Below are 56,482 nucleotides of genomic sequence, written 5' to 3' on the forward strand. Positions count from 1 at the left end.
ACCGGCGCATCCGAAGGTGACCCTGGTCGGCAAGGGCGTGTGTTTCGACACGGGCGGACTGGACCTGAAACCGTCCAGCGCCATGCTGATGATGAAGAAGGATATGGGCGGCGCGGCGCAGGTCCTGGGTCTGGCGCGGATGATTATGGCCAGCAAGCTGCCGGTCAACCTGCGGGTCCTTATCCCGGCGGTGGAGAACAGCGTTTCCGGCGATTCCTTCCGGCCGATGGACATTCTGGCCACGCGCAAGGGGATCACCGTCGAAGTCGGCAATACCGACGCCGAAGGACGCCTGGTTCTGGGCGACGCCCTGTGTCTGGCCTGCGAAGAAAAGCCGGAACTGCTGATCGATTTCGCCACGCTGACCGGTGCGGCGCGGGTCGCGCTGGGTACCGATCTGCCCGCGATGTTCAGCAATTCCGATGCCCTGGCCGACGATCTGCAGGACGGTGCCAAGACGGCGCAGGACCCGATGTGGCGGCTGCCGCTGCACAAGCCCTATGCCAGTATGCTGGACAGCAAGATCGCGGATACGAACAACATCTCCTCCGGCGGCTATGCCGGCGCGATTACCGCCGCCCTGTTCCTGGAAAAATTTGTCGAACCCGGGATCGAATGGGCACATTTCGATTTGATGAGCTGGAATGTCGCCACCAAACCCGGCCGGCCCGAGGGTGGAGAGGCGCAAGGCATTCGCGCCGTTTTCGAGGCGATTCGCAGACGATTCGGGTAAACTTCTGCGCTGTTCCCCTTGCCTCCCGGCGCGAAGCGGCCCATCTTAAATTAATCGTTTCAGAATCGTACCGAATCGCGGTACCGAATCGTCACGACAGCAAACCAATTCGGAGAAGAGCCGTGAACGCGACACAAGCCCTGGACATCTGGCGCGGAGCCATCGTCGAGAGCGTGCGACGCGATTCCCCGGACCTGAGCGCCCGTCAGATGGCGGTTCTGACCACCGTCTATCTGTGCGCGTCACCCCATACCGTACGCGGTCTGGCCGAAACGCTGAATGTCGCCAAGCCGGCGGTAACCCGCGCCTTGGACCGACTGTCCGATCTGGGCCTGGTACGGCGCAAGCCGGATCCCGACGACCGCCGCTCCGTTCTGGTGCAGCGCACGGTCAAGGGTTCGGTCTTCCTGAGCGAGTTCGGCGAGTTGATCGTGAAGGCCGCCGAGGAAACCGGCGCCGACGAGATCGAAGCCGCCGCCCACGCCGCCTGACGTCCGGCCCGGCTCCCGCTAAATCGTCTCCCGCTTTATCCGTCCGACGCCAGTTTCAGCGTGACACGCTGAACGCTGGCATCGTCTTCATGCGGCGCGCGCTTGAAACCCAGATCGGCGCACATGGACAGCATCGGCTCGTTCTCATCCAGGACATCGCCATAGATCAGGCCGATCCCACGCGCCCGCGCGAATTCGATCAGCCGGTTCATCATCGCATAACCCAGACCTTCCCCCTGGTGATCCTTGCGCAGCAGAATCGAGTATTCCGCCTGTGTCCCGTCGGCATCGGCGATCAGGCGGGCAACGCCGATCACCGCCTGGTCATCATCCGGGTCGATGGCGACAAAGGCCATTTCGCGCGCATAATCGATCTGTGACAGCCGCGCCGCCAGCCGGTCCGGCAAATCCTTCATCGTATGCAGGAAGCGGAACCGGATATCCTGAGCGTCGGATCGCGCCACAAGGACCTGCAACGCGCCCGCATCTTCCGGACGGATCGGGCGGATCGCCACCTGGCGCCCGTCCTGCAGCGCGACCGTGCCTTCCAGATGCCGCGGATAGGGCCGGATCGCCAGGCGGGCGGATGGATCATCGGCTTCCGCCGCCGTCGCGGCGGCGACGCGGATGCGCGCGTCCAGGGCGATGACACCCTGCGCATCGGCAATCAACGGGTTGATGTCCAATTCCTTGATCTCGGCGAAATCGGCGGCAATCCGGCTGACCTGGATCAGGGCATTTCGGATCGCCTCGAAATCCACTGCCGGCTCGTCGCGATAGCCTTTCAACAGGCGATAGACCGCCGTTTCCTCGATCACCGCCTGGGCCAACACGTCGTTCAGCGGCGGCAGGGCCGTCACTGTGTCGCCGACAATCTCGACCTCCTTGCCGCCCTTGCCGAACAGCACGACCGGGCCGAATTGCGGGTCTTCGTTCAGACCGACGATCAGTTCATGCGCCTTCGGGCGGCGGACCATCTGCTGCACGGTCACCCCGTCGATCCGCGCGCCAGGGAATTCGATCGACAGGCGCTCCATCATTTGCGCCGTCGCCTCGCGCACCTGTTGCGGCGTGGTCAGGTTCAGCACCACCCCGCCGACATCGCTTTTATGGGTGATGTCGGGCGACAGTATCTTCACCGCCACCAGATCGCCCATCGAGAAGCCGCGCGCGGCAGCCTCGGCCTGTTCCGGACTGCGCGCGATTTCCGTCCTGGCGATGGGGATGCCATAGGCCTGCAGCACCTGTTTGGCCTCGACCTCGCTGAGCCAGGGGCGGTTCTCGGCCAGGGCCCGATCGATCAATCCGCGCACCATGTCCCGGTCCGGCGCGACCTCCGCCTTCGCGGCCGGGACCTGCATCAGATTCATCTGGTTGCGGCGGTAGCGCACGACATGCATGAAGCCACGCACCGCCTCTTCCGCCGTGAAATAGGTCGGCACCCGGCTTTCGACGAAACGCCGCCGCGACGGCTGTGCCGACCCGTCGCCCAGCCAGCTGGTCAGGATCGGGCGCTTGTGACCGGCCGCGACTTTCAGAACCGCCTCTGCCGCTTCCATCGAATCGCTGATCGCGGTCGGGCAGTTCAACACCAGAACTGCATCGGCACCGTCATCTTCCAGCAATGCCTCCAGCGCCTCGGAATAACGCGATCCAGGCGCGTCGCCGATGATGTCGACCGGGTTGGCCTTGCTCCAGGTCGGCGGCAGGCAACCGTTCAGGCGTTCGATCGTCGCCGGGGACAAGGCCGCCAACTGACCGCCCTGTTCGATCAGGCTGTCCGTGGCCAGCACGCCAATGCCGCCGCCATTCGACAGGATCGCCAAGCGGTCGCCCGGCCCGGTCATCGCCTCCGCCGCGCCCAGCGTGCCCATGCGCCGCAGCTCGCTGGACAGGGTTTGCACCGCATCGAACAATTCGCGCATGTCATAGACGCGCAGCATGCCCGCCCGGCGGAAGGCGGCGTCGTAGACTGCGTCCGACCCGGCCAGCGCGCCGGTATGGGAACTGGCGGCCTTGGCCCCTTCCGCGACGCGCCCGGCCTTGATCGCGACGACGGGCTTGGTGCGCGCAGCGGCGCGGGCCGCTGACATGAATTTCGCGGCATCGCCGATGGCTTCGATATAGAGCAGGATCGCCCGAACCTTCGGGTCGGTGGCCAGATAGTTCAGCATATCGCCGAAATCGACATCGATCTTGTCGCCCAGGCTGACCAGATGGGAAAAGCCGATACCGCGCCCCGTCGCCCAATCCAGGACGGACGTCAGCATCGCGCCGGACTGGGCGATGAAGGCCAGGTCGCCCGGCAGCGGGTCGCGATGGGCGAAGCTGGCGTTCAGCCCCATGCCGGGAACCATCAGACCCAGGACATTGGGGCCCAGAACGCGCATTGGCCCGGCCGCTTCCAGCAGGGCCGCACGGCGCGCCTCGCCTTCCGCGTCGCCGCCTTCGCCGAAACCCGCCGTGATGACACACACCGCCCTGCAGCCCTTATCCCGCAGATCCGCAACGACCCCGGGGACGGCATCTGCCGGCGTCGCTACCACCGCCAAATCCGGCGTCATGGGTAGCGAGGCAATATCCGGCCAGGCCAGCGAGCCGCCGATGGCCGTGTGATGGGGATTGACCGGCATGATCGGCCCGTCAAACCCACCCGCGAACAGGTTCCGCGCCAAAACCGCCCCGACGGAGCCCGGCCGCTTGGACGCGCCGATCAGGGCGATGGACGCCGGTTTGAACAGGTAATCGAGGTCGCGAACAGACATGGGGCACCCGCCGAAATCAGAATTGTCTGCCTACCGGTCGTGCGAGTCCGCCCTGGAACGGTTTTATGAAAATTATGTGTCGGCGGCGGGGACCGTTCCACCCGCAAGCGCCGTTTGGTATAGGGCCGCCGTTTTCCCGTCGAAACAGCAGAACACCACGCTATCGACCGCCTCCGTCTGCGCAAGATAGGCGGCTACCGTTTTGACCGCGATGCCGACCGCGCGGTCGAGAGGGAAGCCGTAGGCCCCGGTGGATATCGCCGGAAAGGCGACGGTCCTGGCGCCATTTTCTTCCGCCAGCGACAGGCTGTTGCGGTAACATTCCGCCAGAAGCGCGTCCTCATCCTCGCCGCCGCCCTGCCAGACCGGCCCGACGGTATGGATGATGTGGCGCGCCGCCATGCGGAAACCCGGGGTAATCCTGGCCTCGCCGGTCGGACAGCCGCCCAACTTGCGGCATTGTTCCAGCAACTCCGGCCCGGCCGCCCGGTGGACCGCCCCGTCCACCCCACCCCCGCCGAGGAGGCTTTCATTCGCCGCGTTTACGACCGCATCGACGGAAAGGCGAGTGATATCGCCTTCCATCACGGTCATGCGCGCGTCGAACGGGGTCGACAGGGCTTCCTGCATTCCTTGTCCGGCGTTACTCCGCCGCTTTCCTCAGATTATGGGCCGCCATCGAATCCTCGATCAGCTTGGCCGCTTCGCCGGCTTCGCCCCAGCGCGCGATCTTGGCCCATTTACCCTTCTCCAGGTCCTTGTAGTGCGTGAAGAAGTGGGCGATCTGGTCGATCAGGATTTTCGGCAGATCACGATAGCTGGACACGTCCTCGTAATAGGAATGCAGCTTGTCGTGCGGGACGGCGATGATCTTCTCATCCATGCCGCCTTCGTCTTCCATGATCATCACGCCGACCGGACGGGAGCGCACGATGGCGCCCGGCACGACCGGCACGCGGCCGACCACCAGGACGTCGATCGGATCGCCGTCGCCACACAGCGTGTGCGGAATGAAACCGTAATTCGCCGGATAGAACATCGCGGTGTGCAAGAACCGGTCGACGTAGAGAGCGCCGGATTCCTTATCCAGCTCGTATTTCACCGGGTCCGCGCCAATCGGGACTTCGATGATGACGTTCACGTCCCAAGGCGGATTTTCACCGACCGGAATGCTATCAACACGCATTGGATTTCCTTTCGCCAGAGCGTCGGCACGACCCTGTGCCTATCTGTCTCGGCCGTTCGTATAGTACCCTAATTGCTGCACTGCAATAAGAGCAAATTCGTCGCAGGCCGAATTCTTTTCGCCAAGTAGTTCGACCGGGGTCTAGCGCACCGGACCGCGTCTGGCCAGATAGGCGATCAGCAAAAGTCCGGGCACGGCCAGAAATGCGGTCAGAACGAAGAAATCGAACCAGCCCAGCACCTGTGCCAGATAACCGCTCGGCGTCGATAATAGCGTGCGGCCGAACGCCATGAAAGCCGATAGCAGCGCGTATTGCGTCGCCGTGAACTGCCGATTGCACAGAACCGACAGATAAGCGACGAAAGCGGCGGAGCCGAGACCGCCGGTGAAATTGTCGCTCCACACCGCCGCGGCCAGAACCGTAAGATCGTGGCCGACCGCCGCGACCCAGGCGAACATCAGATTCGTCACCGCCTGCAGGATGCCGCCGACGATCAGCGACGGATACAGGCCGATGGCGCGCACCATGGCCCCGCCCGCGAAGATCCCAGCGAATGTGGCGATCAGGCCGGCCGTCTTGCTGACCAGCGCGATATCGGTCCCGGAATAGCCCATATCGCTGTAGAACGGGTTGGCCATGGTCCCCCCGATCGCGTCGCCGAACTTGTACAGCAGCACGAACACCAGAATGGCCAGGGCGGCGGGGCGGAACAGGAATTCCCGGAACGGCTCCACCACCCCCTGTTTCAGAAACGCGCCGGGACTGGTGACGGCCTGACGATCCGACGGCTCCTTCACCATCAGGATGGCTGCGACGCCCACCAGCATGCCGGCCGACAGCGCCAGGAAAACGACGGACCAGTCGACATGGTCGGACAGCAGCAACGCCCCGGCCCCGGCGACCAACAGGCCGATCCGGTATCCGCCCTGGGTCGCCGCCGCGCCCGCCCCCTGTTCCTCGTCCTCCAGCAATTCGATCCTTAACGCATCGATCACGATATCCTGACTGGCCGAAAAGAAACCGATCAGCGTCGCCAGGATGGCGGACGGCCAAGGGTCGGTGGCCGGATCGGTGAAGCCCAAACCGGCGATAGACGCCATCAGCGGCACTTGAATGGCGATTGCCCAGCCGCGCCGTTGCCCCAGCCAGCGGGTCAGCCCAGGCAGCGGACATTGGTCGATGACCGGCGCCCAGAGGAATTTCAGGCTGTAGGGCAGGCCCACCGCGGCGAAAATGCCGATTGTCGTCAAATCCAGCCCACGGCTGCGCAGCCAATAGGACAGCGTGCTGAGCGTCAGCAGCAGCGGCAGACCGCTGGCGAACCCCATCAATGCGATCAAAACGATCCGCCGGTCGCCATAGATCGCGACCGACCTGACCAGTCTTTCCCGAATGCCGATTGCGTCCACCGCGCGCTCCGCGACTGCTTTCCCACCAGACCGAGGCGTGATATCGCCAGATTCCGGCACCGGCGACCAGCCGGCAGTTAGTCAGGATGGGTGGATGATGAAACAGGAACAGGCCGAAACTGTGGCATTGCAGGCGCTGGCCTATATTGCGGCGGATGAAGACCGGATGGACCGGTTCGTGGCGCTATCGGGCCTGGGGCCCGACGATCTGAAAAGCCGGATTGCGGATCCGGCTTTCCTGGGCGGCGTCCTGGACCATCTTCTGGGCCATGAGCCCGACCTGATGGACTTCGCCGAGGAGGCGGGGATCGACCCGATGGCGGTTCAGCGCGCCCGCGCCGCCCTTCCCGGGGTCAATCCCGACTGGTGACCAACCCGCCGATCAATCCGCAAAACGCAGGACTTTCGGCGCCTTCACGTCGCTGAGCCGGGCCAGCGCGCCGCCGGCGGCCAGGGTAAGGTCGCGCTCGCTCGGGTCATGCTGACCATGCGCGTATTCCGCCGCACGCATCAAACCATTGGCCCATTCCGCCTGAACCGCGAGATAGTTGCCGTAATCCACTTCGATCATTGTCCGGTTCTCCGTCGCTTCTCCCCCCGGCTTTCCCGGGGCGCCTGTCATCACCATGAACAGAATGCCCCGAATTCACGGCCCTGGCAGTGACGATGGTCACTCGAAATTAAGATTCTTTTTACCAATTTGCCGGGGACCGCAGCGGATGGCTGCTTGCCGGGTCCGGACGAAGCGGAATAACTAGCCGGCATGACCGACCGACCCGCCGACAGCGACCCGCCCGTCAATTGGAACAGGCGGCTTCTGGCCCTGACCGGCCCGATCGTGGTCGCGAACCTGTCCGTGCCGTTGCCGGGGCTGGTCGATACCGCCGTGATGGGACATCAGCCGGAAGCGGCCGGGCTGGCGGCGGTCGGACTGGGCGCGATGATCTTCGCGACCCTGTTCTTCACCTTCGGATTCCTGAGGATGAGCACGGTCGGCCTGACCGCCCAAGCCGACGGCGCGGGCGATCATCGGGACATTCGCGCGGTCCTGTATCGCGGCGGGGCGCTGGCGCTGATCATCGCGGCCGCCCTGTTGCTGGCGAATCAGCCGTTGGGCCGCCTTGCCTTCGGCCTGACGGAGGCGGCGCCGAGGGTGGTCGAGCTGGGCCTCGCCTATTACGACATCCGGGTCTGGGGCGCCCCGGCGGCGCTGTTGAACATGGCCATTCTGGGATGGCTGTTCGGCCTGGGCCATATGCGCGCACCGGTCGTCCTGCAGATCGTCACCAACGTGATCAACGTCGCGTTGGATTTCCTGTTCGTCTTCGGCTTCGACTGGGGCATCGAAGGTGTCGCCGCCGCGACCGTCATCGCCGAATGGTCCGGGACCCTGCTGGGTATCGTGATCGTCGCCCGGCGTCTGCGTCCCTATGGCGGGATCGCCCCGCCGCCGGGCGCGCTGACCGACTGGGCGGGGATGCGGCGACTCCTGGGCGTGAACCGCGACATCTTCATACGGACGCTGTGCCTGCTGATCGCCTTTGCGCATTTCAAGTTCGAGGGTGCGACCCTGGGCACGACGACCCTTGCGGCGAATATTGTGCTGCTGACATTTCTGGATATCAGTTCCTACGGGTTGGACGCCTTCGCCAACGCCGCCGAGATCTTGGTCGGCAAAGCCGTCGGGCGCCGCGATGCGTCGGTCTTCCGCAAGGTGGTGCGCCTCGCCCATCTCTGGGGCTTCGCCATCGCCGGGATCAGTGCGGTCCTCTTCTATGGTTTCGGCGGCTGGATCGTCGGGGTGCTGACCAACCAGCCCCAGGTCCTGGCAGAGGCGGACAGGTTCATGATCTGGGCCGCCATCCTGCCGCTGACGGCGGTCTGGGCCTTCGTGATCGACGGCGTCTTCGTCGGGGCGACCTGGTCCGCCGCCCTGCGCAACGGCATGATCGCGGCGATCGCCGTCTACTTCGCCGCGCAATGGCTGCTGGTCCCCGCTTATGGGAACGAGGGCCTTTGGCTGGCGTTGCACATTTTCCTTGTGGCGCGCGGCGTCACATTGGGCATCCAGTATCCGGGCCTTGTCCGGCGCTTGGAGGGTCAGAAGGCCGGCGTCTCGCGATAGCGAACCAGCGCCGCCCGTAGGGCCTCGGCCACTTCCAGCTTCTCGAAGGGTTGTAGAAACGCCCCGATTTCAAGCTGTTTTCCGTGGCTGCGCAGGGTCAGACGGCTGTCGTGGCGCGGCGGATCGTCCATTTGAACGGACAGCCAGGTCGGTTCGAACCGCAAGGTGCCCTGCTTGCCGTTCGGGGCGATATGGGTGACGTCCAGCCCGTCCGGGGTCAGGCGCAGATGTTCCGCCCGGCGGCCTTCACGGAAGTTCATCTTGAAGGCGATATAGACCAGCAGGATTTCCAGCCCGCAGAACCCGGCGACCGGCCAGGCGCCGGCCAGAAAGAATCCCGTGCCGATCAGGAATCCCCCACCCGCTACGGCTGCCATGACCAGCAGGAATCCCCGCCGCCCCAGACTGCGGTGCGGGCGCAGCGTGGCGTCGAACAGGACGGGATCTCTCACGGCTTCGGTCATGCTTGGAAATGTATCGCACCGGGAACCCCGGTAAAGACCTATCCGCCGGGAAATGCTTTCGCCGCGCCGGTCGCTTGATTAGGGTAACGCGATCCGCCCGCCGCAACCTGCCAGCCGATCATGAAAAAAGCCGATATCGAATCTTTCTTCGCCCGCCTTCAGGCCGCCAATCCGGAACCGAAGGGCGAATTGAATTGGACCAATCCCTACACGCTGCTGGTCGCGGTCGCCCTGTCGGCCCAGGCCACCGATGTCGGCGTCAACAAGGCGACGGAAAAGCTGTTCCAGATCGTCTCCACCCCCCAGGAAATGCTGGAACTCGGTGAAGGCGGCCTGAAGAACCACATCAAGACGATCGGTCTTTATAACTCCAAGGCCAAGAACGTGATCAAGGCAGCCGAAATCCTGGTGCGCGATTTCGGCGGCGTTGTCCCGCAGGACCGGGCGGCGCTGGAAACCCTGCCGGGCGTTGGGCGAAAGACCGCCAATGTCGTCCTGAACATCGCCTTCGGCGCGCCGACCATCGCCGTCGACACCCATCTGTTCCGGGTCGGGAACCGCACCGGCATGGCGCCCGGCAAGACGCCGCTGGCCGTCGAACTGAAGCTGGAAAAGCGTATTCCCAAACAATACCTGCGCCATGCCCACCATTGGCTGATCCTGCACGGGCGCTATGTCTGCAAGGCGCGGAAACCGGATTGCCCGGCCTGTATCGTCAACGACCTATGCCGTTTCAAAGGCAAGACTGTCGCGGTCTGAAGGAGCCTGATCATGCCGAAACTGGATATCGCAAAAATCCGCGAGCGCGCCGAGGACACCTTGGTCAGTCACCTGGGAATCGAGATGCTGGATGCCGGGGAAGGCACGGCGAAGGCGCGCATGAAGATCACGGCGCGGCATCTGGCGCCGAACGGGTTTCTGCATGCCGCGTCCGTCGTCGCGCTGGCCGATACATGCTGCGGTTTCGGCACCTTTGCCGACCTTCCCGCCGGCGCGGAGGGATTCACCACGGCGGAGCTGAAATCCAACCATCTGGGCACGTCGCGCAAGGGCAACCTGGTCTGCACCGCACATGCCAAGCATCAGGGCCGCACGACCCAGGTCTGGGACGCCGAGATCTTCACCGAGGCGCGGCCGGATCGGCCGATCGCGCTGTTCCGCTGCACTCAGATCGTGCTGTGGCCACGCGGATCGGAATAGGCCGCCGCGGTTCCGCCGACCTCGACAATGCTGCATCGCGGCATTAGAAAAGCGGCAAACAGACATTCAGCGCATCACGCAACAAGGGGTTCGGAACATGACGTTCAGCAAAATCGGCATTATCGGCGCCGGCACCATGGGATCGGGTATCGCCACCAGCCTGGGCCAGCAGGGTGTGACCACGGTCCTGGTCGATACGACGGACGAGGCAGTCCAGCGCGGTCTGGGTGCCGCCAAGAAATTCTATGACCGGGCCGCCGAGAAGGGCAAAATGACTGCCGAAGCGGCTGCAGACGCCTATGGCAAGCTGTCGGGCTCCACCGATATCGCGGCCCTCGCGGATTGCGATTTGATCATCGAGGCGATCTTCGAGGAATTCCAGGTCAAGGCCGACCTGTTCGCCCGCCTGAACCCGCATCTGAAGCCGGAAACGGTCGTCGCCACCAACACGTCGGCGCTGCGGGTTTCTGAACTGGCCGAGACGGTCGACGATCCGTCGCGCTTCCTGGGCCTGCATTACTTCAACCCGGCCGCCATCAACCCGATCGTCGAAGTCGTCAAGGGCGACAAGACCGATGACGCGATCTTCGAACGCTGCGTCGAGTTCTGCCGCAGCACCGCCAAAAAACCGATTCCGTGCAAGGACGCTTATGGTTTCGCCATCAACCGTTTCTTCGTTCCCTATGGTAACGAGGCGGTGCGCCTGATGGATGAAGGCGTCGGCACCCCGGCCCAGATCGACCGCGTCGCGCAGGATTGCCTGGGCGTCGCCGCCGGCCCCTTCGTCGTCATGAACCTGGTGAAGCCGAAGATCATGTTCCACGCCCAGCGCAATCTGGGCCCGCACGGCGCCTTCTATGCCATCGCCGACACGCTGGCCGCCAAGGGCGACAGTGACTACACGTTCGACGTCGGCGAAGACGCCTCCGGCAGTGCCGAAAGCGACGCCGTAATCGCCGACCGCCTGCGCGCCGCCACCTTCTTCCCGGTCCTGCAGGAACTGGACGAGGATGTCGCCACACCGGCCGATATCGACATGGGCGCCGGCCTGGCCCTGCGCTTCGGAAAGGCCCCGTGCGAGCTGATGGACAGCCTGGGCAAGGACGAGGTCGCCCGCATCGTCGGCCACGTCACCGAAACCTACGGCCACGCCATGCCCGCCAGCCTGGCAAAGGTCGGCAGCCTGCGCTGACCGACCGCCTTCGCGGGCAGGACAAAAACATTCGATAACCATCATCCCGGCGTAAGCCGGGATCCAGGGGAACATGCAGGGATGTGCCAATCGGCCCTGGATTCCGGCTTTCGCCGGAATGACGGAAGTGCGCGTGGCGGACCGCCTGAACACGATTGAACGATCCGTAGGCTCCGCCCATCCAACCTATAACCCTCGTCATCCCCGCGAAGGCGGGGATCCAGGCGGGACTGGCAAGGCCGTGCCGACGGCCCTGGATTCCCGCCTGCGCGGGCCGGACAAAAACATTCGATAACCGTCATCCCGGCGTAGGCCGGGATCCAGGGGAACATGCAGGGTCGTGCCAATCAGCCCTGGATTCCGGCTTTCGCCGGAATGACGGAAGCGCGCGTGGCGGACCGTCGGAACACGATTGAACGATCCGTAGGCTCCGCCCATCCAACCTATAACCCTCGTCATCCCCGCGAAGGCGGGGATCCAGGGGGCCTGGCAGGGCCGTACCGACGGCCCTGGATTCCCGCCTTCGCCGGAATGACGGATGTGGTCTTTCGGTATCATCCAGCCTTCGCGAGAAAGACGCGAATAGTCCGAGAGGGCGCCGAAACCCTAAAGCTGGCGGGCGCGCAGTTCGGCGCGCAGCTGTTCGGCGCGGCTTTCGATCTGTGGCATATGCGGGTTGAGGCTCAGCGCCTTTTCGAAGGATTGCAGCGCCGCTTCCGGTTCCTCCATTGCATCGAAGACCAGACCCTGGCCCGATTGGGCACCGAAATGGCGCGGTTCCAGGTTCAGCGTTTCGTCGATATCGGCCAAGGATTCGGGATAGAGGCCCATCAGGAAGTAGACGGTCGCGCGCTTGTTCCAGGCCTCGGCGAAATCCGGTTCCAATTCGATGAGGGCCGTGAAAGTCTTGATTGCACCGGTCAGGTCCTGGGTCTGCATCTGATCGACGCCCTGGGCCATCAGGATGCGCCCGGTCGCGGTCGGCGCCTGCAGCCACAGGGACCAGATCTGCTGTTGCGCGACCATCGCTTCCGGACTGCCCGGCGCGGCGTTCAGAAGGACTTCGAAAAGCGCGCCCAGACGCTTGTCGTTCTGATCTGCCAGGACCGGCCCCGACGCGACCGTGATCGCGAACAGGGCGGCGGCACATAGTCTCGCCAAACCTGCCATGAGAACGCCCCCTTTCTGTTGCGCGTTCTATGGTAAGGAAGTATGGGCCCGGACCGGACGGGCGGCAACCTCCCGTGTCGGCGGGCGCCCCCCAACCGCGCGGCTTGCGCGAAAACCAGAGAGAGAACCGGCGAATAATGTCTCAGGAGGCGAACTGTTTCAGCGACGACGTGGAAAGGGCTCGCGAACGGTTCCTGATTGCCTGTGACCGGATCGGCCTTCGCGTCACGTCCTATCGGTCGCGGCTGACACAGCGTAACGGACACCCGATGTATTGCGACGTGACTCGGCTTGGCTCGCCGGAGGCAAAGCGCGCCGTGGTCCTGTGTTCCGCCGCCGCCGGGCCGGCCGGTCTGCTCGGCTGCGGTGGGGCACTTGGCGTGATCACGGCGGGCGGCATCCAGGATATTCCGAAAGAGGTCGGCCTGATCCTGGTCCATGCCGCCAATCCGGGCGGGCCCGTCTGGCCCTATTTCGCCGACGGTGAATCGCCCGCTGCCGACGGCCCCGCCCCCGCTTGGTCCGACGGCGTGTTGGCGGCAGCGGAAAAGCGGTTCTCGGACTTTCAGCAGGAAAGCGGGTTCGATTGGACAAAGCTTGCCGGGCAGACCCTGGCGTCGATGTCGCCGCCCGCCTGGGACGGAGACGTCCTACGGGAGATCGCGGCCGACCGGCTGAAAGGTCTGAACCAGATCTGCGTCGTCGACCCGCGCACCGGGCCGGGGCAGTTCGGCGCCTATGAGACCGTGTCTTGCGATCCGAAGGGATCGGCCGCACGCGACCGCGCCGATAGCTGGTTCGCCATCGATCCGGCCGCCGAGGACCGCGTCCAGGGCGCGGGCAACACGCCCTGCGCCGGCGGGTTGGGCGGATTGGTCAAGACGGCGCGCGTGACCAATGTGATCGTCGAAATCGGCACCTATTCCATGGCCGGCGTGTTGAGCGGCGGCGACCGAAAGGACGCGATGCGATCCTTTCCTTCCTCGGCGGATTGGCGGGTTTCGGCCTGGCGCGCGATACGGGAAACCTTGCGCCGCGCCTATCAGGGTCTTATGCGGGAAGGGTAAAGCGTATCGTTGACGCTTGGGGAACCGGCGTATAATAAAAATTGGTAATACCAATCCAGGCGGGCAGGAAGCTATCATGTTGAAAATGCCGGATCTCGACGAAGGGGCGATTGCACGCCGGCTGTCCATCGCGGACGACCTGCGCGCCATCGTCCCGGGCGAGGGCGTGATCGTCGACGAGGACGAGCGCCGCCCCTATGAATCCGACGGGCTGACCGCCTATCGCACCATGCCGCTGGTCGTGATCCTGCCGGAAACGGTGGAGCAAGTCGCGGAGGTCCTGAAATACTGCAAGGCGCACGGCATCAAGGTCGTGCCGCGCGGTGCGGGGACCAGCCTGTCCGGCGGCGCCCTGCCGCTGGCTGACGGCATCCTGTTGGGCATGGGCAAGTTCAACCGCGTGCTGGAGGTCGATTACGACAATCGCTGCGCGCGGGTGCAGCCCGGCGTCACCAATCTGGCCATCACTCACGCGGTCCAGGATGACGGCTTCTATTACGCGCCGGACCCGTCGAGCCAGATCGCCTGTACCATCGGCGGCAATGTGGCGGAAAATTCCGGCGGCGTGCATTGCCTGAAATATGGCCTGACCACCAACAACGTCCTGGGCATCGAACTGGTGACCATGGATGGCGAGATCATGCGGATCGGCGGCAAGCATCTGGATGCCGAGGGCTATGATCTGCTGGGCATCGCGATCGGGTCGGAAGGCCTGTTGGGCGTCGTGACGGAGGTGACGGTGCGCCTGCTGCCGAAACCGGAAACCGCCCGCGCGCTTCTGATCGGCTTTCCGTCCAGCGAGGCGGGCGGCGATTGCGTCGCCCAGGTGATCGGCAGCGGCATCATCCCCGGCGGGATGGAGATGATGGACAAGCCGGCCATCATCGCGGCCGAGGATTTCGTCCATGCCGGCTATCCGATGGATTGCGAGGCGCTGCTGATCGTCGAGTTGGACGGGCCGGAGGCCGAGGTCGCCCACCTGATCGATCGGGTCCGCGAGATCGCCGAAGGACTGGGCGCGACCTCGCTGCGCATCTCCGAAAGCGATGAGGAACGCGCGACCTTCTGGGCCGGACGCAAGGCCGCCTTCCCCGCCGTCGGCCGCCTGTCGCCCGACTATTACTGCATGGACGGCACGATCCCGCGCAACAAGCTGCCGCTGGTCCTGAAGCGCATGAACGAGATGTCGGCGCAGTACGGGCTGGGCGTCGCCAACGTCTTCCATGCCGGGGACGGCAATCTGCATCCGCTGATCATGTATGACGCCAACAATCCGGGCGAGTTGGAGAAGGCGGAGGAGTTTGGCGCGGATATCCTGAAACTCTGTGTCGAGGTCGGCGGCGTCCTGACCGGCGAACACGGCGTCGGTGTGGAAAAGCGCGATCTGATGCCCGCCATGTTCACCGAAGAGGACCTGAACCAGCAGCAGCGCGTGAAATGCGCCTTCGATCCGGACGGGTTGCTGAATCCGGGCAAGGTCTTCCCGCAGCTCCACCGCTGTGCCGAACTGGGCCGGATGCATATTCATAAGGGGAAAATCCCCTTCCCGGACATCCCGAGATTCTGAGACCGGTAGGATGAGCTTTCAGTCAGAAATGCGGACACCACGTTTCTCCTCCCCCCTTGAGGGGGGAGATCGGGAGGGGGGTGTCTCGCACCTCCTGCACCATTGCCGGGAAGGCCTTGCGGCCTTGTCACCCTCACCCCGGCCCTCTCCCCTCAAGGGAGAGGGAGTTTCGGCCGGAACGCTATTGCCATGACCGAAACCCTTCGTCCCGATACCGAGGCGCAGCTTGCCGAGGCCGTCACCTGGGCCAATTCAGAGCGTCTGCCGTTGGAGGTTCTGGGCAGCGGCACAAAACGGGCGCTGGGGCGTCCCGTTCAATCCGCGCACCGGCTGGACCTGACCGCCTTTTCCGGCATTCACCTCTATGAGCCGGAAGAGCTGGTGCTGGGTGCCGGCCCGGCGACGCCGATGGCCGAGATCCTCGAGGCATTGGAGACGAAGGGTCAGCAATTGGCATTCGAGCCGCCGGACCTGTCCGGCCTGCTGGGCACTCAAGATGCCGGGACCATCGGCGGGATCGTGTCGACAAACCTGGCCGGTCCGAGGCGCATCAAGGACGGCGCGGCGCGCGACCATTTTCTGGGCTTCGACGCGGTATCCGGGCGGGGTCAGGTCTTCAAATCCGGCGGCCGGGTGATGAAGAACGTGACCGGCTACGACCTGCCGAAACTGATCTGCGGGTCCTACGGCACCTTGGCCGCGATGACCCGCCTTGTGGTGAAGGTCCTACCGCGCGCCGAGAAATCCCGCACGGTCCTGGTCCGGGGTGTCGACGCGGCGCAGGCGGTGAAGGCCCTGGCCGACGGGTTGAACGGGCCTTTCGAAGTATCCGGTGCAGCCTGGCTTCCGGCCGGGCTGACCGCATCCTCCGGAGTCGGCTATATCCGGGACGCGGGCGTGTCGGTGGCGGCCTTGCGGCTGGAAGGCTTCGGCCCGTCGGTCGAATACCGCTGCGGCAAGCTGCGCGCGCTTCTGGCGCCCTATGGCGAGACCGAAGAATTGCACAGCCACAATTCCCGGACTTTCTGGCGCGAGATTCGGGATGTCGTCCCGTTCCACGGCGATTCCCGCATTGTCTGGCGGATATCCGTCGCCCCGACCGACGCGCCCGGCCTGCTGGCCAGCCTGTCGCATCTGAAGAACCAATCCGCCTATCTGGATTGGGCGGGCGGGTTGATCTGGCTGGCGGTCGACGCACCGCGCCAGGGTGCGGCCGAGATCATCCGCGACGCCATGGCCCCGATCGGCGGTCATGCCACCCTGATCCGCGGCGGCGCGACCCTGCGCAACGCCGTCCCCGTCTTCCACCCCCAACCCGCCCCGCTGGCCGCCGTGACCCGGCGCCTGAAAGCCAGTTTCGACCCGAACGGCGTGCTCAATCCGGGCCGCATGACGGAAGGGGTGTAGGACAGATATGCAGACCCACTTCACCCTCGCGCAGTTGGAAGATCCGGATCTGGCGGTCGCCAACGATATTCTGCGGAAATGCGTGCATTGCGGGTTCTGTACCGCGACCTGCCCGACCTATGTGACACTGGGAGACGAATTGGATTCGCCGCGCGGGCGGATCTATCAGATCAAGGACATGCTGGAGGGCGACAAGCCCGCCTCGTCGAAGCTGGTGAAGCATATCGACCGCTGCCTGTCCTGCCTGTCCTGCATGACGACCTGTCCGTCGGGCGTGCATTACATGCATCTGGTCGATCTGGCGCGCGCCCGCATCCACGAAACCTATGAACGGCCCTTCGCGGACAAATGGCTGCGCAAGGTTCTGGCCTTCGTGCTGCCGAATCCGCAATTGTTCCGGCTGTCGCTGATCGGCGCCTGGCTGGGCAAGCCGTTCCTGAAAGGCCTGCCCGGTCCCATCGGTGCGATGTTCCGAATGGCGCCGAAATCGATCCCGAAACCGTCGGCCTGGGATGTGCCCCAGACGATCCCGGCGGAAGGCGTCAAACGCGGGCGGGTGGCGCTGATGACCGGCTGTGCGCAGCAGGTGCTGCAGCCCAAGATCAACGAGGCGACGATCCGCCTGCTGACCCGGATGGGAATCGAAGTGGTCGTGGCGCAGGGAGCGGGCTGTTGCGGTGCGCTGGTCCACCATATGGGCGACACCAAAACCAGCCACGGTCAGGCCGCCGCCAATATCCGCGCCTGGACACGGGAAATGGACGGCGATGGGCTGGACGCGGTGATCATCAACGCATCCGGATGCGGTACGACGGTCAAGGATTACGGCTTCATGTTCCGCACCGATCCGGTGCTGAGCGATGACGCCGCCCGCGTGTCGGCGATCACGAAGGACATCACCGAGTATCTGGACACAATCGGCGCGCCGAAACCGACCCGCAAACCGGACCTGACCGTCGCCTATCACTCCGCCTGTTCGATGCAGCACGGCCAGAAGATCACGGCCCTGCCGAAAACGCTGTTGAACCAGGCCGGGTTCAAGGTCGTCAGCCCCGCCGAGGGGCATTTGTGCTGCGGGTCCGCCGGGACCTACAACCTGCTGCAGCCGGAACTGGCCGAGCGGCTGAAGGCGCGCAAGGTCCGCAATATCGAGGCGACACAGCCGGATGTGGTGGCGGCCGGCAATATCGGCTGCATACAGCAGATCGCCGGCGGCACGGCCATCCCGGTGATCCACACGGTCGAACTGCTGGACTGGGTTACCGGCGGACCGGCACCCGACGGCCTACCCCTCTAACCGAAACGGCGGCGCAATAGATTGCTCAACCCGTCCACCAGAGTTACCGCAAGCAGGATGAGAAGCAGCAGCGCCGCCACCTGCGGATAATCCAGAAGCCGCAGGGAGCCGACGAGCTCGGTCCCGATACCGCCCGCGCCGACCATGCCCATTACCGTCGAGGCGCGGAAATTATACTCCCAGCGATACATGCTAACGTCGAAGAAGTTCGGAAGGACCTGCGGCAGGACGCCATGGGTGATGACCTGGACGCGGGTCGCGCCAGTGGCGGCGGCCGCCTCGATCGGGGCCGGATGGGCATGTTCGATCGCCTCGGCAAAGAACTTGCCGACCATACCGACCGAATGCAGCCCCAGCGCCAGAACGCCGGGCAGCATGCCGAAGCCGACCGCCGCGACGAAGACGATACCCATGATCAGTTCGGGGATCGAGCGCAGCGCGTTCAAGACTGACCGTGCCACGTGATAGGTCGCCTGATTGGGCGACGTGTTCCGCGCGGCCAGAAATGCCAATGGCACCGAGAAGAAGACCGCCAGTGCCGTTCCCGCAACCGACATCGCCACGGTATCGAGCATCGGCCCGACCCAGTTCCGCCAGCGGGAAAAATCGGGCGGTATCATTTCGCCGGTCATGGTCAGGATGGCCGGGATACCGTCCGCCATTCGCCCGCCGTCGAACAATCCCGTCACGTAGCCGCAGACCAGGATCGCCAGCGCGACCGGCACAAGGCGGAAAATGGCACCACGACGACTGCGGCGTTCGGTCGCCAGAATGTCCCCGATCCCGGATTGCGAGGCGGCCAACCCGCGTGTTCGTTCCGTCATGTACTTACCCTCGCCCACATTGAAAATCGACGAGGCACGGCGTCGTCCTTGATCGACGCCGTGCCCCGGTCAGGTCACTCGCCCTGCACGTTCTGGCGGATCGCCCGAATGATGTCGTAGTCGCTGTCCCGGATCGCCGCGAAACCGTCCGCCTTAAACGGTTTCAGGACACTGTCGCCGTCCGGCGTGCCCTTCTTCAGGCTCAGGAAGGCGTCGACGATCGCGGTCTTGAGTTCCGGCGCCATGTCCGAACGCATGACCCAGGGATATTGCGGGATCGAGTCCGAGTATCCGAGCACGACAATCTTGTCGCCGTCGATCGTGCCTTTCTGGATAAGGCGCTCGAAGATCGGTCGGCTCAGCCCGCCCACTTCCGCATTGCCCAGTTCGACATTGCGCGCGACGGCGTCATGGGCGCCCGTGAAATTCTCGGAATAGTCCTCGGACGGCATGATGCCGGCCTTCATCAACGTGTACTTCGGAGCGAAGTGACTGGAGGTCGACGCCTGATCGCCGAACGCGACATTGATGCCGCTGCCCTTGATCTGGTCCAGAGCCGTAAGGCCGGTATCCTTGCCGGCGATCAGAACCGATTGATAGGTCGTCGATCCGTCCTTGAGGCGCGCCGCGAAGGGCTCGATATCCAAATCGCCGCCCGCCATTCGGTCTTTGGCAATCGTGTAGGATGCCGGGCCGAAATAGGCGATGTCGATCCGGCCGAACCGCGTCGCCTCGATCATCGACGAATAGTCGGTCGTCACGACCAATTCGATTTCCTTGCCCAGAGCGGTCGCGAGATAGTCCTGCAAGGGCTTGTTGTCCTGAATGACCGTGGCCGCGTTTTCGTCAGGCAGGAGGGCGATCCGGAGCGTGTCCGGGTTGTAGTCCTGCGCCATGGCGGAAGTCGATACGAGGCCGGCCGTCAGAGCAGCGGCCACAGAAGTTAGAAAGCGTTTCATGCGTCATCTCCATTGTCGGATTGGAACTAGTCGGCAATTTCCGAAACCGGTCCGTAAATTCGGTCCAGAACGCCCTTGGTCAGGGCCGCGGGCGGCCCGTCGAACACCACCCGTCCTTCCGCCAGACCGATAATGCGGTCCGCGAATGTGCGGGCGTATTCAAGCTGATGCAGGCTGATGACGGCGGGAATCCGGTCCTGGCGGCAGATATCGCGCAGCAACCCAAGGACCCGGCGTGATGCCGCCGGATCCAGCGACGCAACCGGCTCGTCGGCCAGGACGATCCGCGGTCGCTGCGCGATGGCCCGCGCGATCCCGACGCGTTGCTGCTGCCCGCCCGAGAGGGCGTCACACCGGGTCAGCGCCTTTTCGAGCAAACCGACCCGATCCAGGCATTCCAGCGCCCAGCGCTTTTCGCCTTCGGGCATCGGCAGCATGGTGCGCCATGTCCCGTAATGACCCAACCGTCCGATCAGAATGTTCTGCAATGCCGTCAGCCGGCCGATCAATTGATGCTGTTGAAAGATCATCCCGGTTCCGCGGCGATGCGCGCGCAGGGTTTGGGCATTGCCCAACGTGCCTAGCCCCCGAACCGACACGGTGCCCCGGCTCGGAACGACCAGATGGTTCAGCGACCGCAGCAGCGTCGATTTCCCGGCCCCGGACGGACCCAGCAGAACGGTTACGGCGTCGTCGAATAGATCGAGGGACAGCGGCTTCAACGCCACTGTTCCGTTGCCGTAAACGACTTCGATCTCGGAAACGGAGATAAAGGGCTTCTGTGCCGCGTTCGACGGCACCGCCTCTCCGGATGCCGGCTCACCGGTGCCCTGCAAATCGGACAATTCCCTTTCGACAACAGACACGGTTCCCCCTTTCCGAGACCAATCGCGATCGCCGCGGCCAGCGGACGGTGGACCGCCGCAACCAGCTTGATTTCAAACAGGCTTACCAAACATTGTCTTTTGTAATGTTTGTGCCATTTAATTCGTGATAAACAATAATTAGAACCTTTGTCAGTTTTGTGACTCTTTGCGCAAACAAATCTAACGGATTGGAAAATGCCCATGCTTCGGCCCGCCTCAACGCCGCGCATCGTCTTGGCCCACAAAGTCCATTCGAGCGTCCGTGAGAAACTCTCCCGTGCCGGTGAAATCGTCGAAAACGTCGGTTCGGATCCCTGGTCCCGCGATGAATTGGCGGCACGATGCCGCGATGCGGATGCCCTGATGGCGTTCATGACGGAATGGATCGACGATGCCTTCCTGGCCGACTGTCCGAGGTTGCGCCTGATCGCCGGTGCCTTGAAGGGCTACAACAATTTCGACATGGACGCGTGCACCCGGCGTGGCGTCGCGGTCACCAACGTGCCGGATTTGCTGACCGCGCCGACCGCGGAATTGACGATCGGCCTGATGATCTCCGTCGCCCGACATATGCGTCCGGCGGAAGTCTATGTCCGGCAGGGGGGATTCAAAGGATGGCGCCCACTGTTTTATGGTGGCTCCATAAACGGATCGACCGTGGCGATCCTTGGTGCCGGTGCCGTCGGCCAGTCGGTCTTGAAGATGTTGAACGGCTTCGACTGCGAGCGCCTCTATGTCGACAAGAGGCCGCTATCGGCGGACATCGAAAGACAAGTGCAGGCGACCCGGACGGACATGGCGGAGGCGCTGCGGCGAGCGGATTTCGTTGTTCTCGGCCTGCATTTGACGCCGGCGACATTGCGGCTGGTCGACGATACCTTCCTGTCCGGAATGAAACGTGGCGCCTACCTGATCAATCCCGCGCGCGGATCGCTTGTGGACGAAGCCGCCGTCGCCAGAGCCCTGACCGGCGGGCAATTGGGCGGTTATGCGGCGGACACTTTCGAGATGGAAGATTGGACCCGTCCCGACCGACCGCGCCACATTCACCCTGACCTGCTGAACAGCGACAGAACCGTCCTGACACCGCATATCGGCTCCGCCGTCTCGCAAGTGCGCGAACAGATCGAAATGTCGGCGGCGGACAGTATTCTGTCGATGCTTGCGGGTGCCCCTCCGGAAACATTGGTGAACCCCGCTTCCCTCCGTCACCGTGCCGAGGCGGTCGGATGCTGAACCTGTCGCAAGTCGAAGCCTTCGTCGCAGTTGCCGAAGCCGGTGCGTTCGGCGCCGCGGCGTCCCGCCTGGGCCTGGCCCAACCGACCGTGTCCCAGCAGATCGGAAAGCTGGAGGAGACGCTCGGAGTGACGCTGTTCAAACGCGGCCGCAACAATTCGCCGCTGACACAGCACGGGTTTCGGCTTCTGCCGCATGCCCGTGCATTGCTCGATTCGGCAAAGGCATTCTCAAAAGCCGCGCGGGAAAACTGCTTGCGCATCGGCTGCAGCGGAAACGTCGCGTCCTACATCATCGCCGAGGACCTCAAACGCTTTCTGGATACCGAGGAGCCGCCGGCCGCCTGGACCATCGAAGCGGGCCAGAACCCCGAGCTCGGCCCAAAGGTTGCCAGAGGAATCCTCGATATCGCCGTGATGGAATGGGCGCCCGCCGATCCGGGATTGCAGGTCCGACCCTGGCGGACGGAAGCACTGACCCTCATCGCGGCGGGTGGTTCCTCGCTTGCCAAGGCAGGCCGGATCCCTCCCGAAGAACTGGGTACCCTGGATCTGATCGGCGGCGAGGCGCATAGCGGTACCGGCACCGCCCTTCGCCAGGCATTGGGGCGCCACGCGGACAATTTGCGCGTGACCTGCAATCTGGGCAGCACCGAGGCGGTTAAGGATGCCGTCGCCGCCGGTCTCGGCGCCTCGATCGTCATGGAAAGGGCCGTTCGAAGCGACCTCAATTCCGGGCGACTGGCCGCGATTCAGATCGATGGTATCCGGATCGAGAAACCGCTGTATCTGGCGATCCCGGAGGAGGCGACGTCCAGCACCGCGGCCCGATTTGCCGATTACCTTATGGCGACGACCGTGCCGGCCGATACCGGGACATCGACACCGATATAGGAAACTCACTCCGCCGCGGCAGCGACGATCTCGCCCTCGATCAGGGTCCGGCACAAGCCATGCAACCGCTGCTTCAGGACATGATCGTTGGTGAAACTCAGGATCCCCTGCGAGAAGATATAGGAGAACAGAAGCATCGCGCGGGCCTCGGCCTCCTCATCGCTATAGCCGCATTCCCGAAACAGGCCGGCGGTATAGTCGAGACGCCGCTGATCGACGGATTCGACGACCTCCGCGACGCGCGGATCCCGCCGGGCCCAACTGCGCATCGCCAGTTCCAGCGCCCCGCCCCGCCCAGGCCGGCGCGAATTCACGACGATGTCCAGCATATAGCGGATGCGATCCGCGGCGCTGCCGCCCGATGCCTCGGCGCGGGAGATGACCAATTGGACATGCCACCGGTCCAGCACCGCGCCCAGCAACTCGGCCCGGTCTTTGAAATGCCAATAGAAGCTGCCCTTCGTGACGCCCAGATGTTTGGCCAGGGCTTCGACATTCAGGGACCGAGACCCGCTGTCCGACAGGGTACGATATGCGGCCTGAACCCAATCCTCCCGGGTCAGCCGCGCGCTGGTCGCACCATCCCCTTGTGACTTACGTCCCACGACCCCTCCTCCCACTTTTCGTATTTTTATTGCGCCGCAGCATGGATCAGGATCATTTTTTTCCATACGCAGGCGTATTGACGACGCATTCTGCCTTCGGTACAAACCATACGCAAGCGTATGGAACTGGTTGGTCGATACGGAAATCTATTCCTTGTCGGTTTCGATACAGCGCCATTAGGATAACGCCAACGATAAGAATTGGCAGCCGGGTCGACCTCGAAAACGGGGCGGCAAGTAAAGCGGCGCCAGGGCAAGAGGGAGGTACCGACTGGTCATGACCGGTTCGCAAACCTATTCGGCTGCGGCGATGCCGCCGTCAGCCGATCTGCCGAATCTCGACATCTACGACACGTTCCCGAAACTGTTGCGGTATAACGCGCAGCGGCACGGAACGCGGCCGAGCATGCGCGAAAAGAACTACGGCATCTGGCAGTCCTATACCTGGGCTGACGTGAAGGACGAGGTGTTCCGCTTCGCCGCCGGCATGAAGGAATTGGGCGTCGAGCGCGGCGACAAGATCGCGATCATCGGCGACAATAGGCCGCGGATGTACTGGACCATTTGCGTCGCGCAATGCCTGGGCGCGGTCCCTGTGCCCGTCTATCAGGATTCCGTCGCGGCGGAGATCCACTATCCGCTGGAACATGCCGAAGTCCGCTTCGCCGTGGTCGAGGACCAGGAACAGGTCGACAAGCTGCTGTCGATCAAGGACCGCCTGCCGAAGCTGGAAACCATCATCTATGACGAGCCGCGCGGCGTGCGCGACTATCCGCAGGCCTTCCTGCATCATTACGACGTGGTGGTGGCCCGCGGCGCGGAATTGCTGGCGCAGAATCCGACCCTGATCGACGACGAGGTCGACAAGGGTCAGCATGACGATATTTCGATCATCCCCTACACCTCGGGCACGACGGGCAATCCGAAGGGTGTCAGCCTGAGCTTCCGCAACGTGATGCGGGCGGCCTATAACGGTGCGATTTTCGAAGGCCTGCGGTCGACGGATGAAAGCCTGGCCTATCTGCCGATCGCCTGGATCGGGGATCACATCTTCTCCTACGGGCAGGCCTTCATCTGCGGGTTCTGCGTCGCCTGTCCGGAGAATTCCGAAACGGTCCTCACCGACCTGCGGGAATTGGGTCCGACCTATTTCTTCGCGCCGCCGCGTATCTTCGAGAACATCCTGACCACGGTGATGATCCGGATGGAAGATGCCGGGACGTTGAAGCGCAAAATGTTCCATTTCTTCATGGATCATGCCCGCAAGGTCGGGGTCAAAATCCTGGACGGCAAATCCGTCGGCCTGGTCGACCGCCTGACCTATGGGTTGGGCGAATTGCTGGTCTACGGACCGCTGAAGAACGTCCTGGGGCTGACCCGGGTGCGCATCGGCTATACGGCCGGCGAGGCGATCGGGCCGGACATCTTCTCCTTCTACCGCTCGATCGGGGTCAACCTGAAGCAGCTCTACGGGTCGACCGAGGCGGCGGTGTTCATCACCATTCAGCCGAACGGCGAGATCTATGACGACACCGTCGGCACGCCTGCGCCGGAGGTCGAACTGCGGATCGCCGAAAGCGGCGAGGTCATGTTCCGCAGCCCGGGCGTCTTCGTCGAATATTTCAAGAACCCGGAAGCCACGAAATCCGCCAAGACCGAGGATGGCTGGGTCCATACCGGCGACGCGGGCTTCGTCGACGACCGCGGCCACCTGAAGATCATCGACCGGGCCAAGGATGTCGGGAAGCTGAACAACGGCACGCTGTTCGCGCCGAAATACATCGAGAACAAGCTGAAGTTCTTCCCGAATATCAAAGAGGTCGTCGCCTTCGGACATGAGCGGGATTATTGCGCCTGCTTCATCAACATCGACCTGGAAGCCGTCGGAAGCTGGGCGGAGCGGAACAACCTCTCCTATGCCTCCTATCAGGACCTGTCGTCGCGCAAGGAAGTCTACGAGATCGTCAGGGCGCATGTGGAAAAGGTGAACCGCGACCTCAGCCAGGAAGAAATGGTGGCGGGATCGCAGATCAAACGCTTCCTGCTGCTGCCCAAAATGCTGGACGCGGATGACGGCGAACTGACCCGGACCAGCAAGGTGCGGCGCGGCTTCATCGCCGAGAAATACCAGCCGCTGATCGATGCGCTGTACGATCCGAACGCCAAGACCGGAACGATCAAGAGCGAGATTACCTTCGAGGACGGACGCAAGGGCATGCTGGACGCTACGGTCGACATCGTCGACGTGGAACAGTTCACGCCGGCCGGCGGGGGATTCAAGGCCGCGGCGGAATAAGACCGCGCGCCGGAAACAATAAAGAAGAAACGGTCGGGCCACACGCCTGGGCGAGGGAGGTTAGGGTTTGAACGATACCGCATCCACAGCGCGGGATTCCGCGTCGACGGATCCCGGCGGCAAGCCGGGCCGGATCGGCGACGTCATCCTGCGGGTCGAAAACATCACCATGCGCTTCGGCGGGGTGAAGGCGATCAGCGACGTGTCCTTCGACATCCGCAAGGGCGAGGTCCGGTCGATCATCGGGCCCAACGGCGCCGGCAAATCGTCGATGCTGAACGTGGTCAACGGCTTCTACCAGCCGCAGGAAGGCTCGATCTGGTACAACGGCAAGACCTACAGCCCGATGCGCCCGCATGACGCGGCATCGAACGGCATTGCCCGCACCTTCCAGAACATCGCGCTGTTCAAGGGCATGACGACCCTGGACAACATCATGACGGGCCGCATCCTGAAACAGAAGGCGTCCCTGCTGGAGCAGGCCTTCTATATCGGCCGCGGCCGGTCGGAAGAACTGGAACACCGCGAATTCGTCGAAGAAGTCATCGACTTCCTGGAAATCCAGGCGATCCGGAAGACGCCGGTCGGCCGCCTGCCCTATGGGCTGCAGAAGCGGGTCGAACTGGGCCGGGCATTGGCCGCGCAGCCGACATTGCTGCTGCTGGACGAACCGATGGCGGGCATGAACCTCGAAGAAAAAGAGGACATGTCGCGCTTCATCATCGACGTGAACGAACATTTCGGAACGACCATCGCCCTGATCGAACACGATATGGGCGTCGTCATGGACCTGTCCGACCGCGTCGTGGTCCTGGATCACGGATCTCTTTTGGCCGATGGAACGCCGGACGAAGTCCGTAAGAACCAGGCTGTTATCGACGCCTATCTTGGCGTGGCGCACGACTGACGGGGATAGACACATGGAAACGTTTGCCAATCTTCTGGGCGTCGACCCCTTCTCCATCTGGTTCTTCTTCGAAGTCCTGATCGGCGGCCTGATGGCCGGGGTGATGTACTCCCTGGTCGCGCTGGGCTTTGTGCTGATCTTCAAGGCGTCGAGCGTGTTCAACTTTGCCCAGGGCGTGATGGTCCTGTTCGCGGCGCTGAATTTCGTCGGATTCCTGGAGGTATTCAGCGATCTGCCTGTCGTCTTGCAGGTCGCCCTCGCCTTCATCGTGACGATGGGCGTCATGATCCTGCTGGCGCTGGTGGTCGAGCGTGTCGTGCTGCGGCCGCTGGTGAACCAGGCGCATATCTCCCTGTTCATGGCCACGATCGGGATCGCCATTTTCCTGGAAGGCTTCGGGGAATTGATCTGGGGCTCCAACATCAAGCCGCTGGACATCGGCATTCCCGATGACGTGACCTTCGTCGGCGACGCGATGATCCAGGACTCCGACCTGTTCGCCGCAATCGTCGCCAGCATCCTTGTCGTGACGCTGGCGCTGTTCTTTCACTACACCCGGATCGGGCGGGCGTTGCGCGCGGTGGCGGACGACCACCAGGCGGCCCTTTCGATCGGGATTCCGCTGAACCACATCTGGATCATCGTCTGGTCGGTGGCCGGTTTCGTGGCCCTCGTCGCGGGCATCATGTGGGGGTCGAAACTCGGCGTTCAGTTCTCCTTGTCGATCCTGGCACTGAAAGCATTGCCGGTGCTGATCCTGGGCGGGTTCACGTCCATTCCCGGCGCCATTGTCGGTGGGCTGATCATCGGCGCCGGCGAGAAGCTGGCCGAGATCTTCCTGGTCGATGCCATTCAGACCTATATCTACAGCGGCTTCCCCGCCGCGATCGAAGAATGGTTCGCCTACATTCTCGCGCTCGGTTTCCTGGTGTTCCGACCCCAGGGACTGTTTGGCGAAAAGATCATCGAGCGCGTGTGAGGAGCCTTTAAGCCATGTTCTACCGCGAAGCAGGCCAATTCAAAACGAGCTACGCCGCCGATCAGCAGATGCTGCCGATCCCGATGGACCGGTACTTTGTCATCGGTGTCGTCCTGGTCGCCGCAATCCTGATACCGGCCTTCGGATCCCAGTACTGGATCGAATCGATCATGGTGCCAGTGCTGATCCTGTCGATCGCCGCGATGGGGCTGAACATCTTGACCGGTTATGCAGGGCAGCTGTCGCTCGGTACCGGCGGGTTCATGGCGGCCGGTGCCTATATGTCGTACAAGGTCGCGACGAACATGCCGGACTTCCTGCCGGTCTGGATTCCGGTCCTCGTCGGCGGCCTGTTCGCCGCCGCCGTCGGCATCGCGTTCGGATTGCCCAGCCTGCGGATCAAGGGCTTCTATCTGGCGGTGGCGACCCTGGCCGCGCAGTTCTTCCTGCTCTGGCTGTTCCAGTCGATCCCGTGGTTCGTGAACAATTCCGTCTCCGGCGTGCCCTCCGCACCGCCGACAACGATCCTCGGCTATCACGTCACCGGCGCACAGGCGATCCCGGAGGCGAAGTATCTCTTCGTCCTGACCTTCGTGGTAATCCTGGCGATCATTGCGCGCAACATGGCGCGCAGCCGTGTCGGACGCAGCTGGATGGCGATCCGCGACATGGACATCGCGGCGGAGCTGATCGGCATCCGGCCGCTGCAGACCAAGCTCAGCGCCTTCGCCATCAGCTCCTTCTACTGCGGCGTTGCCGGTGCGCTCTGGTCCTTCTGCTACATCAATACGGTGGAGCCGACGGCCTTCGACATCGGCCGGTCCTTCGACGTCCTGTTCATGGTCATCATCGGCGGGCTCGGCTCTGTTCTGGGCGCCTTTCTCGGTGCGGCCTTCATCTTCCTGCTGCCGATCTTCCTGAACAACGTGCCCGGCTGGTTCGGTCTGGAAATCGCGACCGACATCGTCGCGCATCTGGAGTTCATGATCTTCGGCGCGGCGATCATCTTTTTCCTGATCGTCGAACCGCACGGATTGGCGCGTCTGTGGCAGATCGCGAAGGAGAAATTGAGATTGTGGCCGTTCCCGCACTAAGCTTTCGGGAGCGAACAAGTGCCGTCGAGAGAGAACGGCGCCGCCGCTAAGACCCAAACCCTCGGGGATAAGAGGGCGGTAAAACGACCTATAACAAGGAGGAAATGTACCATGTTGGTGAGACGTTTGATGACAAAGCCCAAGGCCCTGATGGGTCTGGCGCTGGGCGCAGCGGTCGGTGTCAGCGCCTTTGCGGCCGGCACCGCCTCGGCCCAGGAACAGGTTATTCCGTCGACGGTCTACCGGACCGGTCCGTACGCGCCGGGTGGCGTGTCGCTGGCCGACGGTTACGCCGACTATTTCACGCTGATCAACGAACGCGACGGCGGCGTCAACGGCGTCAAATTCAAGGTTGTCGAGTGCGAAACCGGTTACAACACCGACCGCGGCGTCGAGTGCTATGACCGTACGAAGAACGAAGGCGGCGGTGCGACCGTCTACAGCCCGTGGTCGACCGGCATCACCTATGCCCTGATCGAAAAAGCCACCCAGGACAAAATTCCGATCCTGTCCATGGGCTATGGCCGGACCTCGGCGGCGGCGGGCCAGTACTTCCCGTACGTCTTCAACTTCCCGTCAACCTACTGGAACCAGGCCACGGCCATCGTCCAGTATATCGCGAACCAGGAAGGCGGCCTCGACGCGCTGCGGGGTAAGAACTTCGCCTATATCTATCTGGACCACCCCTATGGGAAGGAGCCGCTGCCGACGCTGGACGTTCTGGCTGCGAAGTTCGGTTTCTCCTATGACCGCTACCCGGTGCCGCCGGCGTCGATGACGGAACAGAAGTCGATCTGGCTGAAAATCCGCCGTCAGCGTCCGGACTACGCCATCATGTGGGGCTGGGGCGCGATGAACGGCACGGCCGTCAACGAAGCCGCGGCGATCAAGTTCCCGATGGACAAGTTCATCGGCAACTGGTGGGCCGCGGGCGAAGACGCCGTCGAAGCCGCAGGCGACGGCGGTGTCGGCTACAAGGCTGCGACCTTCCATGGTGCGGGCGACGACTATCCGGTCTATGCCGACCTGAAGAAGCACGTCTATGACGCCGGCAAGGCCGCCGGTAAGGGCGATCAGTGGGGCCGTGTGCTCTACAACCGCGGCGTTGCCAACGCGATCTATGTCGTTGAGGCGGTCAAGCTGGCCCAAAGCAAATACGGCAACCGCGTCATCACCGGCGAGGAAATGCAGTGGGCTCTGGAGAACCTCGATCTGTCGGAAGACGACATCGCGGCGATCGGCGCCAAGGGCCTGGTCCCGCCGGTTACGGTCACCTGCGAAAACCACGAAGGTCAGAACCCGGCGGTCCTGATCCAGCAGTGGAACGGCAAAGAGTATGAGATCGTTTCGGATTGGATCCCGGCCATGGCCGATCTGACCCGTCCGATCCTGGAAGAAGAAGCCGCGAACTACGCCAAAGAGCAGGGCCTGGAAGCCCGCAGCTGCTCGTAAGGCGCGGATAAAGCGGAACTAGCGTAAGCGTTAAGCCGAATAGGGAGACACCGAATGAGCGTCCAAGCAACCGATCTGGCAGGTCAGGCCGCCGTAACGGAACCGCTGCTGCAGATCAACAACGTGGAAGTGATCTACGACCACGTGATCCTGGTGCTCAAAGGTGTCTCCCTGTCGGTCCCCGAGGGCGGGATCGTCGCCCTGCTGGGCGCCAACGGCGCGGGCAAAAGCACGACACTGAAATCGATATCCAACCTGTTGCGCGCCGAACGCGGCGAAGTAACCAAAGGGACGATCGAACTGGCGGGGGAGAAGGTTCAGCACCTGACCGCCAACGACCTGGTCAAGCGCGGCTGCGTTCAGGTGATGGAAGGCCGTCATTGCTTCGAGCATCTGACGGTGGAAGAAAATCTGATGACCGGGGCCTACACGCGCGGTAACAGCAGCGAAGTCAAAGCGGACCTGGAACTGGTCTATGAATATTTCCCGCGCCTGAAGGAACGGCGCAAAAGTCAGGCCGGATACACCTCCGGCGGCGAGCAACAGATGTGCGCGATCGGCCGCGCCCTGATGGCCCGCCCCAAGCTGATCCTGTTGGACGAACCGTCCATGGGTCTGGCGCCGCAGCTCGTGGAGCAGATTTTCGAGATCGTGAAACGCCTGAACGAGGATGAAGGCGTCACCTTCCTGCTGGCAGAGCAGAACACCAACGTCGCCCTGCGCTATGCCGATTACGGCTATATCCTGGAGAACGGCCGCGTGGTGATGGACGGCGCGGCGGATGCCCTGCTGTCGAACGAGGACGTGAAGGAATTCTATCTCGGCCTGTCCACGGAAGGCCGCAAGAACTTCCGCGAAGTGAAACACTACAAGCGCCGCAAACGCTGGCTGTAAGGATGTTATGACCGACTTTTTCGACGCCTTTGAGACCGAAAGCGCCGATGCGCGGGCGGACCGTCAATTCGGCCAGTTGAAGGCGCAGGTCGCTTTCGCCAAGGCAAAAGCCCCTTACTTCCAGAACAGCCTGGCCGATGTCGATCCGGACGGTCTGAAAGACGCCTCGGCACTGGCGGCCCTGCCGCTGGTTCGCAAGTCGGATCTGCTGGAGAAACAGAAGGCCACGCCGCCCTTCGCGGGCATGACGTCGACACCGGTTTCCGGCCTGGCGCGGCTCTATATGTCGCCCGGTCCGATCCTGGACCCGGACGGCCATTCCCCGAAGAACGATTGGTGGCGCTTCGGACGTGCCGTCTGGGCCGCCGGTTTCCGGCCCGGCGATATTGTCGCCAATTGCTTCTCATATCACCTGACGCCGGCCGGCCGCATGTTTGAAGAAGCCGCCCATGCCTGCGGTGCGGTGGTCCTGCCGGCAGGGATCGGCAATACGGAAGCCGTCGTCCATGCGATGAGCCTGTTCGGCGCGACCGGATATGCGGGAACGCCGGATTATCCAAAGGCGCTGTTGGACAAGGCGGACGAGTTGGGCGTCGATCTGTCATCCCTGAAGAAACTGTCGGTAGGGGCCGGACCGCTTTTCCCCTCCATGCGCCAGGATTATCACGACCGGGGACTAACCTGCCTGCAGAACTACGGCACGGCCGATCTGGGCTGCGTCGCCTATGAAAGCGACGCCATGGAAGGACTAATCACCGAGGAAGGCGTGATCGTCGAAATCGTCCGCCCCGGCACCGGAACGCCCGTGCCCGAAGGCGAGGTCGGGGAGGTCGTGGTGACCCTGCTGACCAATCCGGACTATCCGCTGATCCGTTTTGCGACGGGCGATCTGTCGGCGATCCTGCCCGGAATAAGCCCCTGCGGACGCACGGCGCCGCGCATCAAGGGTTGGATGGGCCGCGCCGATCAGACCGCCAAGATCCGCGGCATGTTCGTGCGGCCCTCCCAGGTCGCGGAGATCGTCGCCCGTCATGCGGAAATCGCCAAGGCCCGGGTCGTCATCGCCTCCGACGAGGCCAAAAAGGACGTCATGACCGTCCAATGCGAATGCACCGGCGACATCGACGCCGCCCGCATCGCCGAGACCGTTCAGAGCGTCACCAAGCTGAACGCCAAAGTGGCCCTTGTGGAGCCCGGCACTCTGCCCAACGATGGCAAGGTCATCGACGACACGCGCGATTTTACGTCCTGACGCCTTCGCGGCGGGCAGGACCCGTTTCGAAGGAGATTACCGATCATGCCCGCATGGGACCTGCTGTTGCCCTTCATGGCAGCCACCATCGTTTTCGCCATCATGCCCGGTCCTGCGCTGCTTTATACCGCGGCACAGACCTTGGCTCATGGCCGTCAGGGCGGCTTCATGGCGGCGTTGGGCATTCACATGGGCGGATTCGCCCATGTCGCCGGGGCGGCACTGGGTCTGTCGGCCCTGTTCGCGCTGGTTCCGACGCTCTATGCGGGACTGAAAATCGCCGGTGCGGTCTATCTGATCTATATCGGCTATCGCATCATCCGCAGCCGCTTCGACCCGAATGCGGACATTCCCGACGGGAAGCCGGCGCGGAACGGTAAACGTGCCTTCCTGCAAAGCGTTACGGTTGAGGTTCTGAATCCGAAGACGGCGCTGTTCTACATCGCCTTCCTGCCGCAATTCGTCGACCCGTCCGCGATCCTGCCGATCTGGGCGCAGATGCTGATTCTGGGAACGGTCGTGAACATTGCCTTCTCCCTCGCCGATGTCGTGGCGGTTCTGCTGACATCGGCCGTCATGACGGGGCTGAAACGCGGCGAAAAGGCCATCCGGATCGCGCGTTGGGCCGGCGGATCCATCCTGATCGGGCTGGGCGTCCATCTCGCCGTATCCGAACGATGACGGTAATCGGGTACCTGCCCCGAAATTGCCTTATTTTCACCTCTTAAAACGCCGCTCGAAATTCCAATATCTAAGGCGCTGAGACCTCCCCTCTCACCGGGGCGCCCCCCCAATGGCCCCGGAGCGACTTCCAGGAACGAAGTCGTTGCAACCGCGATAGGCGGCCGCCGGTATCCCCCCCACCGGCGGCCGCCACCCTTTTTAGCCCCCCTTTGGCGCGAATTGATGGATCTATGACCTATGCGCCAGCCCGACCGGCTGGCAAAGTGTCCGGCACGATCAACAAACGGTGTCCCGATGACCGACCGTGAAATCGCCCTGATCCTTTGGCCCCAATTTCAGATGCTGGACGTGATCGGTCCCCTGGAAGCGTTCACCATGGCCAACCGCTTCGCCGGGCCGCATTACCGGACCGTCCTGTTATCCGCCCGCGGCACGGAGGCGGTCAGCAGCAGCGGCTACAGCCTGGGACCGGCCCAGCATCTGTATGATTGCGACCCGAACCGCTTCGACACCGTAATTGTTCCGGGCGGGCTGGGGGTTCATGCGATGCGGGACGACGACGCGCTGATGGACTGGTTGCGTCGCGGCAGCCGCGAGGTCCGACGCCTTTGTTCGGTTTGCAGCGGCGCCTTCCTGCTGGCGGAAGCAGGCTTGTTGTCCGGGCGGCGGGCCGTGACCCATTGGGAATCGGTGCCGCGCCTGACCAGCGAATTTCCGTCCGTTCAGGTGGAACCCGACGCGCTGTACTGTCAGGACGGCAATATCTGGACGGCGGCCGGCGTGACATCCGGTATGGACATGGCGTTGGCGCTGATCGAACAGGATCTCGGTCGGTCGGTCGCGCTGGCGACGGCGCGGGAGTTGGTTCTCTATCTGAAGCGTCCCGGCGGCCAATCGCAATTTTCCTCCGAACTGCTGGCCCAGGAGCGTGGCGGATCGGCCTTCGACACGCTGATGGGTTGGCTGTTCAACCATCTGGACCGGCCGATCGATGTCGAGACGATGGCCGACCGTGCGGCGATGAGCCGCCGCAGCTTTCAGCGCCGTTTCACCGAAACCTTCGGCATGCCGCCCGCCAAATTCGTCGAACGCGCCCGTGTCGACGCCGCCCGGCGCGACCTGGAAGACGGCGCGCGCGGTCTGGAACGGGTCGCAGCGGCGAGAGGCTTCGGCGACGCCGAGCGGATGCGCCGGTCCTTTCAACGCGTGCTGGGCCTGTCACCGGCGGAATACCGCGACCGATTCCGCACCGCCAGCCGAACCGCCTGACCCCGGAGACCGCCATGCGCCATATTCAACCATCCCAGTTCACCGGCGACCGCCCCTGGGCCGCGCTGGACATCGAATGCTTCGACGCCGCGACGGTACGGCTGCATTGGACCGATGAGGCCTATATCTGGCACGTCAATGACGGGCCGGAGGTCTTTGCCCTGCTGACCGGCGCGGTGCGCATGCATATCCGCGATGCAGAAGGTCATGAAGCCCACATCGACATGACGCCCGGCGATATCGTCCATTGCACGGAAGGCGACGAGCACCGTGCGGAACCGCTGGAACCGTCCCGCATTCTGGTCGTCGAAAGGCCCGGCTCCGTCTAAGCCGGTGGGCGGCCCGCACCGTCATCCCGATTGACAGGCAATGCACCGCCCCGCACCCTGCGGCCGTTAGGCAGGTCGACGATGTCGATAGTTGAGGGGCGACAATCAAACAATGCTGACGGTGCACGCCACCACGATCGCCATTGACGGGCGCGGCGTATTGTTGCGCGGCAGACCGGGATCGGGGAAATCCGACCTGGCGCTGCGCTTGATTGAGGACGGCGCCGAGCTTGTCGCCGACGACCAAACCGCCCTGAGCGCCGAGGACGGACAGGTCATCGCGTCCGCCCCGGCCGCCCTGTCCGGCCTGTTGGAAGTGCGCGGCGTCGGCATTGTCACCCTGCCCTACCGCGAATCCGTCGCCTTGTCGCTGCTGGCCGACCTGGACGCGAAACCGGTCCGCCTGCCGGAGGCAACCGACGATACGATCAGCGGCATCCGTCTTCCCCGCGTGGCCGTCGCGCCATTTGAGGCCTCGGCCCCCGCGAAGCTGCGCCTTGCCCTGCGCCAGGGCGTCGGTGTGGTGCCATGACCGGCAATCGCGACACTTTGGACCTGGTTCTGGTCACGGGCATGTCCGGCGCCGGCCGATCGACCGCTCTGGCGGTGCTGGAGGATCTGGGATTCGAAGCAGTGGACAACCTGCCGCTGACCTTCCTGGCCCGGCTGGCGCAATCGATCCGCGAGGACCGGCACGCCGCCCCCATTGCCATCGGGGTCGATATCCGAAGCCGCGATTTCGGTGTCGGCACGCTGCAGGTTGAGATCGACAAGCTGAAGAATGCCGACGGATTGCGGATCACGACCGTCTTCCTGGACTGCGACGATGATGAGTTGCTGCGCCGGTTCACCGAAACCCGGCGGCGTCATCCGCTGGCAGCCGACCGTCCGGTCGCCGACGGAATCCGTCTGGAACGCCGCGCCATTGCGCCTTTGGCCGAGCGGGCGGACATGATGGTCGACACGACGGGTCTGACGGTCTGGGAGTTCAAGCAGCGCATGACCTCGCTGTTCGGCGGCGGAGCCGCGGTCGGCGCGGCGATCACGGTCATGTCCTTTTCCTATCGCCGTGGCGTCCCGCGAGAGGCGGATATGGTGCTGGATGTCCGCTTCCTGAAGAACCCGCATTACGACCCGGCCCTGCGCGATCTGACCGGTCTGGACCCGGCGGTCGGCGAGGCCATCGCCGCCGATCCGGACTGTGCGGGCTTCCTTCAGGACCTGCAGACGCTGCTGGCGCGGGTATTGCCGCGACAGGAGACAGAGGGAAAAAGCTATCTGACCATTGCATTCGGCTGCACGGGCGGCAAACATCGGTCAGTCTATATGGCTGAGAGATTGGCTTTATGGCTGACGGATCAGGGGCGCGCGGCGTATCGTTTCCACCGGGATATGCCGAAGCCGGATGCCGGAAAGGCAAACAGGGACGGTCTGGAGAAGGATAGCGCATGATCGGACTGGTACTGGTGACCCATGGCGGGTTGGCGCGGGAATTCGTCGCGGCAATGGAACATGTGGTCGGCCCGCAGGAAAAGGTGACCGCGATCTGCATCGGTCCCGACGACGATATGGAACGGCGGCGCGTCGACATATTGGAGGCGGTGAAATCCGTGGAGTCGGGCGAAGGCGTGGTGCTGCTGACCGATATGTTCGGCGGGACCCCGTCCAACCTGGCGATTTCGATCATGGACCAAGCCAAGGTTGAAGTGATCGCCGGGCTGAACCTTCCCATGCTGATCAAGCTGGCCAAGGTCCGGTCGGTGGAGCCGCTGGACAAGGCGGTCGCATTGGCGCAGGAAGCGGGCACGAAATACATCAATGTGGCCAGCACTCTGCTGGGATGATCATGCGTACATTGACGATCCGAAATTCGCGCGGATTGCACGCGCGCGCCGCCGCGCAATTCGTCCAAACGGCCGAGAAGTTCGACGCCGAGATCGAGGTTTCCAAGGACGGACAGACCGTGACGGGCACATCGATCATGGGGTTGATGATGCTGGCCGCCGCCAAGGGAACCAGCATCGACGTCCGCGCCGAGGGGCCTGAGGCCGAGGCGGCGCTGGCCGAAATCGTGGCTTTGGTGGAGGCCGGTTTCCACGAGGAGAATTGACGCCGCCATGTCCGCAAAGGTCCCATCCGATGCGAGAACCGGCGAAACGATCCTGCAGGGGATCGGCGTTTCGCCCGGCGTCGCCTTTGGCCGGATTACGCTGATCGACGCTGCGGGCTATGGCGTTTCCGATCACACGATCGGCGCCGACGGTCTGGCCCAGGAAATCGAGAGATTGGACAAGGCGGTCCGTAAGAGCCGCCGCCAGATCCTGGCGCTGAAACGGATTCGCGGACGGCTGCCCGACGCAGCGGCGGCAGAACTGGGCGATATTCTGGAAGCCCATGTCCAGATGCTGGGCGATTCCCGCCTGGTGCGCGGCGCGCGCAAACGCATTCAGGACGAGGGCCGCAACGCCGCCGCGGCGATGAAGGCGGAATGCGACGCCATCGTCACCGGCTTCCAGGCCATGGATAACCGATATCTTGCCGCCCGCGCCGACGATGTGCGCGAAGTCGCCTATCGTGTGCTGCGGAACCTGACCGACGCCCCGAAAAACGCCTTTGCCGGCGCGCCGGAGGGATCGGTCGTCCTGTCCGAGAGCATCAGTCCCGCCGATACGGCAATGATGGATCCGGGCCGTATCAACGGCTTCGCCGCGTCCCAGGGCGGTGCGCAGAGCCATACCGCGATCCTGGCGCGGTCACTGGGCATCCCGGCCGTGCTGGGGCTAGGTGCCTTTCACGCCCCGTCCCCAGGGACCGAGGTCATCCTGGACGGTACCGAAGGGGTCGTGATTCTGCGCCCGGCCCCGGCGACCGAAGCGCGTTATCGCGACAAACATGCCAAGCAAGTCCGCGACCAACGCCGCCTCGAAGCGCTGATCGACGAGCCCGCGGCGACCCGCGACGGCGTCACGGTGCGGCTGGAGGCCAATCTGGAACTGCCCCGCGAGGCGGAAATCGCCTCTCGCAACGGCGCAGACGGCGTCGGCCTGTTCCGTACCGAATTCATGTTCATGAACCGCGACACGCCGCCGGACGAAGACGACCAGTACACGGCGCTGGCGGAAGTGGTGCGGGCGATGAAAGGCCGTCCCGTCACCATCCGCACCATGGATGTCGGTGGCGAGAAACTGGCCTATGCCCTCGGCGACGATCTGGCGCCCTCCCCCAACCCCGCATTGGGTTTGCGTGCGATCCGGCTGTCGCTGAAACGGCCCAAACTGCTGGAAACCCAACTTTGCGCCATCCTGCGGGCCGGGGCGCACGGTCCGGTGCGCATCCTTTTGCCCATGATCGCGACTGCGGGCGAAGTCCGGCAGGTCCGGGAAATCCTGGGCCGTGTCGCAAAGCGTCTGCGCCGGCGCGGGGTCGATTTCGCCGATCCGCTGCCGCCCCTGGGCGTCATGATCGAAGTGCCGGGCGCGGCGATCGCGGCCGATTCCCTGGCCCAGGTGGCGGATTTCTTCGCCATCGGCACCAATGATTTGACCCAGTACACCCTGGCCATCGACCGGACGGACGAACAGGTCGCCCATCTCTATAACCCGCTGCATCCGGCGGTGCTGCGGCTGATGGATTTCGCGGTTCAGGCGGCGCTTCGGGCGCGCATTCCGGTGTCGGTCTGTGGCGAGATCGCCGGCGATCCTCGCTTCACCGCGCTGTTGGTCGGTCTCGGCATTCGCGACCTGTCCATGGCGTCGACCAGCCTATTACGGGTGAAACAACGAATCCGCCAGATCGAGTTCACCGCCGCCGCCAATCGCGCCCGCATGGTGATGGAGAGCCATGACAGCGGCCGCATCCGGATGCTTCTGGACGATCTGAACGGTCTGAACTGACCGGAAGACCGCCCCCGAATCCGAAATGTGCCGTTCCAATGACGGCTTTGTGTAATGGGTTTGCTAAGCCCTTGGCGGAAAAGCTTGAAAAGCTTCACTTGAATTAGGGCAGAAGGCTTTTATAAACTCAACCCGCTACGCAATTGGGGTTGCCGTGCGCATCGCGGCGCGCGGCCCCGGGAGAGGGAGAGGGTCATTGACGGTCGATCAGTCCACGCAGGCACGCCGTTCCCGTAAATGGCGCGCGACGGCAATCGCTGCCACGCTCGCCGCAACAATGTCGATTTCGGGCGTCGCCCAGGCCTGTTTGAATGGGATTGTCCCGAACCACACGCTGGCCCTTTCCGTCCGCACGCTGCAGTCCGATCTGATGGTCTCGGCCCTGTCTTGCAACGAACGCGACCGGTACAACGCCTTCGCCGTCAAGTATCGCCCGCATCTGCAGAAGCACGGCTCGGCCCTGAAAGACTATTTCAACAAGCTGCACGGCAGCGCGGCAACGCGCGAATTGAACGCCTATGTCACCGACCTGGCGAATTACGCGTCGGTGCGCCACGCCCAGGACCGCAAAGCGTTCTGCGGCGGCACGGTCAGCGCCTTCAAGGCCCTGCTGATCGAAAAGGATGTCGATATCCACCGTGTGGCCCTGGCCTATTCGATGCGGGTGTCCCCGTCGCTGAAGCAGGAAATCACCCTGGCGGCGGCCAGCGGCGGCTGTGACGTCGTCGCCCAGGGCAGCACCGTCGCGGCGGGCGGGATCACCATTCTGGAATAAGCCCTTCCGGATACGGGTCCTCGAGATCCGCTTACGGTCAGGTTACGGCGGCCCGGGTCTTGTACTCGGGCCGATCCCATTCGTGGGTCGTGAAAATCTCGGCCAATATGACGGCGGCGTCCAGAACCGCGCCATAGGTCAGGTAGAGCGGCGAGAAACCGAACCGCACGATATCCGGCGCCCGGAAGTCGCCGATCACCCCGCGCGCGATCAGGGCCTGCATCACCGCATACCCCTCCGAATGCCGGAAGGAGACCTGCGCGCCACGGCGTGTCCTGTCGCGCGGGCTGGCGAGAAGTAGCCCCGCCTCGTCCGGTACAAGCGCCTCAACGCAGTCGATAAAGAAGTCGCCCAGGCCCGCCGTCTTCGCCTCGATCATCCTGCCGTCGACGCCGTCATAAGCTTCCAGGGCCGTCTCCAGCGCCGCCATGGACAGAACGGGAGGCGTCCCGATCACATACCTGTCCATGCCCGGCGCCGGCTCGTAATCGGGGCGGAAATCGAAAGGGGCCGCATGCCCGAGCCATCCCGCCAGGATCGGCCGGGCGGTTTCGCGATGCGATTCAGCGGCGTAGACGAAGGCCGGTGCGCCCGGCCCGCCATTCAGGAACTTGTAGCCGCATCCGACCGCGAAATCCGCGCCGTCCGCGTCCAGATTGACCTCAAACGCCCCCGCGCTATGGGCCAGATCCCATAAAGCCAGCGCCCCGGCCTGATGAATTGCGTCCGACACCCGACGCATGTTCAGCTTGCGGCCCGACCGGTAGTCCGTCTGGGTCAGCATCACGACCGCCACATCTGCATCCAGCGCATCGTCCAGGTCGGTTTCAGCGTCGTCGATCAGCCGCAGGGCATAGCCGCCGCCCAGTTCCTCCAACAGGCGTTGGGCGACATAAAGATCGGTCGGGAAATTGCCCCGTTCGGATATCACGATCCGCCGGCCGGGCCGGAGAGACAGGGCAGCGGACAGAACCTTCAGCAGATTGACCGATGTGGAATCGCAGGCCCGGATCGATTCCGGTGCCGCGCCGACCAGGGCCGCGATGCGCGCACCGATCCGCGCCCCGAAACCCATCCAGCCGTTCTTGTTCCAACTGGTGATCAGGTCGACACCCCATTCCTGCCCCGCGACGCGGGTCAGACGATCCATCACGCCACGCGGCGGCGGGCCGAGGGAGTTACCGTCCAGATAGATCACGCCACGCGGCAGATCGAACAGATCCGCTCGCGCGGCCAGACCGTCCGCCAGATCCAAATCCTGCGCCCGGTCGCGCAGATCGGAAACTGCATCCGCCATCACCGTCTCCGACGCCTCACCCGGCGACCAGATTGCGCAGCTCGCGGTTCAGCACCGCCAGCATCGCCAGATCCAGTTGCGGCAGCGCGCGCAGTTCGCTCAACAACCCGTCCAGGCGGTCGACCGTTTCCGATCGCAGTTTCGTCCAGCCGTCTACTGCGTCGTCACCGGCCCCTTCCCGGGCCAGGACCCGCGACGCGATATCCGATTGCAGACCCCACAAATCGTCGATGATCGCGCCGAGCGCCAGGCGATGCCACTGATTGTCCGACGGAATCCGGTTGGCCGAAGAGCGCAACCAGTCCAGTCCGAACCGATCGCCGACACTGGAATAAATCCGGCCGACATTGACGACCGGCGCATCCGACTGACTGGCCAGGCGCACGACGTCGCAAGCGGAGGATAGAACCTTCAACTGGGCGACGGACAGGGACAGGTCTTCCGGCACGCCGGACGCGGAGAACCGTTCCAGGCGCGCCGCGACATCGGCCTTGGCGAAGCTGGACAGGATCTGATCCAGGTTTTCCTTCAGGGTCGCGACCCCCGGACGGTAGGTTTCGATACAGGCGCTCATATCGATCGGATGGTCGCTGTTGCGCAGGAACCATTCGGTCATGCGTTCGATCGTCCGTTCCGTCTCGCGCAGCATCCGGATTTGAATCTTGGCGTCGGCCTTGTTGTCCAGCGCCTCGATCGCGCTCCAGATCCCGCGCAGGCCGAAGACCTCCCGCACGACCGTATAGGCCCGGGCGACTTCGGATTCATACATGCCCGTCCGCTGGTGCATTTCGTTGACGAAGGCGGGCCCCGTGCGGTTGATCATGGAATTGGTGACCGCCGTGGCGATGATCTCGCGCCGCAGACGGTGGTTGCGGATATTCTCGGGATACTTCTTCTGAAGCGGCTCCGGGAAGTAACGGAACAAATCCGCTTCCAGCATCGGATCGTCGGGAAGCTGCGAATCCAGCAATTCGCGATAGGTGATGTTCTTGGCATAAGCCAGGATCACCGCCAGTTCCGGACGGCACAGGCCCTCCTTCTTCTGCATCCGCTCGGCGATTTCCTCGTCGTCGGGCAGGAATTCCAGCTTGCGGTTCAGATCGCCCGCCCGCTCCATCGCCCGGATCAGACGCTGATGGCGGTCCAGCATCGATTCCGCCTGGGACAGTTCGACGGACAGCGACTGGGTCTGTTGGTAATTGTCGCGCAGGACCAGGGCGGAAACCTCATCCGTCATTTTCTCGAGCAACGCGTTGCGCTGTTTTTCGGTCATGTCGCCACGTTGGACCACGTCGCCCAACAGGATCTTGATGTTGACCTCGTGGTCGGAGCAGTCGACGCCGGCGGAATTGTCGATGGCGTCGGTGTTGATCCGGCCGCCGCCCTGCGCGAACTCGATGCGCGCACGGTGGGTCACGCCCAGATTCGCCCCTTCGCCGATGACCTTGCAGCGCAGATCGCAGGCATCGACGCGCAACGCGTCATTGGCCCGGTCACCGACATCGGCATTGCTTTCGTCGGAATGCTTCACATAGGTGCCGATGCCGCCGAACCAGAGCAGGTCGGTTTCCATTTGCAGCGCCGCGCGGATCAACTGGCTGGGCGGCAGGCTGTCTTCCGTCACGCCCAGCATGGCCTTGATTTCGGGCGTCAATTTGATCGATTTCGCCGATCGTTCGAAAACCCCGCCGCCCTTCGAAATCAGCGACTTATCATACTCGTTCCACCCTTTCACGGCGTCGAACAGGCGCTTGCGTTCCTGGAAGGTCTTCGCCGCGTCCGGATTGGGATCGATGAAGATGTGTAGATGGTTGAACGCGACCTGCAGGCGGATGTGCTCGCTGAGGATCATTCCGTTGCCGAAGACGTCGCCGCCCATATCGCCGACACCGACCACGGTGAAGTCCTGGGACTGGGTATCGTGCCCGAACTCGCGGAAATGGCGCTTCACCGCCTCCCATCCGCCGCGCGCGGTGATGCCCATCTTCTTGTGATCATACCCGGCCGACCCGCCGGAGGCGAAGGCGTCACCCAGCCAGAACCCGTATTTCTGGGAAATGGCGTTGGCATAGTCGGAGAAGGTGGCCGTGCCCTTGTCGGCCGCGACGACCAGATAGGGATCGTCCTGGTCCAATCGGACGACGTTCGGGGGCGGCGCGATCTCGCCGGCGACCAGATTGTCGGTGATGTCCAGCATCCCGGAGATGAAAAGCTGATAGCAGGCAATGCCTTCTTCCAGGAAGGCCTTACGGTCGGACGGCGGTGGCGCCTTCTTCAGGACGAACCCGCCCTTTGACCCGACGGGCACGATCACCGCGTTCTTGACCTGCTGCGCCTTCACGAGGCCCAGGACCTCGGTGCGGAAATCCTCACGCCGGTCCGACCAGCGCAGACCGCCGCGCGCGACCAGACCAAAGCGCAGATGAACCGCTTCGAACCGCGGGCTGTAGACGAAAATCTCGCGCAGCGGCGCGGGCTGCGGAATTTCCTGGATGTCCCGGCTGGAGAATTTGAACGAAACATAGGATTTGTGCTGCCCGTCGGCGTCCGGCTGATAGAAGCTGGTCCGGAGCGTCACCTGGATCATGTTCAGGAACCGCCGGATGATGCGGTCCTCGTCCAGGTTCGAGACATCTTCCAGGGCCGCGAGAACCGCGTCGGCGTGCTGTTGCGCCAGCGCCTCGCGGTCGCTTCCGATCGCCGGGTCGAACTTGGTCGTGAACAGGCTGGCCAGGCTGCGCGCGATCCCGGCATTGTTGGCCAGGGTTTCCGCCATATAGTCCTGCGAGAACGGGATCGCCGCCTGGCGCAGATATTTCGAGTAGGCCCGGCAGACCACGACATCGCGCCAGGCCAGTCCGGCGGACAGGACCAACCGGTTGAACCCGTCGTTTTCGACATCGCCCGCCAGGACGCGCAGGAAGCTGTCGTGGAAGACATCGCGCACGGCCTGGAAATCGATATCCCGGCCGTCCTCCGTCTCCAGCGCGAAATCGTGGATATAGACGCCCGACACGCCGTCATGGGCGTCCGGGGCCATGCGCTGCTGCGCCGACAAGCGGCCCGGCACCTTGTCGCTGCCGGCGGGATGTACCTCGTACAGCAACTCCTCCATCACCTTCACGCCCATGTTTTCCAGCATCGGCATGACGGTCGACAGGATCAGCGGCTTGAACGGCGAATAGATCTTGAAGCGCACCTGATGAGCGGCGGCTTCGATCGGATGGTACAGGTTGACCCTGGGTGCGCCATCTCCCAGCGCGCCCTCTACCTGCTCGATATCATAACAGGCCGTCTGGACGTTGAAGTCGACCGTATAGGCGTGCGGGAAGGCCTCACGGTAGCGGTGGTAAAGCCCGATGCCGCGTTCTTCCCCCAGATTTTCGACCAGCGCCTGATGCAACCGGTCTTCCCAGGTGCGGGTGACCTCCGCCAGATTCTGCTCGATCTCCTTGCGGTCGACTTCCGGCACGGCGCCGGGGGTCGTTTTCACGATGAACTGGACCCGGGTCAGCGGTTCGTCCGTCATGAAGGTGTAGTGGGCGGCGATATGACCGTCGAATTCCTTCGCCAATTGCGCGCCGATGGTCTTGCGCAGCGACGACGAGAACCGGTCGCGCGGCACATAGACAAGCGCGGAAATATAGCGCTGGAACGGATCCGGGCGCAGGAAGACCGCGATGCGCTGACGCTCCTGCAGGAACAGGATGCCGCGCGCGATCTCCGCCAGTCTTTCGGCCGAGATCTGGAACAACTCGTCGCGCGGATAGCTTTCCAGCACATGCATCAGCGCCTTGGAAGAATGCCCGCCCGGCTCGAACCCGGCGGATTCCACCACGGCATTCACCTTGTGGCGCAACAGGGGGATTTCGCGCGGCGACTGGTTATACGCGACGGAGGTCAGAAGCCCGATGAACAGGCGTTCCCCGACCGCATTGCCGTCCTTGTCGAATTTCTTGATCGCGATCGTGTCCATATGGACTCGGCGGTGCACGGTGGACCGGTTGTTGGCCTTGGTGATGCGCACCAGATCCGGCGCCCGCATATGGGTTTGGATTTCCAGCGGCAGGGCGCCCAGATTCCGCAGGCCTTCGAACACTTGGCGTTCCGCATCACGCAGAATGCCCAGACCGCTTTCGGGCGAGATCTCCAACCGCGCCTTCTTGCCGGTGCCGCTGTAAGCAATGTCGCGGTAGCCCATGAAGGTGAAATGGTCGTCGTGCAGCCATTGCAGAAACTCCTTGGTTTCCGCGACGGCGCTCTTTTCAATCCCCTTGGGCGGCGTTTTGTCCAATTCCTTCTTGATCGCCAAAGCCTGGGCACGCATGGCGGCCCAATCCTCGACCGAAGCGCGAACGTCGGCCAGAACCCGGCCGATCCCCTCCTCGATGGCGCGCAGCACTTCCGGGGCCGATTGCTCGTCGACCTCGATATGCATGAAGCTTTCGCGCGGGAAATCTTCTGTCTTCGCAGCGGCCGACGGGAAGTCCTTGGCCTTTCCCTTGGCGTCGCGGTCGACGCCGAAGACCGGATGGACCACCAGATGGACGGTATACATCTGACGCGCCAGTTCCATGGTGACGCTGTCGACCAGGAACGGCATGTCGTCATTGACAATTTCGATCACGGTATGGGTCGAATGCCAGCCGTGCTTTTCGAATCGCGGATTATAGGCGCGGATTTTCGGATTGCCCGGCAGGCGTTCCTGCCCGAAGGCCCACATCGAAATCGCGGCGCCATACAGGTCTTCGGCCTCGCGGTCGCAAATGTCTTCCGGCGGGACATTGCGATAATAATGCGTGGTAAAGACATGGGCCGGTACACGCTGCTCCGCCTTGATGCGGCTGTCGATCAGCCCGTGAACCTTCTCAAGCAGTTCCGTCTTCTTCGCGTCGATTCGGTCGGTCATGCCGATTTCCCCCGCCGGATGTCGGAGCCGTTCCGAGCATTGCGCGCCGTCGTTGCGGCTGTCGGCTCCGGTTGTGTTTCCATCACCTTAATCCGAAATGCCGATGGCGCAAACGTCGGAAGACAATCGGATTTTCCGGCCAATGTTACGACGGGACGTGTTACCATTTTTCATTCGGCTCCGCTGAGCGGAGCGGCATGAAGACGGCGGGAGCACGGCAGGGGGCGGGCATGACGACGCTTCAACAAGACGATAACCGGGTCTGGACCGGTGAGCACACGATGGACGCGCGGTATCGCCTGCCTTGGTTCGGCGGCCCGATCTATCTGCGCATCATGGTGGGGCGGGAGCGCCGGCCGGTCGCGCGGTCGGAAGAGGATGCGGCGCGCAGCGTCCGGCGATCGGCGGCAACATTCCTGTTCTTCACACTGGGTGCCTGTCTGTTTTACACCGTCGCGGCGGTTCTGCTGTTGCTCGGCAGCGCGGTCCTGGAGTGACAGGCGAGGGTCGCCGACGGACGGCTTAGACGGTGCGGGCCTGTTAGGGCAGTTCCTGGCGGACGGCGGTTTCCAACGCCTCGGCCACCTTCAGGGAGACCTCGTCGCCTTCCTGGGCCCGCTTTTCCTTCAGCACGATATGCAAGGCCTTCAAATGCTGTTCGATCAGCATCGGCTTCAGCGGCTTCGCCGTGTCCCGCTCAATGATGTACTTGCAGAAGGACGTGCCGATCCGGGTGATCAGCGGATAGCCGAGCGTCGTGCCCTGGCCGCGCAAATTGTGGACGCGACGAAACAGCTTATCCAGCGCCGCCTGCTCCGGATTGGCGTGGTAGGCGGCCATCAACTTGTCCAGATCGGCCAATTCCTCCGCCAGGATGCCGTCGAACTCGCCGGCGACCTTGGCCACCACATCCTCGGCGCGACGCAAGGCCTCGGAAGGGCGCGGCCCGCCCATGGCAGGCACCTTGTCGGCCAAGGGAGTCGGTTTGATGAACTCGACCTGGGCCGGGCCGTCCTTCCGTCTGTCCTGTGTCATGCGGTTTGCGGGCTCATCCGATTTCAGCGTAATCGACCGGCAGGCGGCGTTCCGGGCCGCCGTAATCCTCATTCGCGATCCGGCGGCGATCCGGACCGAAATAGGCGTCGCCGACGCGCACAAAGGCGCGCGGCCGCTCGACCATGGCAACGATGCGCGAATACAAGGCCTTGGCCGACACCGGCTTCGTCAGAAATTCCGTGATGCCGAAGTCGCGGGCTTCCAAGACCCGTTTGCGCTCGGCGAAACCGGTCAACATCAGGATGTTCACATAGGGGCACGGGCTGTCTTCGTCGCTACGCAGCAAGTGAACCAATTCCGGCCCTTCGCCACCATCCATGTCCCAATCGGAAATCACGATATCGGGGCCGAATTCCTTCGCCGCCAGAAACCCGTCATAGCCGGAATGGGCGGTGTGGACATGACCGACCCCCATGGCTTTCAGAATCTGGGTAACGACGCGGGTCATAAAGCGACTGTCATCCACGACCAGCACGCGCAGATACCGGAAATCGTAATTTTTGGCCATTTCCCCAACCTTCATCTCGGGTTCACGCCGGGGGCAGAGCCCCGTCCCGATCGCACGCGCCGCCTCCCCGCGGCCCGTTCAGACTATACAGCGCAACCGCATCGGAAGAAACGGCTATGACAGTTTTATTAACCATTTTTTCGCTGCGCGTGCCCGATCCCCAGGCGGCTCAAGCCGGATCACGCCACCATCGGCACGATACACAGCGCCAGCAGAATTCCGGTACCGATATTGAACCATTTCAGGCGCTGCGGATGGGCCAGAAAGCCCTGCAGGGCCGTACCGAACCCGGCCCAGAGGGAAACGCTGGGAAAGTTGATGATCACGAAGACCAGCGCGATGAACAGGACCGATACGAAAGGGTCTTCCTTGTCCGCATAGATCGCGATGGCGCTGACGGCCATCATCCAGGCTTTTGGATTGACCCATTGGAACAGCGCCGCGCCGATCAGTGTCATCGGACGCGCCTTTTCCGGTGATGCGGTTGACAGGCTGCGCGACAATGCGATGCGGAATGCGAGATAGAGCAGATACCCGCCGCCGGCCACTTTCAGCGCCAGTTCCAAGATGGGAAACTGCTGCAACAACGCGCCCAGCCCCATGCCGATGCAAATCACCAACACCCCGAACCCGAAGGCGATGCCGACCATATGCGGAATCGTCCGGCGGAAGCCGAAGTTCACGCCCGACGCCAACAGCATCATGTTGTTGGGCCCCGGCGTCGCCGACGCCACGAAGGCGAAAGTCGCAACCGCGATCAAGGTTTCAAGGGACATGGCAGCACCTCGCAATAAGGTCAGCGAAGCTGCCATAGAGGCGGAAGGCTGTAATCCGAAACATTGTCCCGATGACAATTTTCCGGACTGGGTACGGTCAGGCCGATGCGGGTAGAAGGTCTTCAAGCATGGTCAGCTGCTCGACCCCACGGTCCGGAGCATCCATTGTCGGTTCTGAAAGAGAGAAAATGGAGCGGGCGAAGAGATTCGAACTCTCGACATCAACCTTGGCAAGGTTGCGCTCTACCCCTGAGCTACGCCCGCATCCGTTCCGCCATCGGCGCCTATCGGCCGGTCGGCGGCGCCTCGTTGCCGAAGCGAGGGCGTGTATATACGGATCGATCCCGCTATGGCAAGCCCGTTTTCGAAACAATTTCGTCATCGCCCCCCAACGCGGGTTTTCCGCCGCCTTCGAATGGGCTAGCAAGGCCCGTCACGACGCGTAAGGGAGGGTATGGCGCCATGCCGAAGACCGATCAGGATCTGTATCAGCGGCTCGCCGCGCTGGGAATCGACCACAAGACGACCGAACATGCGCCGGTCTTCACCGTGGAGGAAAGCCAGCAGTTATGTGGACAGCTGGACGGCGCGCATATCAAGAACCTGTTCCTGCGCGATCGGAAGAAACGGATGTGGCTATGCACCGTTCTGGAGGATCGCGAGATCGACCTGAAGGCCCTTCGCAAGCGATTGGGCGCGCAGGGCTCGCTGAGTTTCGGCGCACCGGACCTTTTGATGGAGGTTCTGGGCGTTATCCCCGGCTCTGTCACGCCGCTGGCCGTTGTGAACGACACCGAGCGGCAGGTGACGGTCGTGCTGGACGACGGCCTGTTTGAAGAGGACCTGGTCAATTGCCATCCGCTGCGCAACGACCGGACGACCACACTGCGGGGCGAAGATCTGCTGCGCTTTCTGCGCGCCGAAAGCTATGAGCCGGAGCGGATCGATTTCGGTCAGCCGCTGACCGACGCATAACGCCCACAAGGCCGCGAATTCGCAGCCGGGACTTGAGGTCGGCGCCGGAAACGCCTAGATCACATGCGCCGCGTCGGCGCGACCGCCCGGCACGGAACCAGACAAAGACGGGAGAGCGTCCATGGAACCCTTGATCGGACAAGCCGATGCGCAGGCCGGCGCCGCCGCCATCATCGACGGCAGCGATGCGACCTTCCGCGAAGATGTGATGGAGGCCAGCCTTCAGACGCCCGTCATCGTCGATTTCTGGGCCCCCTGGTGCGGACCGTGCAAACAGCTTGGCCCGGCCCTGGAGAAGGCCGTCACGAAGGCGGCCGGCAAGATCAAGCTGGTCAAGATCAACATCGACGAAAACCCGGCGATCGCCGGTCAGCTGCGGGTCCAGTCGATCCCGGCCGTCTTCGGATTTGTCGGCGGCCGCCCGGTGGACGGATTCGCGGGCGCATTGCCGGAAAGCCAGATCAAGGACTTCATCAACCGCCTGATCGCCGCCGCCGGCGGGGAGGCCGGGGACGACCCGATCGAACAGGCGATGGAGCAGGCGGAAGCCGCGGTCGAGGCCGGGGATTTCGGCACCGCCGCCGCGATATACGGCCAGGTCGTCGAACACGACCCGGAGAACATGAAAGCCTTGGGCAAGCTGGCGCAGGCCTATATCAAACTGGAAGAACTGGACGCCGCGCAGGCACTTCTGGACGAAGTCCCGGAAGCCAAGGCGCAGGATCCCGACATCGCGTCCGCGCGCGCCGCACTGGAATTCGCCGCCAAGGCAGCCGAGGCCGAGGGCAAGCTGGCCCCGTTGGAAGCCGCGCTGGCCGCCAATCCGAACGACCATCAGGCCCGTTTCGACCTAGCCGAAGCCCAGGCGGCCATGGGCCAGTCCGAAGAGGCGATCGACAATCTTTTGTACATCATTCAGACCGACAGGGGCTGGAAGGATGACGCGGCGCGCCTACAATTACTGAAAGTCTTCGAGGCTTTGGGTCCCACCGACCCCGAGGTCTTGTCGGGACGCCGCCGCCTCTCGTCGCTGCTGTTCAGCTGAGGCCCGGTCACCGACCGGATCGGCGGGCCCCATGGCCAGGGTGGAAACCATTACCTTGGACCCGACCGCCGCATGACGGCGCGGGCATGGCCGGAACGATGAGTCAGTTCGATCAAAAATTCGACGCCTTGCCGTCGACGCTGCCGGTTTTTCCGTTGACCGGTGTCCTGTTGCTGCCGCGCGGCGTCCTGCCGCTGAACATTTTTGAGCCACGCTACCTGAACATGATTCAGGACGCGCTGGCGGCGGACCGATTGATCGGCATGACCCAGCCGCGCGACAAGGCGGAAAGCGGCCAGGAACCTCCGATCTATCCGATGGGCTGCGCCGGCCGGATCACCGCCTTCGAGGAAACCGACGACGGCCGCTTCCTGATCAGCCTTAAGGGCGTATGCCGGTTCCGGGCGGATGAGGAAATTCCAACGACGCGCGGCTATCGGCGCGTCCGCCCCGACTGGTCCGATTTCGAAGCCGATCTGACCGTGCCGGAAAAACAGACCGTCGACCGTGCCGCACTGTTCAAAAGCCTGAAAGCCTATTTCGCCGCCCAGGGGATCGAAGCGAGCTGGTCCGCGCTGAAAGAAACGCCGGACGAGCGGTTGATTAACTCCCTGGCCATGATCTGCCCCTTCGATCCGCCGGAAAAGCAGGCGCTGCTGGAGGCCGAGACCCTGTGCGACCGGGCGAAGGTCCTGACCGCCCTGGTCGAGATGGCCGTGCTTGACACCGGCGGGGGCGGCGGCGAGAAAGCAAAGCAATAGCCGCCGCACGGTTTAGGAGACCGGAACATGTCCAAGGATCCGAAAGACGACCGCCCCGCGACCGCCGGAACGCCCGGCGTCGATCGCCAGTTGCTGGATTTCCTGGTCTGTCCGGTGACCCATGGGACCTTGCGCTATGATTCCGACGCGCAGGAACTGATCAGCGACACGGCCGGGCTCGCCTATCCGATCCGCGACGGCATTCCGATCATGCTGCCCGAAGAGGCGCGCGAACTGAAGGCCGACTGACGCAGATGGCTGGCGATCCCGAAGCGGACCGGTTCTCGACCAAGGCCTGGCCCGTCGAAATCCGGCACAAGAAATCCGAGAAGCGCCTGGAAGTCGATTTCGACGACGGCGCCAAATTCTCCTATCCGGCCGAATATCTACGCGTCGAAAGCCCATCGGCCGAGGTCCAAGGCCATACGCCCAGCCAGAAGAAACTGATATCCGGCCGCCGCCATGTCGGCATCATGAAGATGGAGCCGGTCGGCAATTACGCGGTGCGCATCGAATTCGACGATATGCACGATACCGGCATTTTCAGTTGGAAATACCTCTATGAGCTGGGCGTCGACTATGAAGCCCGCTGGCAGGCCTATCTGAACGAGTTGGATACCAAGGGTCTGAGCCGCGACCCATAGGCCCTACGCGTCGAAATCGGGCCGCGTTACCCTCACCGCATTCCGTGCTGCCATCGCCGCATGCCATACGGATAGACGCGGATGGCCCCGCAATTGGGCCGCCCCCTGCTCCGCCATGGCAAAATAGTCGATCATCGGGAACGCATGGAAATCCGCGAGGGTCGGGTTGTCTCCCAGTAGATAGGGCCCATCCGGCACGGCCAGCCGTTCCAGCGCGCCCAGCAAACGCGGCGAGGCGGCAAGTCCTGCGGACAATTCGGCCGGATCGGTAACCTCGCCCATCTTTTGCCGGTACCAGCCTTGGACGAAGACCTGCCGGACCAGCGGCCAGTAACCGTAGCTGTCGATGATCGAAACGATCTGCGCCTGGCGCGCACGGCCTTTGGCATCAGAAGGCTGAAGCGCCGGGCCTTCGAAGCCTTCGTCCAGATAGCGGGTGATCGCACCGGTCTCATAGAGCTGGAAATCCCCGTCGACCAGAACCGGCACGCGGCAGAAGGGCTGCATCTCCAGGAAGGATGCCGGCACGCCGGACTCGAACGGATCGATCTCGACCCAATCATAGGCCAGGCCCTTTTCATGCAGCGTCAGCCGCGCGATCCAGGAATAAACACTGTGACGATAGGCGTGCAGGCGTAATGTCACGACCGGCGCCTATAGGGCCTCGCCGCGCACCAGGCGCGGCAGATCGCCGACGACGCCCATCGCGTGACGCATCAGGAAATGCTTCACCGGAGGCAGGCGGTTCACCGTGGCGAGACCCAGATCGCGGACCGCGCGGACCGGCGGTACGTCGTTGGAAAACAGGCGCAGCAAACCGTCGGTCACGGCCGCCAACAGGACATTGTCGAAGCGCCGACGGCGTTCGTAATCCCGCAGCACCGACGGCGCGCCGATATCCAGCCCCAAACGGGTGGCGTCGACCAGCACCTCGGCGAAACCGGCGACATCGCGCAGGCCCATATTCAAGCCCTGCCCGGCGATCGGGTGGATCGAATGGGCCGCATCGCCGATCAAGGCGAACCGCCGGTCGGTATAGCGTTCTGCCTGCTGCAGGCTGAGCGGATAGGCGAAGCGAGGGCCGGACAATTCGATATCCCCCAGCCAATCACCGAACCGCAGCGTCAGTTCCTTCAGGAAATCCGCATCATTCATCGCCATGAAGCGTTCTGCGCGGTCCTTCTGTTCCGACCAGACGATGTTGCAGCGGCGTTCCGTCATCGGCAGCATCGCGAAAGGACCGCCGGGCAGGAACAATTCGACCGCAACGCCATCGTGATCCCGCTCGTGCCGGACGGTCGCCACCATGGAGACCTGATCGTAATTCCAGCCGCTGACGCCGATGCCCGCCTCTTCCCGGCGTTTCGAGAATTTCCCGTCGGCGGCGATCGCCAGCGCGGCGGAAATTTCGCGCCCGTCATCCAGAACCGCCAGCGCCTGGTCGGCATCACGGTCGATCCGCGCGACACTGGCCGGGGCCAGCAGGGTCAGCCCGTCAGTCCGCGCCGCGACCTTGTGCAATGCCTGGCGCGTCACCCGGTTTTCGATGATCCAGCCAAACGGGTCTTCCCCGACATCGGCGTGATCGTAATGCAGGAACAGCGGCGACACACCGCGCAGCGGATGTCCGTCGGCGACTCTGATATCCCAGATCGGCGAGGCGTGATCGGCCATCTCGGACCAGATCCCCGCGCCTTCCAACACCCGCTTGGATCCGAGTGCGATAGCCGACGCGCGGCCGTCATAGGCCAGGGATTGCACGGATTCCGGCGTTTCACGATCCACCACCACGACCTGGATCCCTGCCCGCGCCAAGGCGATCGCGAGGCTGAGACCGACCATGCCGCCACCGGCGAATACCACATCCGTGCGCATCTTCCGTCCAATCCTAATCGGGCCCCAAAACCTGTCCCTGAAGGTCGTCCGCCACCGCCTGTCTGTCCAGTGCCAGAATGCCGCAAAACGATGATTAAATTTTAGCCGTTTCTTGAAAATGCATATTTTTTATTCATTTTTGTGACGTCTCAAAGACATCGATTCCAAACGGAAATCTCCTAACCCACTGACTCTCCTGAAAGTTTCGATTCCCAAACGATCTGGCACGCATCTTGTTATTAGCTTCCCGAACCTTGTGCGCCGCAGCAAAACCGGCAGCGGTCGGCACCCGGGTTCTTCGCGGGGGGACGTTGGTCGATTGCGCGGAGGAACCGGTCGCATGGCGCGAAGGGAAAGCGTACCAGGCATTACTAGAGAGGGAGCCCTCGGGGAAATGCAATGAAACTGATCATGGCGATCATCAAACCCTTCAAGCTGGACGATGTGCGCGAAGCACTGACCGGACTTGGTGTTCAGGGGTTAACCGCGACCGAAGTCAAAGGCTTTGGCCGTCAGAAGGGGCAGACTGAAGTTTATCGCGGGGCCGAGTATTCCGTGAACTTCCTGCCGAAAGTCAAAATCGAAGTCGTCGTGCCCGCCGATCTGGCGGAAAAGACGGTCGAGGCCATCCAGAAAGCCGGCAATACCGGCCGGATCGGCGATGGCAAAATCTTCGTCATCGATGTCGCGCAGGCCGTGCGGATCCGCACCGGCGAAACCGACGCCGACGCGCTCTGAGGAGGTTCAAGGAAACATGTCTATCGCAACCAATATGAAACGTGCCACGATCGGCGGCTTGGCCGCGGCGGTCGCGGCCTTGGCGGCCACGCCGGCCCTGGCGGAGGTCGAGATCGAGACGGCTTACGTCTTCAACACCTTCTCCTTCCTGGTGTCTGGCTTCCTGGTCATGTGGATGGCCTGCGGCTTTGCCATGCTGGAATCTGGCCTGGTCCGCACCAAGAACACCGCGACGATCTGTCTGAAGAACATCGCGCTCTATTCCGTCGCCGGGATCATGTACTACCTGATCGGCTATAACCTGATGTATGTCGGCGTCGACGCCGGCTGGATCGGCAGCTTCTCGATCTTCTATGACGGGTCGCTGGACGAAGCCGCGCTGGCGGCGGAAGTCGCCGATGTCGGCTATTCCACCATGTCCGACTGGTTCTTCCAGATGGTCTTCGTCGCCACGGCCGCGTCGATCGTCTCCGGCACCGTTGCCGAACGCGTCAAGTTCTGGCCGTTCATGATCTTCACGGTCGTTCTGACCGCGGTGATCTATCCGGTGCAGGCGTCCTGGACCTGGGGCGGCGGCTGGCTGTCCGAAATGGGCTTCTCCGATTACGCCGGTTCGACGCTGGTTCACAGCTGCGGCGGTTGGGCTGCCCTGGTCGGTGCCATCCTGCTTGGCCCGCGTAAGGGCAAGTACGGTGCCGACGGCAAGGTCACCCCGATGCCGGGCGCGAATCTGCCGCTCGCCACGCTGGGCACGTTCATCCTGTGGCTCGGTTGGTTCGGCTTCAACGGCGGTTCGGTCCTGGCCCTGGGCTCGGCGGCTGCCGCTGCGGAAATGTCGATCGTCTATGCCAACACCAACCTGGCCGCGGCCGCCGGTGTCGTCGTCGCGATCTTCATGACGCAGATCCTCTACAAGAAGATCGACCTGACCATGGCTCTGAACGGTGCCATCGGGGGTCTGGTTGCCATCACCGCCGGTCCGGCCCTGGAGTTCAGCTTCCTGGCCATCATCGTCGGCGGTGTCGGCGGCGCCCTGGTCGTGATCGCGGTCCCGCTGATCGACAAGCTGAAGATCGACGACGTGGTCGGTGCCATCTCGGCCCACCTGGTCGCCGGTATCTGGGGCACGCTGTGCGTCGCCTTCTTCGGCGGCGGCGACCTGGTCGCCCAGATCACGGGTATCGTCGCGGTCGGCATCTGGACGGTTGTCACCAGCGCCATCGTCTGGGGCATCCTGAAGGTCACGATCGGCATCCGTGCCAACGAAGAGGACGAAATGATCGGGCTCGACAAGGCAGAGCTCGGCATGGAGGCCTATCCGGAATTCGGTTCGGGTTCCTCCTCGATGTAAGTCGAGGGGACAACACAAGGGAAACGACCCGAACCACACGTTTCCACCCCGCAAAACTTCCCCGGAGGGTCCGCCTTCCGGGGATTTTTTTACGCGCAGCAAGCCGGCTGGCAACCGGCTCGACACTTCGCGTAATGCTTGTCGGCGATGCGGAAACGATCTTATCCTTTGGCGACGTGCATGGATTGGCGGTGCAGCCGCTTGATAGCCGGGGAGAGAAAGAATGGCATTGCTGATCTATTTGGCGTTCGGAATAATTTTTGCGCTCCTCTGCGCCAGCATGGCCAAATCAAGAAACCGTAGCATCGGTCTTTGGACGGTCCTGGGCTTCTTTCTGGGACTCTTCGCCGTACTGATCCTGGCGATCATCGGGAAAGACAAGAATGCGCCCGCCGCCGCCGACCCCGCGAGTGCCGGCACACCGGCTTTACAGCCCGCGAAATCGAGTTCCAATCTCGATGAGATTGCAAAACTGAAGAAGCTGCTGGACGACGGCGTCCTGACCCAGGATGAGTTCGACGAGCAGAAGAGACGGCTTCTGCAATAATCGGCACGGTCCCCAGCATGTAGCGATCGCATCACGGGGACCTGTCAATCCGCCCCAAATCTAGTATAGTCTACCCTATCAAGCGAATGGTCCGAGATTTGCTTCCAGCCGTTGCGGTCGGAAGCAGGTTTTCGGATTCTTAACGGCATAGGACGACGATGGGCGGATCACGGCTCGACCTTCTTAAAAATTTCCCCTACCGGCGGCTGAACGCCCTGCTGGAGGGCCTGGAGCCTTCGCACGACCCGCTGCTTCTGCAGATCGGGGAGCCGCAGGACGCGGTGCCGGATTTGGTCCTGCCCACGGTGAATGCGCATGCCGGTCTATTTGGGAAATATCCGCCGCCCAATGGCGCGCCGGATTACAACGAGGCTGTGGCGCGCTGGATCGAGGCGCGCTATGGCCTCGGCGCGGGATCGATCGATCCGGTAACTCAAGTGACCGCCCTGTGCGGCACGCGCGAGGGCCTGTTCCAGGCGGCGCTGATGGCGGTGATGCGCAAGCGCGAACGCATGCGCGACCCGGGTGTCGCCCCGGCGGTGCTGGTCCCAAACCCAATGTATCACGTCTATTTCGGCGGGGCCGTGGTCGGCGACGCGGAACCGGTACTGCTGAACGCGACGGCACAGAACGGGTTCCTGCCGGACTATGCCGGTCTGCCGGAATCCGTCCTGGACAGGACGGCGATCTGCTATCTGTGCACGCCCGGCAATCCGACC

Annotated in this window: 57 protein-coding genes and 1 tRNA gene (2 of these 58 cut by a window edge); 39 read left to right on the forward strand and 19 right to left on the reverse strand. The window is 63.2% G+C overall.

Features of this window, described 5'->3' with window-relative positions:
* Positions 1-733 carry the 3' portion of a leucyl aminopeptidase family protein gene (locus ACO06O_RS03475; protein WP_421876308.1) on the forward strand. It extends 644 nt beyond the left edge of the window, so the window shows 733 of its 1,377 coding nt (coding positions 645-1,377); its start codon lies off the left edge, out of view; the stop codon is at positions 731-733.
* Between the two features lie 122 nt (positions 734-855).
* Positions 856-1,224, forward strand: a complete 369-nt coding sequence (locus ACO06O_RS03480; protein WP_420418212.1) for a MarR family transcriptional regulator — start codon at positions 856-858, stop codon at positions 1,222-1,224.
* Positions 1,225-1,259: 35 nt separating this feature from the next.
* Here ACO06O_RS03480 and ACO06O_RS03485 read toward each other — a convergent pair whose 3' ends face one another.
* From ACO06O_RS03485 to ACO06O_RS03500, 4 genes are all read right to left on the reverse strand, one after another.
* Entirely contained in the window at positions 1,260-3,989 is a 2,730-nt protein-coding gene (locus ACO06O_RS03485; RefSeq protein WP_421876311.1) for a GNAT family N-acetyltransferase, read from the reverse strand.
* Between the two features lie 72 nt (positions 3,990-4,061).
* Complete coding sequence (locus ACO06O_RS03490) at positions 4,062-4,619, reverse strand: O-acetyl-ADP-ribose deacetylase (protein ID WP_421876313.1); 558 nt, start codon at positions 4,617-4,619, stop codon at positions 4,062-4,064.
* 13 nt (positions 4,620-4,632) lie between these two features.
* A complete protein-coding gene (gene ppa, locus ACO06O_RS03495) occupies positions 4,633-5,175 on the reverse strand; it encodes an inorganic diphosphatase (protein WP_420418215.1) in 543 nt (180 codons plus the stop codon).
* Positions 5,176-5,316: 141 nt separating this feature from the next.
* Positions 5,317-6,585, reverse strand: a complete 1,269-nt coding sequence (locus tag ACO06O_RS03500; RefSeq protein ID WP_421876315.1) for an AmpG family muropeptide MFS transporter — start codon at positions 6,583-6,585, stop codon at positions 5,317-5,319.
* A 94-nt stretch (positions 6,586-6,679) separates the two neighbouring features.
* Here ACO06O_RS03500 and ACO06O_RS03505 point away from each other — a divergent pair, with 94 nt between their 5' ends.
* Positions 6,680-6,955 carry a DUF3572 domain-containing protein gene (locus tag ACO06O_RS03505; RefSeq protein WP_421876317.1) on the forward strand — a complete coding sequence of 92 codons (276 nt, stop codon included), beginning with the start codon at positions 6,680-6,682 and terminating at the stop codon, positions 6,953-6,955.
* Positions 6,956-6,967: 12 nt separating this feature from the next.
* Here ACO06O_RS03505 and ACO06O_RS03510 read toward each other — a convergent pair whose 3' ends face one another.
* Entirely contained in the window at positions 6,968-7,156 is a 189-nt protein-coding gene (locus ACO06O_RS03510; protein ID WP_420418218.1) for a hypothetical protein, read from the reverse strand.
* A gap of 192 nt (positions 7,157-7,348) precedes the next feature.
* Here ACO06O_RS03510 and ACO06O_RS03515 point away from each other — a divergent pair, with 192 nt between their 5' ends.
* Positions 7,349-8,710, forward strand: a complete 1,362-nt coding sequence (locus ACO06O_RS03515) for an MATE family efflux transporter (RefSeq protein ID WP_421876319.1) — start codon at positions 7,349-7,351, stop codon at positions 8,708-8,710.
* Here ACO06O_RS03515 and ACO06O_RS03520 read toward each other — a convergent pair.
* Positions 8,686-9,174, reverse strand: coding sequence for a DUF2244 domain-containing protein (locus ACO06O_RS03520; protein WP_421876321.1), 489 nt, complete (start codon positions 9,172-9,174; stop codon positions 8,686-8,688). The genes ACO06O_RS03515 and ACO06O_RS03520 overlap by 25 nt on opposite strands.
* 120 nt (positions 9,175-9,294) lie before the next feature.
* Between ACO06O_RS03520 and nth the strand changes: the two genes are divergently transcribed.
* The 3 genes from nth (at position 9,295) to ACO06O_RS03535 (ending at position 11,566) form a co-directional block, all read left to right on the forward strand.
* Positions 9,295-9,933, forward strand: a complete 639-nt coding sequence (gene nth / locus ACO06O_RS03525; protein ID WP_421876323.1) for an endonuclease III — start codon at positions 9,295-9,297, stop codon at positions 9,931-9,933.
* 12 nt (positions 9,934-9,945) lie between these two features.
* Positions 9,946-10,374 (forward strand): PaaI family thioesterase, encoded by a 429-nt coding sequence (locus ACO06O_RS03530; RefSeq protein ID WP_421876325.1) that lies wholly within the window; start codon positions 9,946-9,948, stop codon positions 10,372-10,374.
* Positions 10,375-10,471: 97 nt separating this feature from the next.
* Entirely contained in the window at positions 10,472-11,566 is a 1,095-nt protein-coding gene (locus tag ACO06O_RS03535; protein ID WP_421876327.1) for a 3-hydroxyacyl-CoA dehydrogenase family protein, read from the forward strand.
* A gap of 606 nt (positions 11,567-12,172) precedes the next feature.
* On the opposite strand, the gene ACO06O_RS03540 is transcribed toward ACO06O_RS03535, so the two are convergent.
* Positions 12,173-12,736, reverse strand: a complete 564-nt coding sequence (locus tag ACO06O_RS03540) for a tetratricopeptide repeat protein (protein ID WP_421876329.1) — start codon at positions 12,734-12,736, stop codon at positions 12,173-12,175.
* A 137-nt stretch (positions 12,737-12,873) separates the two neighbouring features.
* On the opposite strand from ACO06O_RS03540, the gene ACO06O_RS03545 reads away from it, so the two are divergent.
* From ACO06O_RS03545 to glcF, 4 genes are all read left to right on the forward strand, one after another.
* Positions 12,874-13,803: a DUF2817 domain-containing protein gene (locus ACO06O_RS03545; RefSeq protein WP_421876331.1), complete on the forward strand. Its 930-nt coding sequence runs from the start codon at positions 12,874-12,876 to the stop codon at positions 13,801-13,803.
* A gap of 79 nt (positions 13,804-13,882) precedes the next feature.
* Entirely contained in the window at positions 13,883-15,370 is a 1,488-nt protein-coding gene (locus tag ACO06O_RS03550; protein ID WP_421876439.1) for an FAD-linked oxidase C-terminal domain-containing protein, read from the forward strand.
* Positions 15,371-15,559: 189 nt separating this feature from the next.
* Entirely contained in the window at positions 15,560-16,777 is a 1,218-nt protein-coding gene (gene glcE, locus ACO06O_RS03555; protein ID WP_421876333.1) for a glycolate oxidase subunit GlcE, read from the forward strand.
* A 7-nt stretch (positions 16,778-16,784) separates the two neighbouring features.
* Positions 16,785-18,074, forward strand: coding sequence for a glycolate oxidase subunit GlcF (gene glcF / locus ACO06O_RS03560; RefSeq protein WP_421876335.1), 1,290 nt, complete (start codon positions 16,785-16,787; stop codon positions 18,072-18,074).
* Here glcF and phnE read toward each other — a convergent pair.
* The 3 genes from phnE to phnC form a co-directional block, all read right to left on the reverse strand.
* On the reverse strand, positions 18,071-18,898 hold the full coding sequence (gene phnE / locus ACO06O_RS03565) for a phosphonate ABC transporter, permease protein PhnE (protein ID WP_421876337.1): 828 nt from the start codon (positions 18,896-18,898) through the stop codon (positions 18,071-18,073). The genes glcF and phnE overlap by 4 nt on opposite strands.
* Positions 18,899-18,972: 74 nt before the next feature.
* On the reverse strand, positions 18,973-19,857 hold the full coding sequence (gene phnD / locus ACO06O_RS03570) for a phosphate/phosphite/phosphonate ABC transporter substrate-binding protein (RefSeq protein ID WP_421876339.1): 885 nt from the start codon (positions 19,855-19,857) through the stop codon (positions 18,973-18,975).
* A 26-nt stretch (positions 19,858-19,883) separates the two neighbouring features.
* Positions 19,884-20,723, reverse strand: a complete 840-nt coding sequence (gene phnC / locus ACO06O_RS03575) for a phosphonate ABC transporter ATP-binding protein (protein ID WP_421876341.1) — start codon at positions 20,721-20,723, stop codon at positions 19,884-19,886.
* A gap of 195 nt (positions 20,724-20,918) precedes the next feature.
* Between phnC and ACO06O_RS03580 the strand changes: the two genes are divergently transcribed.
* On the forward strand, positions 20,919-21,959 hold the full coding sequence (locus tag ACO06O_RS03580; RefSeq protein WP_421876343.1) for a phosphonate dehydrogenase: 1,041 nt from the start codon (positions 20,919-20,921) through the stop codon (positions 21,957-21,959).
* Entirely contained in the window at positions 21,953-22,852 is a 900-nt protein-coding gene (locus ACO06O_RS03585) for a LysR substrate-binding domain-containing protein (RefSeq protein WP_421876345.1), read from the forward strand. The genes ACO06O_RS03580 and ACO06O_RS03585 overlap by 7 nt, the downstream gene beginning before the upstream one ends.
* Before the next feature lie 5 nt (positions 22,853-22,857).
* On the opposite strand, the gene ACO06O_RS03590 is transcribed toward ACO06O_RS03585, so the two are convergent.
* Positions 22,858-23,457: a TetR/AcrR family transcriptional regulator gene (locus ACO06O_RS03590; RefSeq protein WP_421876347.1), complete on the reverse strand. Its 600-nt coding sequence runs from the start codon at positions 23,455-23,457 to the stop codon at positions 22,858-22,860.
* A gap of 277 nt (positions 23,458-23,734) precedes the next feature.
* On the opposite strand from ACO06O_RS03590, the gene ACO06O_RS03595 reads away from it, so the two are divergent.
* The 16 genes from ACO06O_RS03595 (at position 23,735) to ACO06O_RS03670 (ending at position 39,281) form a co-directional block, all read left to right on the forward strand.
* Positions 23,735-25,753 carry an AMP-binding protein gene (locus ACO06O_RS03595; protein WP_421876350.1) on the forward strand — a complete coding sequence of 673 codons (2,019 nt, stop codon included), beginning with the start codon at positions 23,735-23,737 and terminating at the stop codon, positions 25,751-25,753.
* A gap of 67 nt (positions 25,754-25,820) precedes the next feature.
* Positions 25,821-26,660, forward strand: coding sequence for an ABC transporter ATP-binding protein (locus ACO06O_RS03600; RefSeq protein ID WP_420418230.1), 840 nt, complete (start codon positions 25,821-25,823; stop codon positions 26,658-26,660).
* 13 nt (positions 26,661-26,673) lie between these two features.
* Positions 26,674-27,639, forward strand: a complete 966-nt coding sequence (locus tag ACO06O_RS03605) for a branched-chain amino acid ABC transporter permease (protein WP_420418231.1) — start codon at positions 26,674-26,676, stop codon at positions 27,637-27,639.
* Positions 27,640-27,653: 14 nt separating this feature from the next.
* Positions 27,654-28,733, forward strand: coding sequence for a branched-chain amino acid ABC transporter permease (locus ACO06O_RS03610; protein WP_420418232.1), 1,080 nt, complete (start codon positions 27,654-27,656; stop codon positions 28,731-28,733).
* A 129-nt stretch (positions 28,734-28,862) separates the two neighbouring features.
* A complete protein-coding gene (locus tag ACO06O_RS03615) occupies positions 28,863-30,185 on the forward strand; it encodes an ABC transporter substrate-binding protein (protein WP_421876352.1) in 1,323 nt (440 codons plus the stop codon).
* A 54-nt stretch (positions 30,186-30,239) separates the two neighbouring features.
* The gene (locus ACO06O_RS03620) at positions 30,240-31,079 is read left to right on the forward strand and encodes an ABC transporter ATP-binding protein (RefSeq protein WP_421876354.1); all 840 of its coding nucleotides are present in this window, start codon (positions 30,240-30,242) and stop codon (positions 31,077-31,079) included.
* 7 nt (positions 31,080-31,086) lie between these two features.
* Entirely contained in the window at positions 31,087-32,331 is a 1,245-nt protein-coding gene (locus tag ACO06O_RS03625) for a phenylacetate--CoA ligase family protein (RefSeq protein ID WP_421876356.1), read from the forward strand.
* 45 nt (positions 32,332-32,376) lie between these two features.
* The gene (locus tag ACO06O_RS03630; RefSeq protein ID WP_421876358.1) at positions 32,377-33,012 is read left to right on the forward strand and encodes a LysE family translocator; all 636 of its coding nucleotides are present in this window, start codon (positions 32,377-32,379) and stop codon (positions 33,010-33,012) included.
* Positions 33,013-33,309: 297 nt separating this feature from the next.
* Positions 33,310-34,284, forward strand: a complete 975-nt coding sequence (locus ACO06O_RS03635) for a GlxA family transcriptional regulator (protein ID WP_421876360.1) — start codon at positions 33,310-33,312, stop codon at positions 34,282-34,284.
* A gap of 14 nt (positions 34,285-34,298) precedes the next feature.
* Entirely contained in the window at positions 34,299-34,613 is a 315-nt protein-coding gene (locus tag ACO06O_RS03640; protein ID WP_421876362.1) for a hypothetical protein, read from the forward strand.
* A 112-nt stretch (positions 34,614-34,725) separates the two neighbouring features.
* A complete protein-coding gene (locus ACO06O_RS03645; RefSeq protein ID WP_421876364.1) occupies positions 34,726-35,145 on the forward strand; it encodes an HPr kinase/phosphorylase in 420 nt (139 codons plus the stop codon).
* Positions 35,142-36,065, forward strand: a complete 924-nt coding sequence (gene rapZ / locus ACO06O_RS03650) for an RNase adapter RapZ (protein ID WP_421876366.1) — start codon at positions 35,142-35,144, stop codon at positions 36,063-36,065. Before ACO06O_RS03645 ends, rapZ begins: the two co-directional genes overlap by 4 nt.
* Complete coding sequence (locus tag ACO06O_RS03655) at positions 36,062-36,457, forward strand: PTS sugar transporter subunit IIA (RefSeq protein ID WP_420418240.1); 396 nt, start codon at positions 36,062-36,064, stop codon at positions 36,455-36,457. The genes rapZ and ACO06O_RS03655 overlap by 4 nt, the downstream gene beginning before the upstream one ends.
* A 2-nt stretch (positions 36,458-36,459) precedes the next feature.
* Positions 36,460-36,723 carry an HPr family phosphocarrier protein gene (locus tag ACO06O_RS03660; protein ID WP_420418241.1) on the forward strand — a complete coding sequence of 88 codons (264 nt, stop codon included), beginning with the start codon at positions 36,460-36,462 and terminating at the stop codon, positions 36,721-36,723.
* A gap of 7 nt (positions 36,724-36,730) precedes the next feature.
* Complete coding sequence (gene ptsP, locus ACO06O_RS03665; RefSeq protein ID WP_421876368.1) at positions 36,731-38,506, forward strand: phosphoenolpyruvate--protein phosphotransferase; 1,776 nt, start codon at positions 36,731-36,733, stop codon at positions 38,504-38,506.
* Between the two features lie 196 nt (positions 38,507-38,702).
* Positions 38,703-39,281, forward strand: a complete 579-nt coding sequence (locus ACO06O_RS03670; RefSeq protein WP_421876370.1) for a hypothetical protein — start codon at positions 38,703-38,705, stop codon at positions 39,279-39,281.
* A 37-nt stretch (positions 39,282-39,318) separates the two neighbouring features.
* On the opposite strand, the gene kynU is transcribed toward ACO06O_RS03670, so the two are convergent.
* Both kynU and ACO06O_RS03680 read right to left on the reverse strand, forming a co-directional pair.
* On the reverse strand, positions 39,319-40,578 hold the full coding sequence (gene kynU, locus ACO06O_RS03675) for a kynureninase (protein ID WP_421876372.1): 1,260 nt from the start codon (positions 40,576-40,578) through the stop codon (positions 39,319-39,321).
* A gap of 16 nt (positions 40,579-40,594) precedes the next feature.
* Positions 40,595-45,487, reverse strand: a complete 4,893-nt coding sequence (locus ACO06O_RS03680) for an NAD-glutamate dehydrogenase (RefSeq protein ID WP_421876374.1) — start codon at positions 45,485-45,487, stop codon at positions 40,595-40,597.
* A gap of 230 nt (positions 45,488-45,717) precedes the next feature.
* On the opposite strand from ACO06O_RS03680, the gene ACO06O_RS03685 reads away from it, so the two are divergent.
* Entirely contained in the window at positions 45,718-45,984 is a 267-nt protein-coding gene (locus tag ACO06O_RS03685) for a hypothetical protein (protein ID WP_421876376.1), read from the forward strand.
* 43 nt (positions 45,985-46,027) lie between these two features.
* Here ACO06O_RS03685 and ACO06O_RS03690 read toward each other — a convergent pair whose 3' ends face one another.
* The 4 genes from ACO06O_RS03690 to ACO06O_RS03705 form a co-directional block, all read right to left on the reverse strand.
* Positions 46,028-46,522 (reverse strand): hypothetical protein, encoded by a 495-nt coding sequence (locus ACO06O_RS03690; protein WP_421876378.1) that lies wholly within the window; start codon positions 46,520-46,522, stop codon positions 46,028-46,030.
* 13 nt (positions 46,523-46,535) lie between these two features.
* Positions 46,536-47,051 (reverse strand): response regulator, encoded by a 516-nt coding sequence (locus tag ACO06O_RS03695; protein WP_420418248.1) that lies wholly within the window; start codon positions 47,049-47,051, stop codon positions 46,536-46,538.
* 179 nt (positions 47,052-47,230) lie between these two features.
* On the reverse strand, positions 47,231-47,827 hold the full coding sequence (locus tag ACO06O_RS03700) for a LysE family translocator (RefSeq protein WP_421876380.1): 597 nt from the start codon (positions 47,825-47,827) through the stop codon (positions 47,231-47,233).
* Positions 47,828-48,016: 189 nt separating this feature from the next.
* Positions 48,017-48,091 (reverse strand) — tRNA-Gly (locus tag ACO06O_RS03705).
* A 198-nt stretch (positions 48,092-48,289) separates the two neighbouring features.
* Here ACO06O_RS03705 and ACO06O_RS03710 point away from each other — a divergent pair.
* From ACO06O_RS03710 to ACO06O_RS03730, 5 genes are all read left to right on the forward strand, one after another.
* Positions 48,290-48,802: a prolyl-tRNA synthetase associated domain-containing protein gene (locus tag ACO06O_RS03710; protein WP_421876382.1), complete on the forward strand. Its 513-nt coding sequence runs from the start codon at positions 48,290-48,292 to the stop codon at positions 48,800-48,802.
* A 121-nt stretch (positions 48,803-48,923) separates the two neighbouring features.
* The gene (locus ACO06O_RS03715; RefSeq protein ID WP_420418252.1) at positions 48,924-49,847 is read left to right on the forward strand and encodes a tetratricopeptide repeat protein; all 924 of its coding nucleotides are present in this window, start codon (positions 48,924-48,926) and stop codon (positions 49,845-49,847) included.
* Between the two features lie 86 nt (positions 49,848-49,933).
* Positions 49,934-50,608 carry an LON peptidase substrate-binding domain-containing protein gene (locus ACO06O_RS03720; RefSeq protein WP_421876384.1) on the forward strand — a complete coding sequence of 225 codons (675 nt, stop codon included), beginning with the start codon at positions 49,934-49,936 and terminating at the stop codon, positions 50,606-50,608.
* A 27-nt stretch (positions 50,609-50,635) separates the two neighbouring features.
* Positions 50,636-50,857, forward strand: coding sequence for a Trm112 family protein (locus ACO06O_RS03725; protein ID WP_421876386.1), 222 nt, complete (start codon positions 50,636-50,638; stop codon positions 50,855-50,857).
* Between the two features lie 5 nt (positions 50,858-50,862).
* Positions 50,863-51,252: a gamma-butyrobetaine hydroxylase-like domain-containing protein gene (locus ACO06O_RS03730; RefSeq protein WP_421876388.1), complete on the forward strand. Its 390-nt coding sequence runs from the start codon at positions 50,863-50,865 to the stop codon at positions 51,250-51,252.
* Between the two features lie 3 nt (positions 51,253-51,255).
* Here ACO06O_RS03730 and ACO06O_RS03735 read toward each other — a convergent pair whose 3' ends face one another.
* Positions 51,256-51,897, reverse strand: coding sequence for a glutathione S-transferase family protein (locus ACO06O_RS03735; RefSeq protein WP_421876391.1), 642 nt, complete (start codon positions 51,895-51,897; stop codon positions 51,256-51,258).
* A gap of 9 nt (positions 51,898-51,906) precedes the next feature.
* Positions 51,907-53,127 (reverse strand): UbiH/UbiF/VisC/COQ6 family ubiquinone biosynthesis hydroxylase, encoded by a 1,221-nt coding sequence (locus ACO06O_RS03740; protein WP_421876393.1) that lies wholly within the window; start codon positions 53,125-53,127, stop codon positions 51,907-51,909.
* 399 nt (positions 53,128-53,526) lie between these two features.
* On the opposite strand from ACO06O_RS03740, the gene ACO06O_RS03745 reads away from it, so the two are divergent.
* The 4 genes from ACO06O_RS03745 to ACO06O_RS03760 form a co-directional block, all read left to right on the forward strand.
* Complete coding sequence (locus ACO06O_RS03745; protein WP_420418258.1) at positions 53,527-53,865, forward strand: P-II family nitrogen regulator; 339 nt, start codon at positions 53,527-53,529, stop codon at positions 53,863-53,865.
* Positions 53,866-53,881: 16 nt separating this feature from the next.
* On the forward strand, positions 53,882-55,216 hold the full coding sequence (gene amt, locus ACO06O_RS03750) for an ammonium transporter (RefSeq protein ID WP_421876395.1): 1,335 nt from the start codon (positions 53,882-53,884) through the stop codon (positions 55,214-55,216).
* Positions 55,217-55,439: 223 nt separating this feature from the next.
* Positions 55,440-55,763 (forward strand): SHOCT domain-containing protein, encoded by a 324-nt coding sequence (locus tag ACO06O_RS03755; protein WP_421876397.1) that lies wholly within the window; start codon positions 55,440-55,442, stop codon positions 55,761-55,763.
* A 158-nt stretch (positions 55,764-55,921) separates the two neighbouring features.
* Positions 55,922-56,482 carry the beginning of an aminotransferase class I/II-fold pyridoxal phosphate-dependent enzyme gene (locus ACO06O_RS03760; protein WP_421876399.1) on the forward strand. The gene runs 660 nt beyond the window's last position, so 561 of the gene's 1,221 nt are visible here — the first part of the coding sequence; its start codon is at positions 55,922-55,924; the stop codon falls past the right edge of the window.

Source organism: Pacificispira sp., from assembly GCF_965228185.1.
GTDB lineage: Bacteria > Pseudomonadota > Alphaproteobacteria > UBA8366 > Aestuariispiraceae > Pacificispira.

Bases quoted from the DNA above. Each gene is read 5' to 3' on its own strand.
- ACO06O_RS03700 (WP_421876380.1), bottom strand. From the start codon at position 47,827: ATGTCCCTTGAAACCTTGATCGCGGTTGCGACTTTCGCCTTCGTGGCG.
- ACO06O_RS03515 (WP_421876319.1), top strand. From the start codon at position 7,349: ATGACCGACCGACCCGCCGACAGCGACCCGCCCGTCAATTGGAACAGG.
- ACO06O_RS03645 (WP_421876364.1), top strand. From the start codon at position 34,726: ATGCTGACGGTGCACGCCACCACGATCGCCATTGACGGGCGCGGCGTA.
- ACO06O_RS03690 (WP_421876378.1), bottom strand. From the start codon at position 46,522: ATGACACAGGACAGACGGAAGGACGGCCCGGCCCAGGTCGAGTTCATC.
- ACO06O_RS03530 (WP_421876325.1), top strand. From the start codon at position 9,946: ATGCCGAAACTGGATATCGCAAAAATCCGCGAGCGCGCCGAGGACACC.
- ACO06O_RS03745 (WP_420418258.1), top strand. From the start codon at position 53,527: ATGAAACTGATCATGGCGATCATCAAACCCTTCAAGCTGGACGATGTG.
- ACO06O_RS03540 (WP_421876329.1), bottom strand. From the start codon at position 12,736: ATGGCAGGTTTGGCGAGACTATGTGCCGCCGCCCTGTTCGCGATCACG.
- ACO06O_RS03730 (WP_421876388.1), top strand. From the start codon at position 50,863: ATGGCTGGCGATCCCGAAGCGGACCGGTTCTCGACCAAGGCCTGGCCC.
- ACO06O_RS03605 (WP_420418231.1), top strand. From the start codon at position 26,674: ATGGAAACGTTTGCCAATCTTCTGGGCGTCGACCCCTTCTCCATCTGG.
- phnD (WP_421876339.1), bottom strand. From the start codon at position 19,857: ATGAAACGCTTTCTAACTTCTGTGGCCGCTGCTCTGACGGCCGGCCTC.
- ACO06O_RS03720 (WP_421876384.1), top strand. From the start codon at position 49,934: ATGGCCGGAACGATGAGTCAGTTCGATCAAAAATTCGACGCCTTGCCG.
- ACO06O_RS03680 (WP_421876374.1), bottom strand. From the start codon at position 45,487: ATGACCGACCGAATCGACGCGAAGAAGACGGAACTGCTTGAGAAGGTT.
- ACO06O_RS03640 (WP_421876362.1), top strand. From the start codon at position 34,299: ATGCGCCATATTCAACCATCCCAGTTCACCGGCGACCGCCCCTGGGCC.
- ACO06O_RS03610 (WP_420418232.1), top strand. From the start codon at position 27,654: ATGTTCTACCGCGAAGCAGGCCAATTCAAAACGAGCTACGCCGCCGAT.
- kynU (WP_421876372.1), bottom strand. From the start codon at position 40,578: ATGGCGGATGCAGTTTCCGATCTGCGCGACCGGGCGCAGGATTTGGAT.
- amt (WP_421876395.1), top strand. From the start codon at position 53,882: ATGTCTATCGCAACCAATATGAAACGTGCCACGATCGGCGGCTTGGCC.
- ACO06O_RS03715 (WP_420418252.1), top strand. From the start codon at position 48,924: ATGGAACCCTTGATCGGACAAGCCGATGCGCAGGCCGGCGCCGCCGCC.
- ACO06O_RS03635 (WP_421876360.1), top strand. From the start codon at position 33,310: ATGACCGACCGTGAAATCGCCCTGATCCTTTGGCCCCAATTTCAGATG.
- glcF (WP_421876335.1), top strand. From the start codon at position 16,785: ATGCAGACCCACTTCACCCTCGCGCAGTTGGAAGATCCGGATCTGGCG.
- ACO06O_RS03755 (WP_421876397.1), top strand. From the start codon at position 55,440: ATGGCATTGCTGATCTATTTGGCGTTCGGAATAATTTTTGCGCTCCTC.
- rapZ (WP_421876366.1), top strand. From the start codon at position 35,142: ATGACCGGCAATCGCGACACTTTGGACCTGGTTCTGGTCACGGGCATG.
- ACO06O_RS03615 (WP_421876352.1), top strand. From the start codon at position 28,863: ATGACAAAGCCCAAGGCCCTGATGGGTCTGGCGCTGGGCGCAGCGGTC.
- ACO06O_RS03660 (WP_420418241.1), top strand. From the start codon at position 36,460: ATGCGTACATTGACGATCCGAAATTCGCGCGGATTGCACGCGCGCGCC.
- ppa (WP_420418215.1), bottom strand. From the start codon at position 5,175: ATGCGTGTTGATAGCATTCCGGTCGGTGAAAATCCGCCTTGGGACGTG.
- ACO06O_RS03520 (WP_421876321.1), bottom strand. From the start codon at position 9,174: ATGACCGAAGCCGTGAGAGATCCCGTCCTGTTCGACGCCACGCTGCGC.
- ACO06O_RS03625 (WP_421876356.1), top strand. From the start codon at position 31,087: ATGACCGACTTTTTCGACGCCTTTGAGACCGAAAGCGCCGATGCGCGG.
- ACO06O_RS03595 (WP_421876350.1), top strand. From the start codon at position 23,735: ATGACCGGTTCGCAAACCTATTCGGCTGCGGCGATGCCGCCGTCAGCC.
- phnE (WP_421876337.1), bottom strand. From the start codon at position 18,898: ATGACGGAACGAACACGCGGGTTGGCCGCCTCGCAATCCGGGATCGGG.
- ACO06O_RS03695 (WP_420418248.1), bottom strand. From the start codon at position 47,051: ATGGCCAAAAATTACGATTTCCGGTATCTGCGCGTGCTGGTCGTGGAT.
- ACO06O_RS03725 (WP_421876386.1), top strand. From the start codon at position 50,636: ATGTCCAAGGATCCGAAAGACGACCGCCCCGCGACCGCCGGAACGCCC.
- ACO06O_RS03490 (WP_421876313.1), bottom strand. From the start codon at position 4,619: ATGCAGGAAGCCCTGTCGACCCCGTTCGACGCGCGCATGACCGTGATG.
- ACO06O_RS03485 (WP_421876311.1), bottom strand. From the start codon at position 3,989: ATGTCTGTTCGCGACCTCGATTACCTGTTCAAACCGGCGTCCATCGCC.
- ACO06O_RS03505 (WP_421876317.1), top strand. From the start codon at position 6,680: ATGATGAAACAGGAACAGGCCGAAACTGTGGCATTGCAGGCGCTGGCC.
- ptsP (WP_421876368.1), top strand. From the start codon at position 36,731: ATGTCCGCAAAGGTCCCATCCGATGCGAGAACCGGCGAAACGATCCTG.
- ACO06O_RS03535 (WP_421876327.1), top strand. From the start codon at position 10,472: ATGACGTTCAGCAAAATCGGCATTATCGGCGCCGGCACCATGGGATCG.
- ACO06O_RS03585 (WP_421876345.1), top strand. From the start codon at position 21,953: ATGCTGAACCTGTCGCAAGTCGAAGCCTTCGTCGCAGTTGCCGAAGCC.
- ACO06O_RS03620 (WP_421876354.1), top strand. From the start codon at position 30,240: ATGAGCGTCCAAGCAACCGATCTGGCAGGTCAGGCCGCCGTAACGGAA.
- ACO06O_RS03510 (WP_420418218.1), bottom strand. From the start codon at position 7,156: ATGATCGAAGTGGATTACGGCAACTATCTCGCGGTTCAGGCGGAATGG.
- ACO06O_RS03580 (WP_421876343.1), top strand. From the start codon at position 20,919: ATGCCCATGCTTCGGCCCGCCTCAACGCCGCGCATCGTCTTGGCCCAC.
- ACO06O_RS03740 (WP_421876393.1), bottom strand. From the start codon at position 53,127: ATGCGCACGGATGTGGTATTCGCCGGTGGCGGCATGGTCGGTCTCAGC.
- ACO06O_RS03655 (WP_420418240.1), top strand. From the start codon at position 36,062: ATGATCGGACTGGTACTGGTGACCCATGGCGGGTTGGCGCGGGAATTC.
- ACO06O_RS03545 (WP_421876331.1), top strand. From the start codon at position 12,874: ATGTCTCAGGAGGCGAACTGTTTCAGCGACGACGTGGAAAGGGCTCGC.
- glcE (WP_421876333.1), top strand. From the start codon at position 15,560: ATGACCGAAACCCTTCGTCCCGATACCGAGGCGCAGCTTGCCGAGGCC.
- ACO06O_RS03710 (WP_421876382.1), top strand. From the start codon at position 48,290: ATGCCGAAGACCGATCAGGATCTGTATCAGCGGCTCGCCGCGCTGGGA.
- ACO06O_RS03630 (WP_421876358.1), top strand. From the start codon at position 32,377: ATGCCCGCATGGGACCTGCTGTTGCCCTTCATGGCAGCCACCATCGTT.
- ACO06O_RS03685 (WP_421876376.1), top strand. From the start codon at position 45,718: ATGACGACGCTTCAACAAGACGATAACCGGGTCTGGACCGGTGAGCAC.
- nth (WP_421876323.1), top strand. From the start codon at position 9,295: ATGAAAAAAGCCGATATCGAATCTTTCTTCGCCCGCCTTCAGGCCGCC.